Origin of the sequence: Micromonospora fulviviridis (assembly GCF_014648395.1) — a bacterium.
In the GTDB taxonomy this organism is placed as follows: domain Bacteria; phylum Actinomycetota; class Actinomycetes; order Mycobacteriales; family Micromonosporaceae; genus Micromonospora; species Micromonospora fulviviridis.
The window spans coordinates 340,206-396,744 of the sequence record NZ_BMRA01000002.1; the positions used below are offsets into that span (position 1 = coordinate 340,206).

At 74.0% G+C, this 56,539-nt stretch carries 54 protein-coding genes and 3 pseudogenes (2 of these 57 only partly in view); 15 read left to right on the top strand and 42 right to left on the bottom strand.

The window, feature by feature from the left end; genetic code table 11:
• On the top strand, positions 1-20 hold the final stretch of the coding sequence (locus IEY96_RS06520; RefSeq protein ID WP_189193885.1) for a DNA-processing protein DprA. Its footprint begins 1,219 nt before the window's first position; the window shows 20 of its 1,239 coding nt (coding positions 1,220-1,239); its start codon lies off the left edge, out of view; the stop codon is at positions 18-20.
• 74 nt (positions 21-94) lie between these two features.
• Here the strand turns inward: IEY96_RS06520 and IEY96_RS06525 are convergent, their stop codons facing one another.
• The gene (locus tag IEY96_RS06525) at positions 95-436 is read right to left on the bottom strand and encodes a hypothetical protein (RefSeq protein ID WP_189193886.1); all 342 of its coding nucleotides are present in this window, start codon (positions 434-436) and stop codon (positions 95-97) included.
• Between the two features lie 702 nt (positions 437-1,138).
• On the opposite strand from IEY96_RS06525, the pseudogene IEY96_RS33320 reads away from it, so the two are divergent.
• The 3 genes and pseudogenes from IEY96_RS33320 to IEY96_RS06535 all read left to right on the top strand — a co-directional run.
• Positions 1,139-1,555, top strand: a pseudogene (locus IEY96_RS33320) (site-specific integrase); the annotation flags it as partial.
• Between the two features lie 246 nt (positions 1,556-1,801).
• Positions 1,802-2,302: pseudogene (locus IEY96_RS33325) on the top strand (tyrosine-type recombinase/integrase); the annotation flags it as partial.
• Positions 2,303-2,355: 53 nt separating this feature from the next.
• Positions 2,356-3,537 carry an aminotransferase class V-fold PLP-dependent enzyme gene (locus IEY96_RS06535; RefSeq protein ID WP_189193888.1) on the top strand — a complete coding sequence of 394 codons (1,182 nt, stop codon included), beginning with the start codon at positions 2,356-2,358 and terminating at the stop codon, positions 3,535-3,537.
• On the opposite strand, the gene IEY96_RS06540 is transcribed toward IEY96_RS06535, so the two are convergent.
• Positions 3,471-4,154 carry a murein hydrolase activator EnvC family protein gene (locus IEY96_RS06540; protein WP_373293526.1) on the bottom strand — a complete coding sequence of 228 codons (684 nt, stop codon included), beginning with the start codon at positions 4,152-4,154 and terminating at the stop codon, positions 3,471-3,473. The two genes, IEY96_RS06535 and IEY96_RS06540, sit on opposite strands and share 67 nt — an antisense overlap.
• Before the next feature lie 273 nt (positions 4,155-4,427).
• Here IEY96_RS06540 and IEY96_RS06545 point away from each other — a divergent pair, with 273 nt between their 5' ends.
• Positions 4,428-5,078 carry a class I SAM-dependent methyltransferase gene (locus IEY96_RS06545; protein WP_189193889.1) on the top strand — a complete coding sequence of 217 codons (651 nt, stop codon included), beginning with the start codon at positions 4,428-4,430 and terminating at the stop codon, positions 5,076-5,078.
• Positions 5,079-5,098: 20 nt separating this feature from the next.
• Positions 5,099-6,205: a sulfite oxidase gene (locus IEY96_RS06550; protein ID WP_189193890.1), complete on the top strand. Its 1,107-nt coding sequence runs from the start codon at positions 5,099-5,101 to the stop codon at positions 6,203-6,205.
• 40 nt (positions 6,206-6,245) lie between these two features.
• Here the strand turns inward: IEY96_RS06550 and IEY96_RS06555 are convergent, their stop codons facing one another.
• From IEY96_RS06555 to proS, 12 genes and pseudogenes are all read right to left on the bottom strand, one after another.
• Entirely contained in the window at positions 6,246-6,569 is a 324-nt protein-coding gene (locus tag IEY96_RS06555; protein WP_007075222.1) for a DUF2469 domain-containing protein, read from the bottom strand.
• Positions 6,566-7,426, bottom strand: a complete 861-nt coding sequence (locus IEY96_RS06560; protein WP_189193891.1) for a ribonuclease HII — start codon at positions 7,424-7,426, stop codon at positions 6,566-6,568. Before IEY96_RS06560 ends, IEY96_RS06555 begins: the two co-directional genes overlap by 4 nt.
• The gene (locus IEY96_RS06565; RefSeq protein ID WP_189193892.1) at positions 7,420-7,887 is read right to left on the bottom strand and encodes an NUDIX hydrolase; all 468 of its coding nucleotides are present in this window, start codon (positions 7,885-7,887) and stop codon (positions 7,420-7,422) included. The genes IEY96_RS06560 and IEY96_RS06565 overlap by 7 nt, the downstream gene beginning before the upstream one ends.
• 47 nt (positions 7,888-7,934) lie before the next feature.
• The gene (lepB, locus tag IEY96_RS06570; protein ID WP_189193893.1) at positions 7,935-8,567 is read right to left on the bottom strand and encodes a signal peptidase I; all 633 of its coding nucleotides are present in this window, start codon (positions 8,565-8,567) and stop codon (positions 7,935-7,937) included.
• 9 nt (positions 8,568-8,576) lie between these two features.
• A pseudogene (lepB, locus tag IEY96_RS06575) lies at positions 8,577-9,445 on the bottom strand (signal peptidase I).
• 169 nt (positions 9,446-9,614) lie between these two features.
• The gene (gene rplS, locus IEY96_RS06580) at positions 9,615-9,974 is read right to left on the bottom strand and encodes a 50S ribosomal protein L19 (RefSeq protein ID WP_189193895.1); all 360 of its coding nucleotides are present in this window, start codon (positions 9,972-9,974) and stop codon (positions 9,615-9,617) included.
• 143 nt (positions 9,975-10,117) lie between these two features.
• Positions 10,118-10,906, bottom strand: a complete 789-nt coding sequence (gene trmD, locus IEY96_RS06585; RefSeq protein ID WP_189193896.1) for a tRNA (guanosine(37)-N1)-methyltransferase TrmD — start codon at positions 10,904-10,906, stop codon at positions 10,118-10,120.
• A 16-nt stretch (positions 10,907-10,922) separates the two neighbouring features.
• Entirely contained in the window at positions 10,923-11,567 is a 645-nt protein-coding gene (rimM, locus tag IEY96_RS06590; RefSeq protein WP_189193897.1) for a ribosome maturation factor RimM, read from the bottom strand.
• The gene (locus tag IEY96_RS06595; RefSeq protein ID WP_187399607.1) at positions 11,567-11,827 is read right to left on the bottom strand and encodes an RNA-binding protein; all 261 of its coding nucleotides are present in this window, start codon (positions 11,825-11,827) and stop codon (positions 11,567-11,569) included. The genes rimM and IEY96_RS06595 overlap by 1 nt, the downstream gene beginning before the upstream one ends.
• The gene (gene rpsP, locus IEY96_RS06600) at positions 11,802-12,260 is read right to left on the bottom strand and encodes a 30S ribosomal protein S16 (RefSeq protein WP_189193898.1); all 459 of its coding nucleotides are present in this window, start codon (positions 12,258-12,260) and stop codon (positions 11,802-11,804) included. The genes IEY96_RS06595 and rpsP overlap by 26 nt, the downstream gene beginning before the upstream one ends.
• A gap of 243 nt (positions 12,261-12,503) precedes the next feature.
• Complete coding sequence (locus IEY96_RS06605; protein WP_189193899.1) at positions 12,504-13,124, bottom strand: ribonuclease FAU-1 family protein; 621 nt, start codon at positions 13,122-13,124, stop codon at positions 12,504-12,506.
• A 49-nt stretch (positions 13,125-13,173) separates the two neighbouring features.
• Complete coding sequence (gene proS / locus IEY96_RS06610; protein ID WP_189193900.1) at positions 13,174-14,580, bottom strand: proline--tRNA ligase; 1,407 nt, start codon at positions 14,578-14,580, stop codon at positions 13,174-13,176.
• Positions 14,581-14,762: 182 nt separating this feature from the next.
• Here proS and IEY96_RS06615 point away from each other — a divergent pair, with 182 nt between their 5' ends.
• Positions 14,763-15,335, top strand: a complete 573-nt coding sequence (locus IEY96_RS06615; RefSeq protein ID WP_229791461.1) for a TetR/AcrR family transcriptional regulator — start codon at positions 14,763-14,765, stop codon at positions 15,333-15,335.
• 90 nt (positions 15,336-15,425) lie between these two features.
• On the opposite strand, the gene IEY96_RS06620 is transcribed toward IEY96_RS06615, so the two are convergent.
• From IEY96_RS06620 to ftsY, 11 genes are all read right to left on the bottom strand, one after another.
• The gene (locus tag IEY96_RS06620) at positions 15,426-16,505 is read right to left on the bottom strand and encodes an amidohydrolase family protein (RefSeq protein ID WP_189193902.1); all 1,080 of its coding nucleotides are present in this window, start codon (positions 16,503-16,505) and stop codon (positions 15,426-15,428) included.
• Between the two features lie 102 nt (positions 16,506-16,607).
• Positions 16,608-18,161, bottom strand: coding sequence for a signal recognition particle protein (gene ffh, locus IEY96_RS06625; protein WP_189193903.1), 1,554 nt, complete (start codon positions 18,159-18,161; stop codon positions 16,608-16,610).
• A 149-nt stretch (positions 18,162-18,310) separates the two neighbouring features.
• Positions 18,311-18,967: a response regulator transcription factor gene (locus IEY96_RS06630; protein ID WP_189193904.1), complete on the bottom strand. Its 657-nt coding sequence runs from the start codon at positions 18,965-18,967 to the stop codon at positions 18,311-18,313.
• On the bottom strand, positions 18,964-20,091 hold the full coding sequence (locus IEY96_RS06635) for a sensor histidine kinase (protein WP_189193905.1): 1,128 nt from the start codon (positions 20,089-20,091) through the stop codon (positions 18,964-18,966). Before IEY96_RS06635 ends, IEY96_RS06630 begins: the two co-directional genes overlap by 4 nt.
• A 19-nt stretch (positions 20,092-20,110) precedes the next feature.
• Positions 20,111-20,932 (bottom strand): ABC transporter permease, encoded by an 822-nt coding sequence (locus IEY96_RS06640; protein ID WP_189193906.1) that lies wholly within the window; start codon positions 20,930-20,932, stop codon positions 20,111-20,113.
• Positions 20,922-21,824, bottom strand: coding sequence for an ABC transporter ATP-binding protein (locus tag IEY96_RS06645; RefSeq protein ID WP_189193907.1), 903 nt, complete (start codon positions 21,822-21,824; stop codon positions 20,922-20,924). Before IEY96_RS06645 ends, IEY96_RS06640 begins: the two co-directional genes overlap by 11 nt.
• Positions 21,825-21,900: 76 nt before the next feature.
• Positions 21,901-24,213 (bottom strand): [protein-PII] uridylyltransferase, encoded by a 2,313-nt coding sequence (locus tag IEY96_RS06650; RefSeq protein ID WP_189193908.1) that lies wholly within the window; start codon positions 24,211-24,213, stop codon positions 21,901-21,903.
• Between the two features lie 17 nt (positions 24,214-24,230).
• Entirely contained in the window at positions 24,231-24,569 is a 339-nt protein-coding gene (locus tag IEY96_RS06655) for a P-II family nitrogen regulator (RefSeq protein WP_013284578.1), read from the bottom strand.
• A 25-nt stretch (positions 24,570-24,594) separates the two neighbouring features.
• Positions 24,595-26,007, bottom strand: coding sequence for an ammonium transporter (locus IEY96_RS06660; RefSeq protein WP_189193909.1), 1,413 nt, complete (start codon positions 26,005-26,007; stop codon positions 24,595-24,597).
• Positions 26,008-26,235: 228 nt separating this feature from the next.
• On the bottom strand, positions 26,236-27,135 hold the full coding sequence (locus tag IEY96_RS06665; RefSeq protein WP_189193910.1) for a phosphotransferase: 900 nt from the start codon (positions 27,133-27,135) through the stop codon (positions 26,236-26,238).
• Positions 27,110-28,303 carry a signal recognition particle-docking protein FtsY gene (ftsY, locus tag IEY96_RS06670; RefSeq protein ID WP_189193911.1) on the bottom strand — a complete coding sequence of 398 codons (1,194 nt, stop codon included), beginning with the start codon at positions 28,301-28,303 and terminating at the stop codon, positions 27,110-27,112. The genes IEY96_RS06665 and ftsY overlap by 26 nt, the downstream gene beginning before the upstream one ends.
• A gap of 146 nt (positions 28,304-28,449) precedes the next feature.
• Between ftsY and IEY96_RS06675 the strand changes: the two genes are divergently transcribed.
• The 5 genes from IEY96_RS06675 (at position 28,450) to IEY96_RS06695 (ending at position 33,400) form a co-directional block, all read left to right on the top strand.
• The gene (locus IEY96_RS06675) at positions 28,450-30,162 is read left to right on the top strand and encodes an alkaline phosphatase D family protein (RefSeq protein WP_189193912.1); all 1,713 of its coding nucleotides are present in this window, start codon (positions 28,450-28,452) and stop codon (positions 30,160-30,162) included.
• Between the two features lie 13 nt (positions 30,163-30,175).
• Positions 30,176-30,601, top strand: a complete 426-nt coding sequence (locus tag IEY96_RS06680) for a MarR family winged helix-turn-helix transcriptional regulator (protein ID WP_091312461.1) — start codon at positions 30,176-30,178, stop codon at positions 30,599-30,601.
• Between the two features lie 113 nt (positions 30,602-30,714).
• Complete coding sequence (locus IEY96_RS06685) at positions 30,715-32,334, top strand: MDR family MFS transporter (protein WP_189193913.1); 1,620 nt, start codon at positions 30,715-30,717, stop codon at positions 32,332-32,334.
• A 4-nt stretch (positions 32,335-32,338) separates the two neighbouring features.
• Positions 32,339-32,827, top strand: a complete 489-nt coding sequence (locus IEY96_RS06690; protein ID WP_189193914.1) for a universal stress protein — start codon at positions 32,339-32,341, stop codon at positions 32,825-32,827.
• Positions 32,828-32,869: 42 nt separating this feature from the next.
• Positions 32,870-33,400 (top strand): DinB family protein, encoded by a 531-nt coding sequence (locus tag IEY96_RS06695; protein WP_189193915.1) that lies wholly within the window; start codon positions 32,870-32,872, stop codon positions 33,398-33,400.
• 70 nt (positions 33,401-33,470) lie between these two features.
• On the opposite strand, the gene IEY96_RS06700 is transcribed toward IEY96_RS06695, so the two are convergent.
• From IEY96_RS06700 to IEY96_RS06710, 3 genes are all read right to left on the bottom strand, one after another.
• On the bottom strand, positions 33,471-34,091 hold the full coding sequence (locus IEY96_RS06700) for an HAD-IA family hydrolase (RefSeq protein ID WP_189193916.1): 621 nt from the start codon (positions 34,089-34,091) through the stop codon (positions 33,471-33,473).
• A complete protein-coding gene (gene smc, locus IEY96_RS06705; RefSeq protein ID WP_189193917.1) occupies positions 34,088-37,687 on the bottom strand; it encodes a chromosome segregation protein SMC in 3,600 nt (1,199 codons plus the stop codon). The genes IEY96_RS06700 and smc overlap by 4 nt, the downstream gene beginning before the upstream one ends.
• Before the next feature lie 303 nt (positions 37,688-37,990).
• Positions 37,991-38,185, bottom strand: a complete 195-nt coding sequence (locus IEY96_RS06710; RefSeq protein ID WP_007456482.1) for a hypothetical protein — start codon at positions 38,183-38,185, stop codon at positions 37,991-37,993.
• A gap of 373 nt (positions 38,186-38,558) precedes the next feature.
• Here IEY96_RS06710 and IEY96_RS06715 point away from each other — a divergent pair, with 373 nt between their 5' ends.
• Positions 38,559-39,917: a CAP domain-containing protein gene (locus IEY96_RS06715; RefSeq protein WP_189193918.1), complete on the top strand. Its 1,359-nt coding sequence runs from the start codon at positions 38,559-38,561 to the stop codon at positions 39,915-39,917.
• Positions 39,918-40,068: 151 nt separating this feature from the next.
• Entirely contained in the window at positions 40,069-40,935 is an 867-nt protein-coding gene (locus IEY96_RS06720; protein WP_189193919.1) for an endo alpha-1,4 polygalactosaminidase, read from the top strand.
• 17 nt (positions 40,936-40,952) lie between these two features.
• Here IEY96_RS06720 and IEY96_RS06725 read toward each other — a convergent pair whose 3' ends face one another.
• From IEY96_RS06725 to rsmD, 11 genes are all read right to left on the bottom strand, one after another.
• On the bottom strand, positions 40,953-41,495 hold the full coding sequence (locus IEY96_RS06725) for a GNAT family N-acetyltransferase (protein ID WP_189193920.1): 543 nt from the start codon (positions 41,493-41,495) through the stop codon (positions 40,953-40,955).
• A 146-nt stretch (positions 41,496-41,641) separates the two neighbouring features.
• On the bottom strand, positions 41,642-43,147 hold the full coding sequence (locus IEY96_RS06730) for an MFS transporter (protein ID WP_189193921.1): 1,506 nt from the start codon (positions 43,145-43,147) through the stop codon (positions 41,642-41,644).
• Positions 43,148-43,319: 172 nt separating this feature from the next.
• On the bottom strand, positions 43,320-45,539 hold the full coding sequence (locus tag IEY96_RS06735) for an MMPL family transporter (protein ID WP_189193922.1): 2,220 nt from the start codon (positions 45,537-45,539) through the stop codon (positions 43,320-43,322).
• Between the two features lie 236 nt (positions 45,540-45,775).
• On the bottom strand, positions 45,776-46,633 hold the full coding sequence (gene mutM, locus IEY96_RS06740) for a bifunctional DNA-formamidopyrimidine glycosylase/DNA-(apurinic or apyrimidinic site) lyase (protein ID WP_189193923.1): 858 nt from the start codon (positions 46,631-46,633) through the stop codon (positions 45,776-45,778).
• On the bottom strand, positions 46,626-47,414 hold the full coding sequence (gene rnc, locus IEY96_RS06745; RefSeq protein ID WP_189193924.1) for a ribonuclease III: 789 nt from the start codon (positions 47,412-47,414) through the stop codon (positions 46,626-46,628). Before rnc ends, mutM begins: the two co-directional genes overlap by 8 nt.
• Positions 47,411-48,370 carry a phosphate acyltransferase PlsX gene (locus tag IEY96_RS06750; protein WP_229791462.1) on the bottom strand — a complete coding sequence of 320 codons (960 nt, stop codon included), beginning with the start codon at positions 48,368-48,370 and terminating at the stop codon, positions 47,411-47,413. The genes rnc and IEY96_RS06750 overlap by 4 nt, the downstream gene beginning before the upstream one ends.
• 129 nt (positions 48,371-48,499) lie before the next feature.
• A complete protein-coding gene (gene rpmF / locus IEY96_RS06755) occupies positions 48,500-48,673 on the bottom strand; it encodes a 50S ribosomal protein L32 (RefSeq protein WP_091312500.1) in 174 nt (57 codons plus the stop codon).
• Positions 48,674-48,678: 5 nt separating this feature from the next.
• Positions 48,679-49,242 carry a YceD family protein gene (locus IEY96_RS06760; RefSeq protein ID WP_189193926.1) on the bottom strand — a complete coding sequence of 188 codons (564 nt, stop codon included), beginning with the start codon at positions 49,240-49,242 and terminating at the stop codon, positions 48,679-48,681.
• Between the two features lie 127 nt (positions 49,243-49,369).
• The gene (locus IEY96_RS06765) at positions 49,370-49,867 is read right to left on the bottom strand and encodes an SPFH domain-containing protein (protein ID WP_091312510.1); all 498 of its coding nucleotides are present in this window, start codon (positions 49,865-49,867) and stop codon (positions 49,370-49,372) included.
• 220 nt (positions 49,868-50,087) lie between these two features.
• A complete protein-coding gene (gene coaD, locus IEY96_RS06770) occupies positions 50,088-50,564 on the bottom strand; it encodes a pantetheine-phosphate adenylyltransferase (protein WP_189193927.1) in 477 nt (158 codons plus the stop codon).
• Positions 50,561-51,124 (bottom strand): 16S rRNA (guanine(966)-N(2))-methyltransferase RsmD, encoded by a 564-nt coding sequence (rsmD, locus tag IEY96_RS06775; protein WP_189194261.1) that lies wholly within the window; start codon positions 51,122-51,124, stop codon positions 50,561-50,563. The genes coaD and rsmD overlap by 4 nt, the downstream gene beginning before the upstream one ends.
• A 297-nt stretch (positions 51,125-51,421) precedes the next feature.
• On the opposite strand from rsmD, the gene IEY96_RS06780 reads away from it, so the two are divergent.
• On the top strand, positions 51,422-52,930 hold the full coding sequence (locus tag IEY96_RS06780) for an LPXTG cell wall anchor domain-containing protein (protein WP_189193928.1): 1,509 nt from the start codon (positions 51,422-51,424) through the stop codon (positions 52,928-52,930).
• 51 nt (positions 52,931-52,981) lie between these two features.
• Here IEY96_RS06780 and IEY96_RS06785 read toward each other — a convergent pair whose 3' ends face one another.
• The 3 genes in view from IEY96_RS06785 to fakA are tightly spaced (at most 45 nt apart) and all read right to left on the bottom strand, a layout consistent with a single transcriptional unit that may run on beyond the window.
• Positions 52,982-53,905, bottom strand: a complete 924-nt coding sequence (locus IEY96_RS06785) for a serine hydrolase domain-containing protein (protein ID WP_189193929.1) — start codon at positions 53,903-53,905, stop codon at positions 52,982-52,984.
• 45 nt (positions 53,906-53,950) lie between these two features.
• On the bottom strand, positions 53,951-56,152 hold the full coding sequence (gene recG / locus IEY96_RS06790) for an ATP-dependent DNA helicase RecG (RefSeq protein ID WP_189193930.1): 2,202 nt from the start codon (positions 56,150-56,152) through the stop codon (positions 53,951-53,953).
• Positions 56,149-56,539, bottom strand: the end of a protein-coding gene (gene fakA, locus IEY96_RS06795) for a DAK2 domain-containing protein (RefSeq protein ID WP_189193931.1). Its footprint extends 1,232 nt past the window's final position; 391 of the gene's 1,623 nt are visible here — the last part of the coding sequence; the start codon falls outside the window, past its right edge; it ends in the stop codon at positions 56,149-56,151. The genes recG and fakA overlap by 4 nt, the downstream gene beginning before the upstream one ends.

Below are 56,539 nucleotides of genomic sequence, written 5' to 3' on the forward strand. Positions count from 1 at the left end.
CGGCGGCTCCGCCGAGCTGACCCGCCGGGCCCGGGCCAGTGCGCTCAGACGGCTCCGCCGAGGAGCTGACGTGGTGGGCCCGGGGCCGGTGCGCTCAGTCGCCCTCGAACCGGATCTCGGCGTCCCGGCTGTTCAGGCAACGCCGGGCGAGGAGGGCCAACCGGCGGACCTGGTCGACCTCCGCGGGCTCCCGTGCCACCTCGGCCAGGCAGGGCAGCTCGGCCAGCAGTTGCGGGACCGCCTGGGCGTCCACCACGAGCTCACCGAGCGGGTCGACCCGGTCCAGCAGCGGCGTACGACCTCCGCCCCGCACCCGCTTCAGCAGGTCCAGCAGGACGTCGTGCGGGTCCGCCACCACCTCGGTCGAGACGTACGACGGCCGGCGCCGGGCGGGCCCGGCCCGCACCTGCCGGTAGAGGACGGCATCCACCCCCACGCTCGGTACCTCCTCCCACCGGCGCCGCCACCCCGGGGACGCCCGTTCCGATCGGTCTCGCGAATCACCCTTCCGCGCCGCCACCACGCCCGGTACGCCCCAGCGCCCGGCCGCCCCGCCTTCTGCGGGGTGTCGGCACCTGCCGGCAACGCCGACGGGTCGCCCTGCGGGGACCCGGGACGTTGCCACCGTCCTCTTCGTAGCAACAGTTTCCCCTGTCCAGGGCCGCGTCAGCCACCCCGAACGGCGTGCCGCGCCGACCGACCGTCAGTTCCGGTGGCGTCGCGGCCATCCGAATAGCCTGCCGCGCCGACCGTCGATCCGGTGGCATCGCGGCCACCCGAACGGGCTGCCGCGCCGACCGTCCGGGCTGCCGCGCCGACCGTCGGTCCGGTGGCATCACGGCCACCGCGAACGGCCTGCCGCGCCGACCGTCGATCGGGTGGCGTCGCGCTTGGCCGTCTGGCCGACGCCGGAAGCGCCACCCGGTCGGCCATCGGCACGAGCGGTGGCGTGGCGAGCGCTCGATCAGCCCCCATCAGGGACGACGCCCGCCCCCACGGCGACGGCGGGCGCCGGCCCGGAGCGGCGGCCGACCGCCACCTGCCCAGGCCCTTAGGCTGGACCGGTGTCTCCCGCCCGCCCCCACCCCGGAGCGCGCCCCAAGCACCGTCGGCACCGACGCGGCAGCCGGAGCTCCCGATGACTGACCAGCGGCGCGGCACGCGCACGGCCCACGAGGCGCTGCCGGCGCCGATGCGGGAGGCCGTGGACGACTTCGCCGACCACCTGGCCCGGGTGCGCAACCGGTCGGCGCACACCGTGCGGGCGTACGTGACGGACCTCGTCTCGCTGCTCGACCACGCGGTGCGGATGGGCTGCGCCGACCTGTCGGAGCTGGACCTGTCCGTGCTGCGGAGTTGGCTGGCGAAGCAGCGGACCATGGGGGCGGCCCGAACGTCCCTCGCCCGGCGGGCGGCCGCCGCCCGCACGTTCAGCGCCTGGGCACACCGGGCCGGCCTGCTCGCCGGCGACGTGGCGGCTCCGCTGGCCAGTCCCAAGGCGCACCGGGAGCTGCCCACCGTCCTGCGCGCCGACCAGGCCGCCGCGTTGATGGACGCCCCGGACCGGAGCCGAACCCGGACGACGACGCACGCCCACGACACCGCACCGGCCGGGGGCGGGGACGCCGGCCCCACCAGGGGCAGGCCTGCGCCCACCCGCGGGGCGCACGCCGCGCCGGCTCGGGACGGGCGCGACACCGAGAGCCGGGGTGACGACGCCGCATCGGCCGACGGGAGGAACGCCGACACAGCGGGCCGCGGAGACGCACCGGCCGGGGGTGGGAACGACGAGCCCGAGGCCGTGCTGCTGCGGGACCGGCTGCTGCTCGAACTGCTCTACGCCACCGGCGTGCGGATCAGCGAGGCCTGCGGCCTGGACGTCACCGACGTCGACCAGGCCCGCCGGGTGGTACGCGTGCTCGGCAAGGGCGGGCGGGAGCGGGCCGTGCCCTACGGGGTGCCCGCGCAGCGCGCGCTGGACGCGTGGCTCGCCCACGGGCGGCCGGCGCTGGCGGCGCCCCGATCGGGTGGCGCGCTGCTGCTCGGGGCCCGGGGCGGCCGGCTCAACCCCACCACCGCCCGCCGGGTCGTGGCCGGCTACGCCGAGGCCGCGGGCCTGCCCCGGGTGACCCCGCACGGGCTGCGACACTCGGCGGCCACCCATCTGCTGGAGGGCGGCGCCGACCTGCGCGCCGTACAGGAACTGCTCGGGCACTCGTCGCTGGCCAGCACCCAGATCTACACCCACGTGTCGGTCGAGCGGCTGCGGGCGGCGTACCGGCAGGCGCACCCCCGAGCCTGACGGGACGGCCCAACAGCCGGGGTTGATGATCCACCGCGGGCTAGGATCAGCCGATGACGGTCCCGCAGCCGCCCGAGCCGATCCCCGGGGCTCGGCTGCTCTTCTCCCTCGACCCGTCGGTCAGCCACCTCAACCACGGATCGTTCGGCGCGGTCCCGATCGGCGTGCAGCGCGCCCAGCAGCGCCTGCGTGACGAGATGGAGGCCAACCCGCTCCGCTTCTTCACCCAGGGTCTGGTCGACCGGATCGCCCACACCCGGCGGCACCTGGCCACCTTCCTCGGCGCGGATCCGGACGGCACGGCCCTGGTGGGCAACGCCACGACCGGCGCCGCCATCGTGCTCCAGTCGCTGGCGCTGGGTCCCGGCGACGAGGTGGTGACCACCGACCACGGGTACGGGGCGGTCGGCCTCTCGGTGGACCGGGAGTGCGCCCGGACCGGTGCGGTCTCCCGGATGCTGCCGGTGCCGCTGACCGCCACCGACGAGGAGGTGGTGGAGATCGTCCGGGCCGGGCTGCGTCCCGGGCGGACCAGGCTGCTGATCGTCGACCAGATCACCTCGCCGACGGCCCGGCTCTTCCCGACGTCGGCGATCGTCGGGGTGGCCCGGGAGCACGGGATCCCCGTGCTGGTCGACGCCGCGCACGCCCCGGGCATGCTGCCGACCACCGTGGCCTCGGTCGGCGCCGACTTCTGGGTCGGCAACCTGCACAAGTGGGCGTACGCGCCGCGCGGCACCGCCGCGCTGGTGGTGGCCGAGCAGTGGCGGGAGCGGATCCAGCCGCTGGTCGTCTCCTGGGAGCAGGGCAGCGGCTATCCCACCCGGGTGGAGTGGCAGGCCACCCTCGACTACACCGGCTGGCTGGCCGCCCCGGTGGGCCTGTTCACCCTGCGCAGCCTCGGTGTGGACCGGGTGCGGGCGCACAACGCGGCGCTGGCCGCGTACGGGCAACGGGTGGTCGGGGACGGGCTCGGGGTGGCGCCGGCCGACCTGCCGCAGCCCGGCGGGCCGACGGTCGCCATGCGGCTGATCCCGCTGCCGCCCGGCGTCGCCACCACGATGGACGCGGCCCGGGAGCTGCGGGCCCGGATCGCCGACCGGCTCTCGGTCGAGGTGTCGACCGCCGCCTGGAACGGTCGCGGCTACCTGCGCCTGTGCGGCCAGGTCTACAACACCCCGGACGAGTACGACCGGCTGGCCGTCCGGCTGCCCACGCTGCTCGCCCAGGGCTGAGCGGCGGATCCGGCGGGCGGCGGATCGAGCGGGAGCAGCCGGACCGGGCCGAGCCCGAGCAGGGCGAGCGGGTCCAGGTACTCCTCGCCCCGGCGCAGCCCCCAGTGCAGGCACGCCGCCGCCACGCAGCCGGGGTGCCCGACGATCAGCAGGCCGATCGGTGTGCCGGCGGCGACCCGGGCACCGGCCGCCGGCCCGGGACGCACCGGCTCGTAGGTGGTGCGCAGCCCGTCGGCGTGCCCGACGGTGACCACGGGCCGCCCGGCCACCGTGCCGGCGAAGAGGACCACCCCGGCTCCCGCCGACCGGACCTCGACGCCCGGGGTGGCGGCCAGGTCCACGCCCCGGTGCCCGGGCAGCCAGGGCTGCGGCGGCGGGTCGAACCGGCGCACGACGCGGGGCGTGCCGGCCAGCGGCCAGCGGAATCCCGCCGCCGACGCCCCGGGTCGCCCCGGCGAGGGCACCACCCCGACCGGGCCCGTGGACGACGGCATCCCGGCGCGCGTCGGAACGGACGCGACCGCAGCCGGCCCGGGCAGCGCCGCAGCCGGTCCGGGCAGCGCCGGAGCCGCGGACGGCGACCCGCTCGACCGCCGGCGGACGAGCACCCCGGGCACGGCGGTGTCGGTCGCCGACACCGCAGGCAGCCGACCGACGGACAACCCGGCGGCCGTCGCCGGGCGGGCGACCGGCGGTGCCGGGGCGACCAGCAGCACCACCACGAGGGCCGCGCCGGCCCGGCTCCACGGGATCCACACGCCAGGCACTCTGCCGTCCCGCGCCACCTCGCGCGGCTACGGGAACGTCGCCACTGTGGACAGCCGTCGGCCTGTGGACGCACCCCAAGCGCGGGACGGATCTGCTACCGGCGCCGCGCCTATGCTGGCCGCGTGACGAAGGACTGGTACGCCTGGCACACCGACTACGACCAGCCGGACTCCGCCCTGTCCCGGCGGCTCGCCGAGGTGCGGGACCGCATCGCGGAGGCGCTGGACAGCGCCCCGCCCGGGCCGCTGCGGGCGATCAGCCTCTGCGCCGGCCAGGGGCGGGACCTGATCCCCGTGCTCGCGACCCATCCGCGCGGCCGCGACGTGACGGCCCGCCTGGTGGAGCTGGACCCGCGCAACGCCGAGGTGGCCCGGCGCGCCACCGCCGAGGCGGGGCTGACCGACGTGCAGGTGGTGGTGGGGGACGCGGCGCTGACCGACCGGTACGCCGATCTCGTGCCGGCGGACCTCGTCCTGGCCTGCGGCATCTTCGGCAACATCACCGACGCCGACATCCGGGCGACCGTGCGGCACTGCGCCTCGCTCTGCGCCACCGGCGGCACGGTCTTCTGGACCCGGCACCGGGGCGAGCCGGACCTGGTGCCCGCGATCTGCGACTGGTTCGCCGAGGAGGGCTTCGCGCCGGTCGCGGTGAGCAGGCCGGCCGACAGAGTGGGCGTCGGCGTGCACCGCTTCACCGGCTCGCCCCGCCCGCTGGAGCCGGGCGCCGCGATGTTCGAGTTCATCGGCTACGACCGCCTGACCCACCCCTGAGCCGACCGAGGAGCAGCGACATGACCACTGTGGACGACGTCAGCGGGCCCTCCCGGGTCGCGGAGCCGGACGAGGCGATCAGCGCCGAGGAACTCCAGCTGGCCGCGCGCAACCACGGCATCCCGCTGGAGGCGCTGCGGTACGACGTGACCCCGGCGGGGCTGCACTACCTGCTCATCCACTACGACATCCCGGACGTCGACCCGGCGACCCACGCGCTGACCGTGGGCGGCGCGGTCGACCGTCCGCTCCGCCTCGACCTGGCGGCACTGCGGGAGCGGCCCCGGGTCACCCACCGGGTCACCCTGGAGTGCGCGGGGAACGGCCGGGCGCTGCTGCACCCCCGCCCGGTCAGCCAGCCGTGGCTGGTGGAGGCGGTGGGCAACGCCGAGTGGACCGGCACCCCGCTGGCACCGCTGCTGCGCGAGGCCGGGCTGGCCGCCGACGCGGTGGACGTGGTCTTCACCGGCGCCGACCACGGGGTCGAGCGCGGCGTCGAGCAGGACTACCAGCGGGCGCTACCGGTGGCGGACGCGCTGCGCGAGGAGGTGCTGCTGGCGTACGAGATGAACGGCGCTCCCCTGCTGCCGCAGCACGGCGCGCCGCTGCGGTTGATCGTGCCCGGCTGGTACGGCATGGCGCACGTCAAGTGGCTGCGCGACATCCGGGTGCTGACCGAGCCGTTCGACGGCTACCAGAACGCGGTGGCCTACCGACTTCGGCAGGACGCCGACGACCCGGGCGTGCCGGTGACCCGGATCGAGCCCCGCGCCCTGGTCCGCCCGCCGGGCTTCCCGGACTTCATGTCGCGGACCCGGGTGCTGCGGCCGGGGCCGTGCACCGTGGACGGTCGGGCCTGGTCGGGGCACGCGCCGGTGACGGCCGTCGAGGTGACCTTCGACGGCGGTACGACGTGGGTGCCGGCGACCCTGGACGAGCCCACCGGGGGCGCGTGGGCGTGGCGGCGGTGGCAGGTGTCGTGGCGGGCCACCCCGGGGCGGCACGTGCTGGGCGCCCGGGCGGTCGACGCCTCCGGGCGGACCCAGCCGGTCGAGCAGCCGTGGAACCGGGGCGGGTTCGCGAACAACCTGGTGCAGCGGGTCGAGGTGGTCGTGCTGGCGGAGTGATTCGCCTCGGGCGGCGGGCCGGTCGGCCCGCCGGCCCGGATCAGCCGCCGAATCCGGAGTCTGCGGGAAGCGAGATGTCGGGCTTTTCGAGCTCTTCCACATTGACGTCCTTGAACGTCATTACCCGGACATTCTTGACGAACCGGGCGGGGCGGTACATGTCCCACACCCAGGCGTCGTGCATCTCGACCTCGAAGTAGACCTCGCCGTCCGAGTTACGCACGTGCAGGTCGACCTGGTTCGCCAGGTAGAAGCGGCGCTCGGTCTCCACCACGTAGGAGAACTGGCGGACAATGTCGCGGTACTCCCGGTAGAGCTGCAGCTCCATCTCGGTCTCGTACTTCTCGAGATCTTCCGCGCTCATCGCACTCCGCCTTCCATGACCACATCTTCCCCCACCGGCGCCGGAGGTCGCGGCTGCTCGCCCAACGCCACGCCGACGGTACCCCCTGGCGCGCCGGAGCGCTCCATCGGCTCGTCCGGGCCCTCGGCGAACGCCTCCTCCGGGGCGCCGAAGAGCGCCTCGTCGGGGCTGCCGGCGGCCGGCCGGCGGGAGCGGGGCGGCCGCCCGTCCCGTCCGGAGACGGTGGCCACGTTCACGTACGAGAAGCGGTGCTCCCGGCAGGGCCCCAGCTCGCGCAGCGCGGCGCTGTGCTCCGGGGTGATGTAACCCTTGTGCTCGGCGAAGCCGTAGCCCGGGTACCGCTCGTCCAACTCCACCATGATCCGGTCCCGGGTGACCTTGGCCAGCACGCTGGCCGCCGCCACACAGGCGGCCACCCGGTCACCCTTCCAGACCGCCAGCCCGGGCACATCCAGCCCGTCAACGCCGAAGCCGTCGGTCAGCACGTATTCCGGGCGGGTGCTCAACGAGGCGAGCGCCCGACGCATGGCCGCCAGGTTGCACACGTGCAGCCCCCGCGCGTCGACCTCGTCGGCGGGGATGACCACCACGGCGTACGCCAGGGCCCGCGCCACCACCTCGTCGTAGACCCGCTCCCGGGCCGCCGGGGTGAGCAGCTTGGAGTCGGCCAGCTCGTCGATCTCGCCGCGCCGCCCCTCGGGCAGCACCGCGGCGGCGGCCACCAGCGGCCCCGCGCAGGCGCCCCGGCCGGCCTCGTCGGCGCCGGCCACGTGCCGGAAGCCGCGCCGTTGCAGGGCCCGCTCCAGCGCGTAGAGGCCACCGTCGCGGCGCACCACGGTGCGCGGCGGGGTCAGCACGGGCCACCTCCGGCGAGCGCCCGGGCGAGGCGGTCCGCCAGGTCCGGCGGGTAGTAGCGCTCGGCCGTCCCGGCCAGCTCGTCGACCGACCACCAGCGGTGGCCGTGCACGCTGGCCTGCTCGATCGCGTCGAAGCCCGCCGTGTCGACCTCCCACCTCGGCACCCGCACCAGGAAGAACTCCTGCTCCTGCCGGTACCAGACGCCGTCGAACGGGAACTCGACCGTCTCGGCCCAGACCGGCGGGCCCAGCTCGGCCGGGGCGAGCCGCAGCCCGGTCTCCTCGGCCAGCTCGCGGGCCGCGCCCGCGGCCGGGGTCTCCCCCGGGTCGAGGCCGCCGCCGGGCGTGAACCAGTAGCGGTGGCCCGGCCGGGCCGGATCACTGCCCTCGAACAGCAGCACCCGGTCGGACGCGTCGACGAGCAGCACCCGGGCCGCGCGACGAGGGGTGTAGACGGTCACCGCCCAAGCCTGCCAGACGCCACCGACGAACGCCCACGCCCTCCGGGTCAGGGATTGGGGATGCCGTCGAACTGCTCCGGCACGCTGAGCCAGGCCGCCCGGCCGACCGGCCAGAAGATCGTGAAGGCACGCCCGACCACCTGGTCCTCGGGGATGGTGGCCTCGGTGATGTCCTCGCCGGACTGCTGCCAGTGCTCCAGCGAGTCGCCGGAGGCCTCCCGGTGGTCGCCCATCACCCAGAGCCGGCCCTTCGGCACCGTGATGTCGAAGTCCTGGTCGGCGGGCTTGTTGCCGGGGAAGATGAACGGTTCGTCGATCGCCTTGCCGTTGATGATCAGCCGTTCCTGCGGGCCGGTGCGGTCGCAGCAGACCACATGGTCGCCGCCGACCCCGATCACCCGCTTGATGAAGTCCTCGCCCTCCGGGTTGCCGCTCCACTCGGTGGGCGCCTTGAAGACGATCACCTCGCCGCGGTGCGGCGAGCGGAAGTCGTACACCAGCTTGTTGACCAGCACCCGATCGTCGATCTTGAGGGTGTTCTCCATGGACGGGGAGGGGATGAAGAAGGTCTGCAGCACGAAGGCACGAACCAGCACTGCGACCAGGATCGCCACGCCCAGGAGGATGGGCAGCTCTTTCCAGAAGGAGCTGCGCGGCTTCTCGGTCTGCTCGTCAATCACGGGTGGAGCCTACGTTGCCGGCCGTGGCGCAGTCGCCCCGAACGCGCGAGAACGGAGAGCGCGGCCGTGACCGGGAGGATGAGGACGACGCCGCCCACCGGGTCGGGATCCACCGGGGCGGGCCGGGCCGGCGCGGCGTTGGGTTGTGGCAGGTCGGCGAAGGTCTCCGGGACCGGCAGGGTGGTCCACCGCTGGGACGGCCAGACGATCATGAAGGCCCGGCCGACGACGTTGTCGATCGGCACCGGACCCTGGCACCGGGCGTCCTGCGAGACCAGCCGGTGGTCGCCCATCACGAAGATCTGCCCCGGCGGCACGACGATCTCGGTGAACTGCCGGGAGCGGCACTCCTTCGGGTTCGGCGGCAGCTCGACCGGCGAGTCCTCGGAGACGTATCCCCGCTCGTCCAGCGGCACGCCGTTGACCACGACGCGGCCCTTGTCGCAGCACCAGACCCGGTCGCCGGGCACACCGATGACCCGCTTGATGAAGTCCTTCTCGCCGGGGCGGCTGATGCCGACCAGGTCGCCGAGGGTGCGGCCGACCTTGCCGGCGAAGTTGGTCGGCGGCGCCGGGGCCTCCTGGGCGACCCACCGGTCCGTGCCCCGGAAGACCACCACCTCGCCGCGGACCGGGTCGCGGACGTCGTAGACGACCTTGTTGACCAGCACCCGGTCACCGATGAGCAGGGTGTTCTCCATCGACCCGGACGGGATGAAGAACGCCTGGAGCAGGAAGGTGCGGATCAGCACCGCGAGGCAGAAGGCCACGACGAGGAGCAGGGGCAGTTCCTGCCAGAGCGGCATCTGCCGGCGGGTGCGCCGGGCTCGCCGGCGCCACGGGTCGACGGTGCCGTCCTCGTCAAGCATCTGCACCATGCCACTCTCCGGTCCGCGGAAACGACACTACCGCCCGGGAGTCCCCTCGGAGACCCCACGGGCGGCAGTGGACCGCTTCGCGCCGTCCGGCTGCGCCCGTACCGACCAGGGTAATGGGATCCTGTCGATACGACATCCGCGCAGCTCGGGCGGCGTGGCGAACGGAAATTCAGCTCGTCGGCTGCTTCTCGCGCAGCTCCTTGATCTTGGCCTTCTTGCCCCGCAGCTCGCGCAGGTAGTAGAGCTTGGCGCGCCGCACGTCACCGCGGGTCACGACCTCGATCCGGTCGAGCGCCGGGCTGTTCAGCGGGTAGGTCCGCTCCACGCCCACACCGAAGCTGACCTTGCGGACCGAGAAGGTCTCGCGCAGACCGTCACCCTGGCGGCGGATGACGACGCCCTGGAAGATCTGGACCCGGGACCGGTTGCCCTCGACAACCCGCGCGTGCACCTTGACGGTGTCACCGGCGCGGAAGTCGGGCAGGTCAACGCGCTTCGACTGGGCGTCAAGGGCGTCCAGGATGTTCATCGCTGCGTCCTCGTGAGGCTCACGGCGCACCGTCAGTCGATGCGCGGATGGGTGATTCTGACCCCCGGGTGGTGGCCGGCGACGCCGACCCCGGTCGAGGGTCCTCGCATCCGCCCACGGCGTGGACGGAAGCGGCAACCCCTCTACTTTGCCACATCCCCCGGCCGCGGCTGAAATCCACCCCGGTCCAGCGCCGCCCGGTCCCGCTTGTCCAGGCTCTCCGGGGGCAGCGCGGCGATCATGTCGGGGCGCCGGGCCGCCGTCCGCAGCAGCGCCTCGTCGCGCCGCCAGCGGGCGATCCGCCCGTGGTCGCCGGAGCGGAGCACCTCGGGCACCTCGTGCCCGCGCCAGTTCGCCGGCTTCGTGTACATCGGGGCTTCCAGCAGCCCGTGGGCGTGCGACTCCTCGTCCAGCGAACCGGCGTTGCCGAGCACCCCGGGCAGCAGCCGGGTGACCGCCTCCAGGATGACCAGCACGGCCACCTCGCCACCGAAGAGCACGTAGTCGCCGAGGGAGACCTCGGTCACCCGCATCCGGCCCGCCGCGTGGTCGAGCACCCGCTGGTCGATGCCCTCGTAGCGGCCGCAGGCGAAGAGCAGGTGCGACTCGGCGGCCAACTCGTGCGCCATGGCCTGGGTGAACGGGACGCCGGCCGGCGAGGGGACGAGCAGCCGGGGCAGGGTGTGCCCGTCCGGGCTCAGCTCGTGGGGGGCCAGGGCGTCGAGCGCCTCGCCCCACGGCTCCGGCCGCATCACCATGCCGGGACCGCCGCCGTAGGGGGTGTCGTCGACCGTGCGGTGCACGTCGTGGGTCCAGGTCCGCAGATCGTGTACGGCCAGCCGCAGCGTGCCGCTCGCCCGGGCCTTGCCGATCAGCGACAGGTCCAGCGGGGCGAAGTACTCGGGGAAGATCGACACGATGTCGACGCGCATCAGGGGGTGGCTCCAGTCAGAGGTCGAGCAGCCCGGCGGGCAGCTCCACCACCACGCGGCCGCCCGGCAGGTCGACCTCGGGCACGATCGCCTTGACGAACGGGATGAGCGCGCTCCGCCCGTCGGGGCGGCGCAGCACCAGCAGGTCGGAGGCGGGGGCGTGGTCGATCCGGGCCACCTCGCCCAGCCGCTCGCCGGCCGGGGTCACCACGGCCAGGCCGACCAGCTGGTGGTCGAGGAACTCCTCCGGGTCCTCGGGCGCGGCGACGTCGGCGCTGTCCACGCCGAGCAGGGTGCCGCGCAGCGCCTCGGCGACGTCGCGGTCCAGCACGCCCTCGAAGGCGACCAGCAGCCGCCCCTGGTGCCAGCGGGCGGACTCGATGGTCAGCTTGTCCGGCACCCGGTAGGCGCCGGGCTCCGGGGGCGCGACCGCCCCCGGCTCGGTGCGCAGCACACCCTTGATGCGCTCAGCCCGGGGCATCGCCCCCGGCTCGGTGCGCAGCACACCCTTGATGCGCTCAGCCCGGGGCATCGCCCCCGGCTCGGTGCGCAGCACCGTGCCGGGGGCGAATCGTGCTTCGGGCTCATCGGTCCGCACCTCCACGGTGACCTCACCGCGGATGCCGTGCGGCTTGCCGATCCGGCCGACGATGAGAAGCATCAGTACGAGTCGACGATGTCGACGCGCACCCCGCGCCCACCGATGGAGCCGATCACCTGGCGCAGTGCCTTGGCGGTCCGGCCGGACCGCCCGATCACCGTGCCGAGGTCCTCCGGGTGCACGCGGACCTCGAGCCGCTTGCCCCGACGGGAGTCGACCATGCGCACCCGGACGTCGTCCGGGTGGTCGACGATCCCCTTGACCAGGTGCTCCAGGGCGGGACGCAGCGCCATGTCAGGCCTGCTCGCCGGACTCGACACCGGTCTGCTCCTCGGCCTTCGGCGCCTCGGCCTCGGCGGCCGGAGCCGCAGCCTTGGCGGCCTTCTTGGCCGGCGCCGGGGTCTCGGCAACGCCGGCGGCGGCCTTCGCCTCGGCCTCGTACGCCGCCTTGCGGTCGGCCCGCTCCGGGGCGACCTTCAGCGGCGGCGGGGCCGGCAGGCCCTTGAACTTCTGCCAGTCACCGGTCAGCTCCAGCAGGCGCTGCACGGCCTCGCTCGGCTGCGCGCCGACCGACAGCCAGTACTGGACCCGCTCCGACTTGACCTCGATCACCGAAGGGTCCTCCTTCGGCTGGTACACACCGACGAACTCGATCGCGCGACCGTCACGCTTGGTGCGCGAGTCGGCGACGACGATGCGGTACTGCGGGTTGCGGATCTTGCCCATCCGCAGGAGCCGGATCTTTACGGCCACAGTTGTTTCGCTCCTGTTGCGATCTCACCGGCCCGGTACGGGCGGTGTGGCGGGTGAGCGCCGACCGGCACAGTGGGGTTTGGGCCGGAGACTGCTCGGTGAACTGGCGACGCGCCCGGGTTAGAGGGCGCCGGACGCGCGCCGGATACCAGCGACCCATTCTGCCATGTCCGGCCCCGATCTCTCACACCGGACCCGGACAGCTCACCCGGGTCGCCCGTGACGGTGACGAACGACACGCGCTCAGCGCACCGGCGGGCGGTCCCAGCCGGGCGGCAGTTCGTCCGGTACGTCCCAGTCGGCGGGCGGGGTGAAGTCGCACCAGGTGCCGTCGAAGGGGAACTCGCCGGCCTCGGCGATCCGGATCACCCGCTCGCCCTCGGCCCGGACCGCCTTCTCGTCGGTGACCCAGTAGTGCCCGGGGAAGGCGAGGCGCTCGACGAACTCGTCCTCGTCCTTCCACTCCCAGCTCAGGTCGGGGTGGACCACCACGTCGAGGTCCTGGTCGACCATGTCGACCCCGGCCACCGTGCCGTCGTCCCAGCGGACGCCGGGCTCCTCCAGGTTGACGTACCAGTTCTGGAAGCGACCCTGCGCGTCCCGGAACCACCAGACCGAGTGGGCGGCGCCGGCGGGCAGGAACTTCAGCACCGGCGGGCCGCTCCAGCGCCCCCGGGCCAGGCGGTAGGTGGAGGTGATCCACTCGGCGAAGGGCACCGCCCGCATGCCCAGCCCCGCCTCGGTCACCTCGTGCGCCACCGGCGTGTTCCGGGCCACCCAGAGCAGCAGGCCCCGGTCGTCGTCGTGCACCACGCGGGCCGCCCGGACCCAGCCGATCCGGCCGTGCCGCACGTTCCGGTGCATGATCAGCCGACCCGGCACGAACCGGTCGACCGGGCCGCCCGGCCGCACCTCAGTAGGCGCGGGCGAGGACGGCGACCAGGTCGGGCTCGTCCTCGGAGTCCGGCACCGAGCCGTCGGCCCGCAGCAGGCACCGGACGGTGACGCCCTGGCCGTTCGCCTCGGCCTCGCCCTGGACGCCGACCGCCGACCACGGCACCTTGGCCCAGCCGGTGGCGGCCGCCTCGATCGCCTCGGCCAGCGTGCCGACCTCGACGGTGCGGGACTGCCGGAACGCCAGCGCCTGGTCGTGCAGCGCCTGCTGGTCCGCCTCCAGCGCGGCGAGCACGGCGCCCACCACGTCGGCGACCGCGACCGGCGCCTTCGAGCCGTCCGTACGCCGGACCACGACCGCGTTGCCGGCGGCCAGGTCGCGGGGGCCGACCTCGACGCGCACCGGGTAGCCGCGTAGCTCGGCATCGACGGCGCGGCGGCCGAACGCGGTGTCGGTCCGGTCGTCCAGCGCGACCCGGATCCCGGCGTCGCGCAGCGCGTCGCGCAGCTTGGCCGCCGCCTCGCCCACGCCCTCGCCGTCCTTGACGATCATCACGTACGCCTGGATCGGCGCCAGCTTCGGCGGCACCCGCAGCCCGTTGTCGTCGCCGTGGCACATGATCAGGCCACCGAGCATCCGGGTCGAGGTGCCCCAGGAGGTGGTCCACGCGTGCTCCCGGCCGCCCTCGGCCGAGGAGTAGCTGATGTCGAAGGCCTTGGCGAAGTTCTGGCCCAGCTCGTGGCTGGTGCCCAGCTGGAGCGCCTTGCCGTCGCCCATCATGCCTTCGCAGGTGTAGGTGGCGGTCGCTCCGGCGAACCGCTCGCGGGCCGTCTTCAGGCCGACCACCACCGGGATGCCCAGCACGTTGACCATGAGGTCCTCGTACGCCTCGTGCAGGATCCGGCGGGCGTAGGCGCGGGCGTCCTCGCGGGTCGCGTGCGCGGTGTGCCCCTCCTGCCAGAGGAACTCGCTGGTGCGCAGGAAGATCCGGGGGCGCAGCTCCCAGCGGACCACGTTCGCCCACTGGTTGAGCAGCAGCGGCAGGTCCCGGTAGGAGTCGATCCACTTGGCCATGAACTCGCCGATCACCGTCTCGCTGGTGGGGCGGACCACCACCGGCTCGGCGAGCTGCTTGCCACCACCGTGGGTGACCACGGCCAGTTCCGGCGAGAAGCCCTCGACGTGCTCGGCCTCGCGCTTGAGGTAGCTCTCCGGGATGAAGAGCGGGAAGTACGCGTTCTCGGCACCGGCCGCCTTGATCCGGGCGTCCATCTCGGCCTGCATCCGCTCCCAGATGGCGTAGCCCGCCGGTCGGATGACCATGGTGCCCCGCACCGGGCCGTTGTCGGCCAGCTTCGCCTTGGCGATCAGGTCCTGGTACCAGCGGGGAAAGTCCTCCGCACGGGGAGTGAGCACGCGTGCCATGACCGCACATCCTATGCGCCGGGCGGGCCGCCGCTGCGCCCGGGAGTCGGCACGCGCCGTGTCGCGCCGCCCGACCGTAGACTTCGACGGCGATGGGTGAGCTTCCGAACGACAGCGCCGGGCCGCCGCGCGGAGCCCGAGGCAGCGTCAGACGCGCCGAGCCGGAGTCGTCCAAACAACGGCTGCGGGACGCGATCGTGGACGCCGCCCGCGCGCAGGCCGTCGCCGCCGGCTGGGACGGCGTGCGGATGGGCGGGGTGGCGGAGGCCGCAGGGGTGAGCCGGCAGACCGTCTACAACGAGTTCGGCAGCAAGGCCGGCCTGGCCGAGGCGCTCGCCCGGCGCGAGGTGGACCGGTTCGTCGGCGAGGTCCGGGCGGCCCTGGCGGCGCACGGCCCCGACGTGCGGGCGGCGGCGTACGCGGCCATCCGGCACACCCTCGCCGCGGCCGCGGACAACCCGCTGGTCAAGGCGATCCTGACCAGCGCCCGGGGTGGCTCCGACGAGCTGCTGCCCTACCTCACCACCCGGTCCGAGCTGGTGCTCGCCGAGTCGTCCGCGGCCCTGCTGGAGTGGGCCGGCCGATACCTGCCGGACGGCGACCACGCGGCCCTGGCGTTCGCCGCCGACACCATCGTCCGCCTGGTGGTGAGCCACATCGTGCTCCCAAAGTCCCCCGTCGACGAAACAGCAGACCACCTGGCCGACCTGGCCCTGCACCTCTTCCACTCCGCCGCCACCCACCCAGCGGGTTGATCAAGGAGTTTGCGCCAGGAAAGACCCGTCCGCTGACGCAAACTTCTTGATCAACGAGGAGAGCGGGGAGAGCGGGGAGATCACAGGCGGTCAGCGCAGGACGTGGCCGCGCAGGATGGTGCGGGAGGGGGTGCGGACCACGCGCAGGTCGCGGCGGGGGTCCTCGGGGTAGACGGTCAGGTCGGCGAGGCCGCCCTCGACCAGGCCGGGGAAGCCGAGCCACTCCCGGGCCCGCCAGGAGGCGGCGGCGAGCACGTCCTCGGCGGACATTCCGGCCTGCTCGTGCAGGAGCAGCATCTCCTCGGCGGCCAGCCCGTGGTCGATGCCGCCGCCCGCGTCCGTGCCCACGTAGATCGGCACCCCCGCCTCGTGCGCGGCACGGACCACCCCGGGGAAGCGGTCGCGCAGGGCGAGCATGTGGTCGGCGTACCCGGGGAACTTCGCGCGGGCCTGGTCGGCGATGTGGCCGAAGGTACGGATGTTGATCATCGTGGGCACCAGCGCGGTGCCCTGCCGGGCCATCAGGTCGATCAGGTCGAGGCTCAGCCCGGTGCCGTGCTCCACCGAGTCCACCCCGGCCCGCACCATGATCTCCACGGCCGACTCGGAGAAGGTGTGCACGGCCGCGCGTGCCCCGGCGGCGTGCGCGGCGGCGACCGCCGCGGTCAGGGTGTCGGCGTCCCAGGCCGGCGCGAGGTCGCCCACCCCGCGGTCGATCCAGTCGCCCACCAGCTTGACCCAGCCGTTGCCGGCCGCGGCCTGCGCGGCGACCGTCGCGGCCACCTCGGCCGCGCCGACCTCCACCCCGATGTCGCGCAGGTAGCGCTTCGGCGGCGCGACGTGCCGGCCGGCGCGGGCCAGTCGCGGCAGGTCCGGCTCGTCGTCGAGTTCGGGGTACGGGTACGGCGAGCCGGCGTCGCGGATGGCCAGCACCCCGGCGTCCCGGTCGGTGCGGGCCAACTCGCGGGCCTGGTCGAGGGAGGTGATCGGGGCGCCACCGCGGGCGATGCCGATGTGGCAGTGGGCGTCGGTGAGGCCGGGCAGCACGAAGCCACCGTCGACGACCGTCTCGGCGCCGGGCACCGGTTCGAAGGTGACCCGGTCGCCGACCAGCCAGATGTCCCGGACCTCGTCGTCCGGCAGGAGCACACCGCGCACATGCAGAGCCATGTGCACAGTCCTACCCGATCACTCCCCCGTGCGTGTTACGGGCCCGCCACGGTACGCCGACGGCCCCGCCCCACGGGTGGGGACGGGGCCGTCGGCACGCGGTCAGCGGGGACCCTTGTCACCGCCCTTGCCGAGCTTGTTGAAGTCGATCTTCGGCAGCTTGAAGCCCGGCGGCAGGCCCTGGCCGCCGGCCAGGTCGCCCGGGTCGAGCCCCGGCGGGAGCTGCGGCATGCCGCCCGGGAAACCGCCCGGCACCCCGGCGCCGGTGCGCGGCCGACCGCCCCCCTTGGTGCCCTTGCGCTTGTTCTTCGGCGACTTGGTCGCCTTGCGCCGGCCGCCACCGGGGAGGCCCATCATGCCGCCCATCTGCTTCATCATCTTCTGCGCGTCGGCGAAGCGGTTGAGCAGCTGGTTGACGTCCATGACGGTGACCCCGGAGCCGCTCGCGATGCGGGCCCGGCGGGAGCCGTTGATGATCTTCGGGGTGGTGCGCTCGGCCGGGGTCATCGAGCGGATGATCGCGGTGACCCGGTCGAAGTGCTTGTCGTCCAGCTCGGCGAGCTGGTCCTTCATCTGCCCCATGCCTGGCATCATGGCCAGCACGTTGGCGATGGGGCCCATCCGCCGGACCGCGATGAGCTGATCGAGGAAGTCCTCCAGGGTGAACTGCTCGCCGCCCATCAGCTTGGCGGTCATCTTCTCCTTCTGATCGGCGTCGAAGGCCGCCTCGGCCTGCTCGATCAGAGTGAGGACGTCGCCCATGCCGAGGATCCGGCTGGCCATCCGGTCGGGGTGGAAGACGTCGAAGTCCTCCAGCTTCTCGCCGGTGGAGGCGAACAGGATCGGCTGCCCGGTGACCTCCCGGACCGACAGCGCGGCGCCACCGCGGGCGTCGCCGTCGAGCTTGGACAGGACCACACCGGTGATGCCGACGCCGTCGCGGAACGCCTCGGCGGTGCGGACCGCGTCCTGACCGACCATCGCGTCGACGACGAAGATGACCTCGTCGGGCTGGACCGCGTCGCGGATGTCCGCGGCCTGCTGCATCATCTCGGCGTCGATGCCGAGCCGGCCGGCGGTGTCGACGATGACGATGTCCCGGGCGGCCCGCTTGGCGTGCTCGATCGAGTCGCGCGCGACCTGCACCGGGTTGCCGACGCCGTTGCCGGGCTCCGGGGCGTACACCTCGACGCCGGCGCGGCCGCCGAGCACCTGGAGCTGCCCGACGGCGTTGGGGCGCTGGAGGTCGGCGGCGACCAGCAGCGGCTGGTGGCCCTGGGCCTTGAGCCAGCGGGCCAGCTTGCCGGCGAGGGTGGTCTTACCGGAACCCTGGAGGCCGGCCAGCATGATCACGGTCGGCGGGTGCTTGGCGAACTGGAGCCGCCGCCCCTCGCCGCCGAGGACGTTGATCAGCTCCTCGTTGACGATCTTGACGATCTGCTGGGCCGGGTTGAGCGCCTGGGAGACCTCGGCGCTGCGCGCCCGCTCCTTGACGTTCGCGATGAAGCCCTTGACCACCGGCAGGGCGACGTCGGCCTCCAGCAGCGCCATGCGGATCTCGCGCGCGGTGGCGTCGATGTCGGCGTCGGTGAGCCGACCCTTGCCGCGGAGCTTGGTGAAGATCCCGGACAGGCGGTCACTCAAGGTGTCAAACACGCGAACATCCCGTTTGTCGGTTTGGCGAACACAGTCGGCCGGCACGCACACGTCCGGCTACCCGCAAGGGTAACGGTCCCGCCTCCGCACTGCTTCCCGCCGGCCCGACCCCCGGCCAGGAGATCACGGCCGCCCGCGCCGCCGGTCGATCAGGACGCGACCAGCCCCGACTGGTACGCGAAGACCACGAGCTGGGCCCGGTCCCGGGCGCCCAGCTTGACCATGGCCCGGCTCACGTGGGTCCGCGCGGTCGCCGGGCTGACCACCAGCCGCTCGGCGATCTCGACGTTGCTCAGCCCCTCGCCGACCAGCCCCACCACCTCGCGTTCCCGGTCGGTGAGGGAACCGAGCCGGGGGTGCGGGCGGGGCACCCGGGCCGGCCGGGTGGCGAACTCCCGCACCACCCGCCGGGTCACCGACGGGGAGAGCAGCGCCTCGCCCTCGGCGACCAGCCGGATGGCCCGCAGCAGCTCGGCCGGGCGGGTGTCCTTGGTGAGGAAGCCGCTGGCACCGTGCCGGAGCGCGTCGAAGACGTACTCGTCCAGCTCGAAGGTGGTGAGCACGACCACCCGGGTGCCGGCCAGCGCGGGGTCGGCGACGATCCGGCGGGTCGCCTCGATGCCGTCGACGCCGGGCATCCGCACGTCCATGAGCACCACGTCGGGGCGTTCCCGGCGGGCCGCCTCGACGGCGGCGAGCCCGTCGGCCGCCTCGCCGACCACGGTGAGGTCGTCCTCGCTCTCCACGAGGGCACGCAGCCCGATCCGGACCAGGTCCTGGTCGTCGGCGAGCAGCACCCGGATCATGTGACCTCCTCCACGGGCAGTGTGGCCGACACGCGGAAGCCGCCCGCGGAGGCGGGGCCGGCGGTGAACGAACCGCCCAGCGCGGTGACCCGCTCCCGCATGCCGGCCAGCCCGTACCCGCCGGCCCGGCCCGCCGGTGCGGCCGCGCCCCGGCCGGTGTCGGTGACCTCCACGGCGACCTCGCTGGGCGCGTACCGCAGCCGCACGGTGGCGGTGGCCGGGCCGGCGTGCCGCAGCACGTTGGTCAGCGCCTCCTGCACCACCCGGTAGGCCGCCAGGTCCACGGCAACCGGGAGCGGGCGCGGCGGCCCGTCCACCTCGACGCTGACCGGGAGCCCGGCGCCGGCCAGCCGCTCGCGCAACTGCGGGACCTGGGCCAGCCCCGGCGCGGGGGCACGCTCGTCGGGGGCCTCGTCGCGGCGGACGACGGTGAGCGTCACCCGCAACTCGTCGAGCGCCTCCTTGCTGGTCCGGCTGATCGCGGTGAGCGCCGCCTCGGCCTGCTCGGGCTTGCGGGCCAGCAGGTGCAGGGCGATCTCGGCCTGGAGGTGGATGGCGGCGAGCCCGTGCCCGACCACGTCGTGCACCTCCCGCGCCACCCGCAGCCGCTCGGCGTCGGCCAGCCGGCGCGCCTCGTCGGCGCGGCCGCGTGCCGCGTTCTCGCGGCCCAGCCGCACGGTGACCCCCACGGCGAACGGCACCACCACCCAGGCGGCGGCCGGCATGAGCCCGACCAGCCCGGGCGGGCGCACGCCGACGAAGACGTGCGTGAGCAGCACGAGCAGGGCCACCCCGTTGGCCACCGCCGCGACCCGCGCCGGCCGGTACGCGGCCGTGGTGTAGACGGCGACGAAGAACGACAGCAGGATCGGGCCGTACGGGTAGCCGAGCACCAGGTACGCGGTGCTCGCCGCGGTGACCACGGCCAGGGTGGCCAGCGGCCAGCGCCGGCGGACGGCCACCGCGAGGGCGGCCACCACGACCAGCGGGTATGCGCCTGGGCCGGTGTCCACGCCCTGGTTGAGGCCGGCCGGCGCGGTGCCGGCCAGCCCGATCACCAGCAGGGCCAGCGCGATGAGGCCGTCCAGGAGCCAGCGGCCCCGGTCGCCACGCTCGCGGTCCACGTCCCCTCCCCGCCCCGCCTCAGCCGATGTCCCGCCGGCGCAGCAGCACCGCGCCGACCACCGCGAACCCGACCAGGTACGCGGCCACCACCACGGCCGCCTGCCCGCCGCCGACGGTGGCCGCCACCCCCGGCGTGTCCCCGGGGGCGCCGAGCGCGGCGGCCAGCGACCCGGCGTTCGGCCCGGGCAGCCCCTCCTGCGCCTTCGCCACCCAGTCGACCAGCGGCGCGGCGATCGCGGCGAGCAGGTTCTGCACCGCGAGCATCCACACCAGGCCCAGCCCGACCGGCAGCGCCACGGCACGCAGCGCGACGGCGAGCACGGCACCGAGCATGGCCCACATCGTCGCGATGAGCCACCCCGCCCCGATCCCGGTGAGCAGGTCGCCGGCCGTCGGCCAGGTCACCGGCTGCGCCTCGGCGGACGCGATGAGCACGCTGGCCACCGCGCCGACCGCGAACACGGCGAGCACCACGGCCAGCGCGGCGGCGGCCAGGGCGAGCAGCTTGCCGGCGTACACCTCCAGCCGGGTCGGGCCCTGGGTGAGCACGGTCTTCCAGGTGCCCCAGCCGTACTCGCCGCCGACGGTGAGCACGCCGAGGATCAGCAGGATCGAGCCGAGGAAGACCGGCAGGCCGCCGAGGGAGTTCCCGACCAGCTGGTCCGGGAGCAGCGCGGGCAGCGCCCGGTCGGTGTTCGGCCCGTCGGCGGCGCCGGCGAGACCGGCGTACGGGAAGACGTAGGTGAAGATCAGCGAGAGCACCAGCGTGATGGCCAGCAGCAGCCAGCTGGCCGGTCGCCGGACCAGCTTGACCGTCTCGGCGCGGAAGCTACGCGACATCGGCCGTTCCCTTCTCCACGAGGTCGAAGAAGACCTGCTCCAGGTCCCGTTCCCGGGGGCGCAGCTCGCGCACGGCGAGCCCGGCCCCGACCAGCTCGGTGTTGAGCCAGGCGGCGCGGTCCGGGTCGACGGCCAGCTCCAGCCCGCCGTCGACCACCCGCACCCGCTCGGCGCCGACCAGTTCCCGCGCCCGTTCGGCCGCGGCGTCCAGCGGGTCGGCGAGCAGCCGCAGCCCGGCGGCTCCGCGCAGCTCGGCGACGCTGCCCTCGGCGACCAGCCGGCCCCGGGCGATCACCCCGACCCGGTCGCAGATCTGCTCGACCTCGCCGAGCAGGTGGCTGGAGACCAGCACCGTGCAGCCGGCCGCGCCGAGCCGGCGGATGAGCGTGCGCATGTCCGCCATGCCGGCCGGGTCGAGGCCGTTGGTCGGCTCGTCCAGGATCAGCAGGCGGGGATCCTTCAGCAGTGCGGCGGCCACCCCGAGCCGCTGCTTCATGCCCAACGAGTAGCCGGCGTAGCGGTCGCCGGCCCGGTCGGTGAGGTCGACCAGGTCGAGCACGAGCGCGACCCGGTCGGCGCCGACCCCGGCGTAGCGGGCCAGCACCCGCAGGTTGTCCCGTCCGGAGAGGTACGGGTAGAAGGCCGGGCCCTCGATCAGCGCGCCGACCCCGGTGAGCCGGCCGGCGGCGGGCGGCCGGCCGAGCAGCCGGACCGTGCCGGCGGTGGGCCGGACCAGCCCGAGCAGCATGCGCAGGGTGGTCGTCTTGCCGGCGCCGTTGGGGCCGAGGAAGCCGTACACCTCGCCGGCCCGGACGGTGAGCTGGAGGTCCTGCACGGCGGTCAGGCCGCCGTACCGTTTGGTGAGCCCTTCGGTCTGCACTGGCAGGTTCATGCCACCGAGCGTCCCGCCGGGCGGCCCCCGGCACGTCACCCCGGCGGCGGCTTCCCGACTACGTCCCGGGACGTAGTCAGACGGCGGCGAGTACGGCGGCCTCGATGCGGTCGCGGTCGGCGTCGGGCGGCCAGCCGCCGACGAGGTAGAACGCGTCCACCACGTCGCCGCCGAGGGTGGAGATCCGGGCGGCCCGCACCTGGGCGCCGGCCTCGTCGAGGGCGCAGGCGACCCGGTAGAGCAGCCCGGCCGCGTCGGCGGCGCGCAGCTCCAGCAGCACCGCGTCGGTGGCCGCCTCGCGGTGCCAGACCACCCGGGGCGCGGCGCCCTGGCCCCGCGCGGCCAGGGCCCGACCGCGCAGCCGCTGGGTGACGGAGACGTCGCCGCTGACCGCGCGGCGCAGGTCGGCGCTGAGCGCGATGGGGTCGGGGGCCAGCCCGTAGCGCGGCTGCACCCGGCACTGCACCAGGGCCCGGCCGTCGACCGTGGCGGCGTCCGCGGAGATCACCTCCAGCCGGTGCAGGGCCAGGCAGCCGGCCACCGTGGCGAGCAGTCCCCGCCGGTCGGCCGCGGCCACCGACACCCGGTCCTCCCCGAGGTGTACGACGGGCAGCGGCCCGGCGACCAGCGCCGGGTCGGGGGCCGGCGGGGCGGGCACCACGCCGGTGTCCAGGGCGGTACGCACCCGGGCGACGAGTTCGGCGACGAGCCGCCCCTTCCAGTCCGACCAGGCGGCCGGCCCGGTGGCCGCGGCGTCGGCCCGTACCAGGCCGTGCAGCAGGTCCAGGGTGGTGGTGTCGCCGACCCGCTCGGCGACCCCGGCGACGGTCTTCGGGTCGGAGAGGTCCCGCCGGGTGGCCACGTCGGGCAGCAGCAGGTGCAGCCGGACCAGCTTGGCGATCAGCGCCGCCTCGTCCTCGGGCAGCCCGATCCGGGCGGCCACCGCCTCCGCCAGGGGCGCGCCCACGGTGCTGTGGTCGCCCGGCAGTCCCTTGCCGATGTCGTGCAGGAACGCGCCGAGCAGCAGCAGGTCGGGTCGGTCCACGTCGCGGGTGTGCCGGCTCGCCTCGTACGCGGCCTGCACGAGGTGCCGGTCGAGGGTGAACCGGTGCACCGGGTTGTGCTGGGGCAGGCTGCGCAGCCGGGTCCACTCGGGCAGCCAGCCGTCGATGAGGCCGTACCGGTCGCAGGTCTCCCAGGCGGGCACCAGGCCGGGACCGGCGCCGAGCAGGGTGATCAGCGCGGCCCGGGCGGCCGGCGGCCAGGGCGCGGGCAGCGGCGGGCAGTACGCGGCCAGCCACTCGCAGGTGGCCCGGGCGATCGGCAGCCGGGTGGTGGCCGCGGCGGCGGCGACCCGCAGCGACAGGCTCGGGTCGGGGCGGGCGCCGATGGCGGCGCGGGCGAGCACCAGCTCGCCGTCCTGCTCGACCACGTCCCGGGCCACCGGGCGGCGCAGCGGCCGGCCGGCGGCGGTCCGGTGCCGGCCGGCGCGGAGCCGGTCGGCGGCACGCCAGGCGTCGTCGAGGGCGTGGCTGACGGTCCGGGCGTCCCCGGCCACCCGGCGCAGCAGCGCGTCGCCGTCGACGGCTTCAGGTCGCTGCGCGGCGTCAGACGCGCCGAGCTGAAGTTGTCGCAGGCCGAGCAAGGCAGCGACGCCGTCGCGTTCCTGGGCGACGAGCCGGTCGACCCGGCGGCCGACCTGCTGGTGCAGCGCGTCACGGGTGTCCAGCAGCCGCCGGTGCGCGGCGTGCACGGCGGGGCGGAGGGCGTCGGTGACGCCGGCCGTGGCGATGGCGCGCAGGAGGCCGACGTCGCGCAGCCCGCCGGCCGCCTCCTTGAGGTCACCCTCGAGCAGGAAGGCCAGTTCGCCGTGGGTGGCCCAGCGGGCGTCGGTGATCTCCCGCAGCTTCGGCAGCTGCCGGACGGCGGTGCGCCGCCAGTGGTCGGTGGCGGTGTGGACGAGCTGGTCGGCGAGCGCCCGGTCGCCCGCCAGGAACCGGGCGTCGAGCAGGCCGAGGGCGACCTTGACGTCGTCCTGGGCCACGGAGAGCGCCTCGGCGACGGTCCGCACCGAGTGGTCCAGCCGCAGCCCGGCGTCCCAGATCGGATACCAGAGCGAGGCGGCCAGCTCGTCGGTGCCGGGCACCCCGGCGTGCAGCAGCACCAGGTCGAGGTCGCCGTAGGGGGCGCACTGGCGGCGACCCAGCCCGCCGACCGCGATCAGCGCGATCCCGTCCCGTGCCGGGAAGAGGCCGCGCAGCCAGGCGTCCAGGGCGTCGGCCCGGGCCGCCCGCGCCTCGGCCCCGATCCCCCCGGGTACGCCGGCGACCTCGTTGACCACGAGCGGGCCGTCCCCGATGGGGTCGGTCGTCGTGGTCAACGAGGTCACGTCGGTCGGCTCCGGCGTCAGAGGGCGTCGAGCCCGCGCTCGCCGGTACGGACCCGGACGACCTCCTCGACGCCGGTCACCCAGACCTTGCCGTCGCCGATCTTGCCGGTCCGGGCGGCGCCCACGATGGCGTCGACGATCTTGTCCACGTCCATCTCGTCGGTGAGCACCTCGACCCGGATCTTGGGCAGGAACTCGACCGTGTACTCGGCACCCCGGTAGACCTCGGTGTGCCCCTTCTGCCGGCCGTAGCCCTGGACCTCGCTGACGGTCAGGCCGGCCACGCCGAGGGCGTGCAGGGCCTCCTTCACCGCGTCCAGCTGGTACGGCTTGATGACCGCGGTCACCAGCTTCATGTCCAACCCCTCCATCCCAGGAACGTTAACCGGCGACCTTCTCGCTGACCGGCTCGGCGGGCTCCTCCGCCGCGTCGGTGGGTTCCGGGGCCGGCTTGGTGGCGCCGATCCCGGCCATCGCGAACGCGCCCCCGCCGCTGCCGCCCGTGCTGGGCGACAGGTCGTACGCGCTCTCCGCGTGCTCGGCGACGTCGATGCCGTCGACCTCGGCCTCGGCCGCCACCCGGAAGCCGATCGTCTTCTCGATGGCGAAGGCGAGCAGCCAGGCGATGCCGGCCGACCACACGGTGACGATCAGGCCGGCCAAGGCCTGCCGGCCGAGCTGGGTCAGGCCGCCGCCGTAGAGGAGGCCGTCGGAGGCGCCCACCACGTCGCTGATCGCGCCGTTGACCGAGTTGGTGGCGAAGAGGCCGAGCCACAGCGACCCGATCCAGCCGCCGACGAAGTGCACGCCCACCACGTCGAGGGAGTCGTCGTAGCCGAACCTGTACTTCAGGCTGATGGCGAGCGCGCAGACCGCACCGGCGACGATGCCGAGCAGGACCGCCGCCCACGGGGCGATGAAACCGCAGGCCGGGGTGATGGCGACCAGACCGGCCACGGCGCCCGAGGACGCGCCGACCATGGTCGGCTTCCCGTCCTTGATCCACTCGATGGCCAGCCAGCCGAGCACCGCGGCGGCGGTGGCGAGCTGGGTGTTGAGGAAGGCCAGCCCGGCCACCGAGTCGACGGTCAGCTCCGAGCCGGCGTTGAAACCGAACCAGCCGAACCAGAGCAGGCCGGCGCCGAGCGCGACCAGCGGGATGTTGTGCGGCTTCATGCCCTCGCGCGGCCAGCCGACCCGCTTGCCGAGCACCAGGGCCACGCCGAGCGCCGCCGCACCGGCGTTGATGTGCACCGCCGTACCGCCGGCGAAGTCGAGCGCGTGCAGCTTGGCGCCGATGATGCCGCCGCCCCACACCCAGTGGGCGACCGGGAAGTAGACCAGGGTGGCCCAGCCGAAGGCGAAGAGCAGCCAGCCGGCGAACTTGGCCCGGTCGGAGATGGCGCCGCTGATCAGCGCGACGGTGATCACCGCGAAGACCATCTGGAACGCCATGAACACGTACAGCGGGACCCCGATGCCGCTGGGGTTCTCCGCCGTGGCGCCCCAGAGGTCGGTCTCGGCGAGGAAGGTCTTGGTGCCGAGGTACGCGGCGGGGTCGCCCCAGAAACCGTTGACGTCGGCCCCGAAGGCGACGCTGAATCCGTAGAACCACCACAGCACGGAGATGAGCCCGATGGCGGAGAAGCTCATCATCATCATGTTGAGCACGCCCTTGGCCCGGTTCAGGCCGCCGTAGAACAGCGCCAGGCCGGGGGTCATGAGCAGCACGAGAGCGGTCGAAACCAGCAGCCAAACGGTGTTGCCGCCGTCGATCGTCGGTGCTTCAGGCACGCTGGCCTCCTAAAGGTGAAGTCTCCTCCTTCGCGGCTTCCGGGGCAGCGTCGCCCGTACGCCGGTTGCGCGGAAGCTTGCTCGGCGGCTGTTTCCTTCACCGACACCGCTCGATTTCCGACGCGTGACGGGTTGTTTCCGGCGTGTGAAGAACGACGATCATGAGGGGAGAGAACGGAAGGAGTGGCCGGTCCGACGCGGAACCAGCCACTCCTCCTCGACACGCGGTCAGCGCAGGGCGTACTCCAGGGCGTGCCGCTCGTAGTCGAGCAGCCGCAGGTCGCGCATGGGCCGGCGCAGGTGACCCTTGTGCACGATCCGGACGAACGCCGGCTCCCCGGCGGCGGCCATCCGCCGGATGCCCTCCACGTGGTCGACGATCCGCTTGCGGATGGTCCGGATCAGCCGGTGCCGGTCCCGGGGGATCAGCCCGTACGCGTCGGCGAAGAGGCGCAGCCGGCGCGGCCGGTCCGGGTGCTTCCAGCCGAGGGTGATCGAGTCCCGGTCGGAGAAGATCGGCACCCAGGTCCAGGCCGCGTACGCCACGTCGTAGATCCGGGCGCCCGGGGAGGCCAGGTCGAAGTCGATCAGCCCGAGGGTGCCGTCGGGCCGCCAGATCACGTTGTGCGGGGCGGCGTCGTGGTGGCAGATCACCTCGGTGTCCGGCGGGGGCGGGCCGAACGAGCGCCAGACCGCCCCGTGCGGCGGGGTGAAGCCGTACTGGGCGTCGTGGAACATCCGCAGCATGGTCGCCACGGTGACCAGGGCCTCGTCGGTGACCCAGTGCGGGGCCAGCGGGTACTCCCCGCACTCCCCCTCCAGGTACGACAGGACCTCGCGGTTGCGCTCGTCCATGCCCAGGGCGCGGGGGGCGCCGGTGAAGCCGACGTACTCGAGGTGGCGCAGCAGGGCGTGCACCGAGGGGGTCCAGGGGCCGGCGTTGCGCCGGACCGTGTCCCCGACCCGGACCACGGTGCTCACGTTCCCGCCGTGCAGCGGGATCTCCTGTGAAGTCACGTACGGTCTCCCGAGGCGCGGCGCCAGGTGGTCGCTGGGGTCGCGCCACCCCGCGTAGGCGCGATCGTCAGTCGTCACGTCGAGGCTACGCGTCCCGGGCGAGCGGCTCATTGCCGAGCAGCGCGTCGACGAACTGCGCCGGGTCGAACGGGGCCAGGTCGTCGGGGCCCTCGCCGAGGCCGACCAGCTTCACCGGGATGCCCAGCTTGCGCTGCACGGCGATCACGATGCCGCCCTTGGCGGTCCCGTCGAGCTTGGTCAGCACCACGCCGGTCACGTTGACCACCTCGGTGAAGACCCGGGCCTGCTCCAGGCCGTTCTGCCCGGTGGTGGCGTCGAGCACCAGCAGGGTCTCGTCGATCGGGCCGTGCTTCTCCACGACCCGCTTGACCTTGCCCAGCTCGTCCATGAGGCCGACCTTGTTCTGCAGCCGGCCGGCGGTGTCCACCAGCACGGTGTCGACCGCCGTGTCGATGCCCCGCTTGACCGCGTCGAAGGCGACGCTGGCCGGGTCGGCGGCCTCGGGGCCGCGGACGGTCTCCGCACCCACCCGGCCGCCCCAGGTCTCCAGCTGGTCGGCGGCGGCGGCCCGGAAGGTGTCGGCCGCGCCGAGCAGCACCGTCCGGCCGTCCGCGATGAGCACCCGGGCGATCTTGCCGCAGGTGGTGGTCTTGCCTGCCCCGTTGACCCCGACCACCAGCAGCACCGCCGGGACGCCCTCCTTGGGGGCGGTCTTCAGCGACCGGTCCAGGGTCGGGTCGAGCGCGTTGACCAGTTCGGCGGCGAGCAGCGTGCGCAGCTCGTCGACCGACCGGGTGCCGAGCACCCGGGTCTGCTCGCGCAGCCGGTCGACGATCTCGCGGGTGGAGTCGATGCCGACGTCGGCGGTGATCAGGCTGTCCTCGATCTCCTCCCAGGTGTCCTCGTCGAGGCGGTCCCGGCTGAGCAGGCCGAGCAGGCCCTTGCCGAAGACGTTCTGCGAGCGGGACAGCCGGGAGCGCAGCCGGACCAGCCGGCCGGCGGTGGGCTCGGGGACCTCGATGGTGGGCAGCGGCGGCGCCTCGACCACGGGCGGCGGCTCGACCAGCACGCCGGTGCGCAGGTCCGACTCCGCCGCTTCGACCGGCGGCCCGGCCAGGTCCTCCTCGGCCCTGGTGTCGACCTCCGTCTCCGGCAGCGGCGGCTCGGGGCGCCGGCGCAGCCGGGGCACCACGAGGCTGAGGCCGCCGAGGATCAGCGCCACGAGCAGGGCGAGTGCGACGAGGAGGTATTCCGTCATGCCCGAAATCCTGTCAGATGCCGGCGACGGCGTCCCACTCACCGCCTCGGCACGTGAACAAGCTGCGGGTACGCTCGCGGCTGGAAGGCGTGCCGCAACCGCCGGCCGGGTAGGAAAGGGTTAATGATCTTCGTCGGAGGTGCGCCGTGACCGGTTCCCGTCTGCTCATCGGCCCCCTGCTGCGCCGGGTCGTGGGCACGCGCGCCACCGTCTGGGTGGAGACCAGCGCCCCCGCGGTGGTCACCGTCCGCACGGCCGGCGGGGCCACCGGCAGCGCGCCCACCTTCTCGGCGTACGACCACCACTACGCGATCGTGGTGGTGTCGGGGCTGGCCCCGGACAGCAGCACCACCTACGAGGTGCTGATCGACGACGAGGTGGCCTGGCCGGTGCCGGAGAGCGGCTTCCCGGCCAGCGTGATCCGGACCCGCGCGGCGGACGACCGGGACCAGCCGGTGCGCCTGATCTTCGGCTCCTGCCGGGAGACCACCCAGCACGCCACAGCCCGCAAGCTGCCCCCGGACGCGCTGGACGCGTACGCCCGGCGGCTGATCGATGCCCCGGACCCGGACTCGCTGCCCGACCTGCTGGTGCTCCTCGGCGACCAGGTCTACGCGGACGAGACCTCGCCGACCGTGCGCCGGCTGCTCAAGCGGCGGCGGCGCCGCCCGAAGGGCGCCCCGGCCACCCAGGTGGTCAGCTTCGACGAGTACACGAAGCTCTACCTGGAGTCCTGGCGCGACCCGGAGATCCGCTGGCTGCTCTCCACCGTGCCGAGCGTGATGATCTTCGACGACCACGAGATCATCGACGACTGGAACACCTCGGCGTCCTGGCGGGCGGACATGCGCGCGCAGCCCTGGTGGGCGGAGCGGATCCGCAGCGGCCTGGCCTCCTACTGGGTCTACCAGCACCTGGGCAACCTGGACCCGGACGAGATCGCCGCCGACCCGGTGTACGCCAAGGTGATGGCCGCCGAGGACGCCACCGGCGTGCTGCACGAGTTCGGCGAGCGGGTCGACCAGGAGGCCGACGTCGCGCACGACACCGAGCGCTGGCGGGCCGTGCAGTACCAGTGGAGCTACGCGCTGGACCTGGGACGGACCCGCCTGGTCATGCTGGACAACCGCTCCAGCCGGGTCCTCGACTCCGGCAACCGGGCGATGCTGCCGCCGGGCGAGTGGTCCTGGTTCCTGGACCGGGCGCACGGCGTCTACGACCACCTGGTGGTCGGGGCCTCCCTGCCCTGGCTGCTGCCGCCCGGCATCCACCACGTGGAGTCCTGGAACGAGAAGCTCGCCGACTCCCCCCGGCCCGCGGTCGCCAAGCTCGCCGAGCGGATGCGGCGGGCGCTGGACCTGGAGCACTGGGCCTCGTTCCGGCGCTCCTTCGAGGCGCTCGGCGAGCTGTTCGCCCGGCTGGGCAGCGGCACCGCGCCGCGCGAGGGGGCGCGCGTCGGCGCCGGCCCGGCGTACCCCCGGCCGGCCTCGATCAGCGTGCTCTCCGGGGACGTGCACCACTCGTACGTGGCCCGGGCCCGGTTCGCCGACCGGAGCGTACGCACCCCGGTGCACCAGCTCACCTGCTCCCCGATCCACAACCAGGTGCCGGCGGGAATGCGCCCGCTGATGCGGCTCGGCTGGAACCCGGGGCCGGCCGGGGCGACCCGGGCGCTGGCCCGCTCGGCGGGGGTGCGCCGCCCGCTGGTGCGGTGGAAGAAGCTGGCCGGACCCTACTTCGGCAACGCCGTCGCCACGCTGACCCACCAGGGCCGGGCGGCCGACGTGGTGATCGAGGGCACCACCAGCGACGGGCACCTGCGCACGGTGGCGCGACAGCGGCTCAGCGACGAGGTGTGAGTACCCTCTCAGCGTGGACGAGAGCCTGCGCGCCGTGGAGCACGAACTGACCGCGCTGCTGCGGCGGGGGCGCGCGCTCTCCTGGGAGATCGCCCGTGAGGTCCATCCCAACCTGGAGCCCAACGCCTACGGGCTGCTGCTCTGGCTGCGCCGGTCCGGCTCGACCCGGCTCACCGACCTGGCCGGCAAGCTGGGCATCGGCAAGGGCACGCTGAGCCGGCAGATCGGCGGCCTGGAGGCGCTGGGGCTGGTCCGCCGCGACCCGGACCCGACCGACCGGCGGGCCGCCCAGCTCAGCCTCACCGAGGAGGGCACCCGGCGGTTCGACGCGGCGCGGGCGGCCCGACTCGGACAGATCCGGCGGTCGCTCGAATCCTGGCCGAAACAGGACGTCGAGGACTTCGCCCGGCTCATGCACCGGTTCAACGAGACCTTCTGACCGGATCCATCCGGAATAAGAGCTGCGCCACGTGCGGTTGTTGCTTGAGGCAACCAAGCCATACGGTTGCCTGAGGCAACTCTTTCCCCCGTCTTTTCCGGAGGCATTCCACGATGACGCAGGCGACAGCGCCCACCCGGGCGACCGCCGTCGACATGTCCCACCGGCAGATCCTGGAGGCACTCTCCGGCCTGCTGCTGGGCATGTTCGTCGCGATCCTCTCCTCCACGGTCGTCTCGAACGCGCTGCCGCGGATCATCACCGAGCTGCACGGCGGCCAGTCCGCGTACACCTGGGTGGTCACCTCGACGCTGCTGGCGACCACCGCGACCACCCCGATCTGGGGCAAGCTGGCCGACCTGACCAGCAAGAAGATCCTGGTCCAGCTCGCCCTCACGATCTTCGTGCTGGGCTCGGTGCTGGCCGGGCTCTCCCAGTCCACCGGCCAGCTCATCGCCTGCCGGGTGCTCCAGGGCGTCGGCGCGGGCGGCCTCACCGCCCTGGCTCAGGTGATCATGGCGACGATGATCGCCCCGCGCGAGCGCGGCCGGTACAGCGGCTACCTCGGCGCGGTGATGGCCGTGGGCACCATCGGCGGCCCGCTGATCGGCGGCGTCATCGTCGACACCGACTGGCTCGGCTGGCGCTGGTGCTTCTACGTGGGCGTGCCGTTCGCCGTCCTCGCCCTGGTCGTGCTCCAGAAGACCCTGCACCTGCCGGTGGTCAAGCGCGAGGCGAAGATCGACTGGTGGGGTGCCACCCTGATCACGGCGGCCGTCTCGCTGCTGCTCATCTGGGTCACCCTGGCCGGCGACAAGTACGCCTGGCTGTCCTGGCAGAGCGCCGTCATGGTGGCCGGCGCCGTGCTGCTCGGCGCGCTCGCCCTCCGGGTGGAGAACCGGGCCGCCGAGCCGATGATCCCGCCGCGCCTGTTCCGCAACCGCACCATCACCCTCGCCGTGATCGCCAGCATCGCGGTCGGCGTGGGCATGTTCGGCGCCTCGGTCTTCCTGGGCCAGTACTTCCAGATCAGCCGCGGCGAGAGCCCGACCATGTCCGGCCTCATGACGCTGCCGATGATCCTCGGCCTGCTGGTCGCCTCCACCGTGGTCGGCCGGATCATCACCAACACCGGCCGCTGGAAGCGTTACCTGGTGGCCGGCTCGGCGCTGCTCACCGCCGGCTTCGCGCTGATGGGCACCATGCGGGCGGACACCCCGTACTGGCGGCTCGCCGTGTTCATGGCGCTGATCGGCCTCGGCCTGGGCATGACCATGCAGAACCTGGTCCTGGCCGTGCAGAACACCGTCGGCCCGCACGAGCTCGGCGCGGCCAGCTCGGTGGTGGCCTTCTTCCGCAGCCTCGGCGGCGCCATCGGGGTGAGCGCGCTCGGCGCGATCCTCGGCCACAAGGTCAAGGACTACCTCGCCGAGGGGCTGGCCGGGCTCGGCATTCCGGCGTCCAGCTCCGGCAGCGGCGGTACTCTGCCGAACGTGCACACCCTGCCCGCCCCGATCCGCGCGGTCGTCGAGGCCGCGTACGGGCACGGCGCCGGGGACATCTTCCTGGCCGCCGCCCCGTTCGGGCTGATCGCGCTGCTCGCGGTGGTCTTCATCAAGGAGGTGCCGCTGCGCCGGAACAACGGCGACGCGATCTCCGCCGAGGTCGAGCGGGAGTCGACCGTCGCGATCGGCGGCGGCGGCCCGGTGGTACGCACGGGCGGGCGAGACTGACCCGATGAACGCATCCGAGCGTGAGGAGTATGGCCCGGACGCCCGCCCGATGCCGTTCGAGCGCGGCACGGACGGGCCCCGGGTGGTGCTGGTCGGCGTCGACGGCAGCCGCACCTCGCTGCGCGCCGCCGCGTACGCCGCCGGGCTGGCCCGCCGGCAGGGGTCCGGGCTGGTGGTGGTCTTCGTCAGCTCGCCGGCCCCGTACGCGGGAATCATGTCCGGTGTGGTGGCCGGGGCCGTCCAGCAGACCCACGACGAGCTGGCCGCCGAGCTGCGCGAGCAGTTCCGGCGCGGCGCGGAGGAGCTGGGCCTGCCGGTGACCTTCCTGTGCCGGCGCGGTGACGCGTACGCCGAGCTGCGCAAGGCGGCCGACGAGCATCGCGCCGACCTGGTGGTGGTCGGGTCGTCCGAGCAGGCCGGCCACAAGCTGGTCGGCTCGGTCGCCACCCGACTCGTCCGCACCGGACGCTGGCCGGTCGTGGTGGTGCCCTGAAATCGGGTCGCGGCCGTCGTACCCGGGCCGGAGGATGGCCGGATGACCTGGAGAGCACCTGAGATCGACCGCAGCCACGAGCCCTACGTCGGTGACGAGCGCACCATGCTGGAGGGCTGGCTCGACTACCACCGCGACACCCTGCTGTACAAGTGCGCCGGCCTGACCGCCGAGCAGCTCCGGACGGCGAGCGTCGAGCCGTCCACCCTGACCCTGCTCGGGCTGGTCCGCCACATGGCCGACGTGGAGCGCTGGTGGTTCCGGATCCGCGCCGCCGGGGAGGACATCCCCGGCCTCTACGACGGCGACGAGGACCCGGACGCGGATTTGAACGCCGTCGCCGACGCCGACCCGGCGGAGACCTTCGCCACCTTCCGCGCCGAGGTCGAGGCGGCCCGGAAGGCCGCCGCCGGCCTGTCGCTGGACCACACCTTCCGGCGCCTGCGCCGCGACGGCCGCGGCGACGAGATGAACGTCCGCTGGGTCTACGTGCACATGATCGAGGAGTACGCCCGGCACAACGGCCACGCCGACCTGATCCGCGAGCGCATCGACGGCGTCACCGGCGACTGACTCTCGGTGGCACGGCGAGGTGGCGGCGTACCGGTCGACCGGGCCCCGCCACCCCGGCGGGCCGGACGGCTCAGTAGGCCAGCGCGGCGCGCAGGTAGCGCAGGTCGGCCGAGCCGCTCCAGCGGTGCGCGGAGAGCCCGGCCACCCGGGCGCCGGCCACCGCCCGGTCCTCGTCGTCGACGAACAGCACCCGGGCCGGCGGGGTCCCGAGCGCCTCGCAGGCCGCCTGGAAGTACTCCTTCGCCGGCTTGTGCACCCCGATCACCGAGGAGTTGACCACCACGTCCAGCTCGTCGGTGAGGTCGAGCGCGGCCAGGTCGGCGTCGAGCACGTCGGTGGCGTTGGTGCCCAGCCCCACCCGGACACCGGCCGCCCGGACCTCCCGGATGAAGGCGAGCACGTCGGGGTCGACCTCGCCCCGGTAGCGCTGCCACGCGTCCACCGCGGCCCGGGCCCGGCCGGGATCGCCGACCGAGGGGGTCAGTGCCTCGGCCACGCTGGTCATCCACTCGGCGTGGCTGACCTTGCCGGTGAGCACCGGCTGGAGCAGTCCCCAGGACATGGCGATCTCACCGAGGACCCCCTCGGTCAGCCCGTACTCCCGCTCGACCCGGGCGGCCACCGCCGGGTCCCAGCGGCGCAGCACGCCGTCGAAGTCCACCAGGAGCGCCGTGGCGCGTTCCCGAGTCACTCGCTGTTCCCCTGCCCCTCGTCGTCGGCCCGGTTGAGCCGCTGGCTGATCACCTGGGTGACGCCGCTGCGCATGGTCACGCCGTAGAGCGCGTCGGCGATCTCCATGGTCCGCTTCTGGTGCGTGATCACGATGAGCTGGCTCTTCTCCCGGAGCTGGGCCAGCAGCGTGATCAGGCGGCCCAGGTTGACGTCGTCGAGGGCCGCCTCCACCTCGTCCATGATGTAGAACGGGCTGGGCCGCGCGCGGAAGATCGCCACAAGCATGGCCACCGCGGTGAGCGACCGCTCGCCGCCGGAGAGCAGCGACAGCCGCTTGATCTTCTTGCCGGGCGGCCGGGCCTCGACCTCGACGCCGGTGGTGAGCAGATCCTCCGGGTCGGTGAGCACAAGCCGCCCCTCACCGCCGGGGAAGAGCACGGTGAACACCTGCTCGAACTCCCGCGCGGTGTCCTCGAACGCGCTGGCGAAGACCTCCAGGATCCGGTCGTCGACGTCCTTGACCACGGTGAGCAGGTCCCGGCGGGTGGCCTTGAGGTCCTCCAGCTGCTCGGAGAGGAACTTGAAGCGCTCCTCCAGCGCGGCGAACTCCTCCAGGGCCAGCGGGTTGACCTTGCCGAGCAGGGCCAGCTCCCGCTCCGCCTTGGCGGCCCGCTTCTCCTGCACCGGCCGCTCGTAGCGGACCGGCTCGGGCACCGGCGTGCCCTCCTTCTCCGCCGCGGCGACGTCGGCGTCGGTGGGCGGGACGAGCTGGTCGGGGCCGTACTCGGCGACGAGGGTGGCCACGTCGAGGCCGAAGTCCTCGGCCGCCTTCGCCTCCAACTGCTCGATGCGCAGCCGCTGCTCGGCGCGGGCCACCTCGTCCCGGTGCACCTGGCTGGTCAGCCGCTCCAGCTCGGCGCCGAGACGCTTGGCCGCGCCGCGTACCTCGGAAAGCTCGGCCTCGCGGGCGGCGCGCTCGCGGGCCACCTCGTCGCGGTGCTCCTCGGCCCGGGCCAGGGAGACGGTGAGCCGGGTGAGCGCCTCGCGGGCGCCGCCGACCACGGCCCGGGCGATCTCCGCGCCGCGGGTGCGGGCCGCGCGCCGGGCGGCCGCGCGCTCCCGCGCGGCCCGCTCGGCGGTCGCCTGCCGGGCGAGGGAGTCGGCCCGGCCGGCGATCGAGGCGACCCGCTCCTCGGCGGTACGCACGGCGAGCCGGACCTCCATCTCGTTCTGCCGGGCCTGCGGCACCATGGCGGCGAGCTGGTCGCGTTCCTCGGTGGACGGTTCGGCGTCGAGCGGGGTGGCCTCGGCCAGCCGGAGCCGCTCCTCCAGCTCGGCGAGGGCCTGGAGGTCGCGTTCCCGGGCCGCCTCGGCGCGGGCCCGGGACTCGCCGAGCCGGTCGGTCTCCGCCTTGGCCGACCGGGCGGCCGCGCCCAGCTCGGCGAGGCGGCGGGCGGCGGCGTTGCGGTGGCTCTCCGCCTCCCGCTTGGCGGCGGCGGCGTGCTGCACGGCCTCCTTGGCGGCGGCCACCTCGGCGCGCGCCTCGACCAGCTGCTCGCGCAGCTCGGCGCTGGTCCGCTCGGCGGTGGCGCGGTTGGCCCGCGCCTCCTCGACGGCCGCCTGCACCTCGATGTAGCTGGGCGCCTTGGCCGACCCGCCGGCCGCCGCGTACGCCCCCACCACGTCGCCGTCGGGGGTGACCGCGCGCAGCTCCGGGTTGCCGGCGACCAGCTCGGCCGCGGCGGCGAGGTCGTCGACCAGCGCCACGTCGCGCAGCGCCCGGTGCACCGCCGGGCGCAGCTCGGCGGAGCACTCCACCAGGTCGGGGGCCCAGCGGGCGCCCTCGGGCAGCTTCGGGCGCAGCGCGTCGGCGGAGCCGGCCATGCCGGGGCCGGCGGGGCTGCCGACCAGCAGGCCGGCCCGGCCGGCGTCGGAGATCTTGAGCAGCCGCATGGCCTCGACGGCCTCGTCCACCCCGCTGACCGCGACCGCGTCGGCGAGCCCGCCGAGCGCGGCGGCGAGCGCCGCCTCGTTGCCGGGGGCGACGGTGAGCAGGCCGGCGAGGCTGCCGAGCAGGCCGGGCACCTGGTCGGCGCGGGCCAGCAGGGCGCCCGCGCCGTCCTTGCGGCGCAGGCCGAGGGCGAGCGCCTCCTCGCGGGCCTTCCAGGTCGCGGCGTCCTTCTCGGCGGCCCGCTCGGCGTCGGCGAGGCTGCGCACGGCGGCCTGGGCCTGCTCGTGCACGGCGACCGCCTCGGCGTGCCGGGCGTCCAGGTCGGCGTTGTCCCGGTCGGCCTCGGTGGACTGCTCGGCGACCGCGTCGAGTTCGGCCTGGGCCTTCTCGGCACGGGTCAGGGCGTCGGTGTGCGCGGCGGCGAGGCGTTCGATCTCCTCGCCGGCGCTGGTGGTCCTCGCCCGGGCGGAGTTGACCTGGCCGGTCAGCCGGGCCAGCCCCTCCCGCCGGTCGGCGATGGCCTTGGCCGCGGCGACCAGTTCCCGCTCCGCGGCGGCGAGCTGCCGCTCCAGCTCCTGCCGGTGCTCGACCGCCTCGGCGAGCCGGACCTGATCCTCGGTGAGCGCCGCGCGCAGCTCCTCCTCCTGCTCGCGGACCCGCCGGGACTCGGCCTCCAGCTGGTCCGGGTCGCGGCCGGGGCGCTCGTCGTCGCTGGTGGCGCTGAGGTGGCGCAGCCGTTCCCGGGCGAGCTGCTCGATGGAGCGGAACCGCTCCTGGAGCGCGGAGAGCTTGTACCAGGTGTCCTGGGCCGCGGCGAGCAGCGGGGCGTCCTCGGCCAGCGCCGCCTCCAGCTCACCGAGGCGGGCCTGCACCTCGCCGTGCTCGCCCTCGATCTGCTCGCGCCGCTCGCGCAGCGCGGTCTCGTCGGCGATCTCCCGGTCCAGTGTGGTGCGCAGGGTGTGCAGGTCGTCGGCGAGCAGCCGCAGCCGGGCATCGCGCAGGTTGGCCTGGATGGCGGCGGCCCGGCGGGCCACCTCGGCCTGCCGGCCCAGCGGCTTGAGCTGGCGGCGCAGCTCGGCGGTGAGGTCGGTGAGCCGGTTGAGGTTGGTCTGCATCGCGTCGAGCTTCCGCAGCGCCTTCTCCTTGCGCTTGCGGTGCTTGAGGACGCCGGCCGCCTCCTCGATGAACGCCCGCCGGTCCTCCGGCTTGGCGTGCAGCATGCCGTCGAGCCGGCCCTGCCCGACGATGATGTGCATCTCCCGGCCGATGCCGGAGTCCGAGAGCAGCTCCTGGATGTCCAGCAGCCGGCAGGAGTCGCCGTTGATCTCGTACTCGCTCTCGCCGGAGCGGAACATCCGGCGGGTGATGGAGACCTCGGTGTACTCGATCGGCAGCGCGCCGTCGGTGTTGTCGATGGTGAGGGTGACCTCGGCCCGGCCGAGCGGCGCGCGCCCGGCGGTGCCGGCGAAGATGACGTCCTCCATCTTGCCGCCGCGCAGCGCCTTGGCGCCCTGCTCGCCGAGCACCCAGGCGATGGCGTCGACGACGTTGGACTTGCCGGAGCCGTTCGGGCCGACCACGCAGGTGATCCCGGGCTCCAGCTTCAGCGTCGTCGCGGAGGCGAAGGACTTGAATCCCTTCACCGTCAGGCTCTTGAGATGCACCTTCTCGATCCTCGTCCGGTGGCCGCCGTACCGTCGCCGGCTGCGCGGACCTGGTGAACCCGCAGACTAACCCGCGGGCGGGGAGAGCCTGGTACGCGACCCACCCCCGTGCCGGAGCTGTCCGGTTTCCGGCGATGTGGCGTGCGCCACGAAAAGTGCAAGATCAGAATTGCGGGGCGCAATTCCGGGACGGCCCGTCAAGATCGCGGAATACGGCCCCGAAAACAAAAAGCTGCGCGCCGGCACTGGGGTGTCGGCGCGCGTTTTCTGTGTGGTGCGATTCAGTTTTCCGACAACCGGAGATCAGGTCAGCGCGGGTTCGGCCAGTCGGAGGAGGTCGTCAGCCTCCGCCGCAGCCGCCGCAAGCCGATCGTTGTCGGCGCGCAGACGCGTGATCTCGAACTCCAGTGCCTGAACCCTGGCACGCAGTCGGGTGACCTCGTCGAGCAGACGCCGGTCGGGCGCTGCACCTACGTGGCCGTAGAGGGCCTTCGCCATGCTGACTCCTTGATATGCGCTGCCGGAAAGGCCGGCCAACGCGCGCCCATGATGTTCGCGGCTGCCATCCCCGCGAAATCCGGGCATGGCTGGGCGCGACTGGCGACACCTATATATTGAGCCGAACCCCCCTCCTTCGTCAAGTTCCCGCAGGCCGTAGATCATCTCCACGTCGCCCGGTCCACTTGTCGGGGGGTTGCCACAAGGCGCGGACACGCTCTGTCCGGACGCCTTTACTGTACGCCCGGGAATGTGTGAACGCCTCACCCTTGCTGTCTGGTTCCCCTTAACTCTTTCTTAGCCACGTTGCCGCAGCTCGCGGCGCGCCCGTAGCGTCACTGCGGCCCGCAACCGACCCGTGGAGGGGACAGGCGTGTACCGCTGGACCGACCCGATCGAACCGGATGGCGTTCCCCGACGCCCCGAGCCGCCGACCGACGAGGGACCGGCCTGGCTCACCGACCGGCCCGAGCCGCGGTCGTCGTACCTCTTCGGGGACGAGCCGGAGCAGCCCGGCCCGGCCCGTACCGAGGCGCCCACCGAGGTCTGGCGGGCCGACGCGCAGGCCACTCCATGGCGGGACGACCACACCGCAGAGCGCACCGGCAACCTCCCCGCCGCCGGTGCCGCGCACGGGTGGGCCGACGCCGGGCGGTACGCCGACGCCGACCGGACCGGGTACTCCCCGGCCGTCGAGCCGCCGGCGTACGGCCCGGCGGCCCACCCGGGCGCCCCGACGTCCCCGTACGAGCGGGCCGCCGGCTGGCACTCGGAGGAGCAGCCCGCCGACGCGTGGCGCCGCGAGGAGCAACCCGCCGCCTGGCGCCCCGAGGAGCAGCCGGTCGACGCGTGGCGCCGCGAGGAGCAGCCCGCCGCCTGGCGCCCCGAGGAGCAGCCGACCGCCGCCTGGCAGCCGGTAGCCGACGGGCGGCCCACGGCCGGCTGGCAGCCGGTCGCCGACGATTCGGCGGAGGACGCCGGCCGGCACCGGCAGCGGCGCCGCCTGCCGCGTCCCCTCCTGATCGGTGGGGCCGCCGCCGCGGCGACGCTCGTGGTGAGCCTCGGCGTGGGCGCCGTGCTGCTGCCCGGTGGTGACCAGTCGACCGAGCGGACCTCCGCCGACGCCCCGGTGGCCGCCGCCCCGCTCGCGTCCGACGGCGCCGAGGCGGACCCGGGCGACGCGCTCGCGCCGGAGTCGACCAGCCCGAGCGCCGCGCCGACCAGCGCCGCGCCGACCCCGACGAAGAAGCCCACCCCGAAGCCGAGCCGCACCACCGCGCCGTCCCGGCAACTGCCGCGGAGCACCGCGCCCAGCAGCACGGGCGCCACGACCGCCTCGGCCAAGGGGCTCAGCGCCGAGCTGCGGGAGGTCGTCAACCTGGTCAACCAGGAGCGGGCCAAGGCCGGCTGCAAGGCGCTGACCGTCGACGACAAGCTGGTGCTCGCCGCGCAGCGGCACAGCCAGGACCAGGCCGACCACAAGACCATGTCGCACGACGGCAGCGACGGCAGCGACGTGGGCGACCGGCTCGACCGGGTCGGCTACGCCTGGCGGTCGTACGGCGAGAACGTGGCCTGGAACCAGCAGAGCCCGGCCGCGGTGATGGACGCCTGGATGAACTCCCCGGGGCACCGGGCGAACATCCTGAACTGCTCGTTCACCGAGATCGGCGTGGGCGTGGCGCGGAGCAACGGGCCGTACTGGACGCAGGACTTCGGCACGCCGCGCTGAGCGGCGCGTCGTGACCGGGTCCGCGCTCGTTGACCGGGTGAGGTACGCCGGGGACGCCTGAGCGGTGCCGGCCCGTCGCCGGTGCGCGCAGGCGGCCACCGGAGACGTACCGGCAGGGGGCGGGGTGCCGCCCGCGACCCGGGAGCTGTCCATGCGGATCCGGCCGGCGTGGGCCGTGCCGCCCCGGCCGGTCCACGTCCGCCGACGTGGACCGCGCCGGGGCGTTGCGGTGGTGCTGACGGCGCTGCTGCTCGCCCCGGCGCCGGCCTGCCGGGAGCCGCTCGTCCCGCCCGGGGCGCCCACCCCGTGGCCCGTCGCGCAGGCCCGGCACTGGCAGTGGCAGTGGCAGCTCACCGGCCCGGTGGACGTCACCGTCGACGCCGACGTCTTCCTGCTCGACGCGGCGCAGACCACCTCCCGCGAGACCGGCGCGCTGCGCGCCCGCCACCGCCGCCTGGTCTGCCAGGTGCGGGTCGGCACGTACGCCGCCGCCGACCCGGACGCGAGCCGCTTCCCGGCGGCGGTACGCGGGACGGCGGTGCCCGGCCGGCCGGGCAGCCGGTGGCTGGACGTGCGCCGGTGGGACTCGCTGGAGCCGGTGCTGGCCGACCGGTTCCGGCTCTGCCGGGGCAAGGGCTTCGGCGCGGTGGCGCTCGACGACGCCGACGGCTACCTGCACCGCTCCGGCTTCCCGCTCACCTTCGACGACCAGTTGCTGTTCAACCGGCGGCTGGCCACGCTGGCCCGGCGGCTGGAGCTCTCCCCCGGGCTGGTCGACGACCTGCCGCAGGTGGCGGCGCTCGCCCCCGACTTCGACTTCGCGGTCAACCAGGAGTGCGTCCGCCGGGGCGGGTGCGACAAGCTGCTCCCCTTCGCCGACGCGCACAAGCCGGTGTTCCACGTGGAGTACACCGGCGACCCGGCCGAGTTCTGCGTCACCACGGTCGGCTACGGCTTCGCCTCGATCCTCAAGGACCGCAAGCTCGACGCCTGGCGCGAGCCCTGCCCGCTGTCCTGAGCGCCCCGGGGCGGCGGCTATGCCGTCGAGTCCGGCTTCCAGTCCTGAGCGAGGAGCCCGAGCACCACCTCGTCGAGGAACTCGCCCAGCACCCAGGCCGAGGAGCGCAGCACACCCTCGCGGACGAAGCCGTTGCGCTCGGCGGAGCGCAGCATCGCGGCGTTGTCCGCCAGCGTCTCGATCTGCAGCCGTTGCAGGCCACGCACGACGAATCCGTAGTGGCACAGCACCGCCACCACGTCGGTGCCGTAGCCCTTCCCGCGGGCGGACGGCAGCAGTCCGAGGCCGATGTGCGCGGACCGGTTGTGGTTGTCGATGCCCCACAGCGTCGCGGTGCCGACCAGCGTGCCGCCGTCCAGCTCCACCACCGAGAACGGGACGCTTCCCTGCTCCTGGTCGTCCACCACGAGCCGCGGGTCCTTCGAGCCGGGCGTGATCGGCCGCCACGGCCCGCCCTCGGCCCGGGAGGAGTTGACGACGTCGTCGTAGAGCTCGGCTCGCAGGGTCGGGATGTCGTCCTCGTGCCGGGCCCTGAGCCCGACCGTGTTGCCCCTCAGCATGCGAGCTTCCTACCGGACCGGACCGGTCATAGACAAACCGATAAGCACGTCAACCGGGATCGTGCTCGTGCTCCGCGTACCCCTGAAGAAGCGACACCGCCCCCGGCCCGGACGGGCGGGGGGGCGGTGTCGAGGGACGGCGGCGGTCAGCCGGGGGCGCCACCGGTGACCGGGGCCGGGGTGCCGGCGCCGCGCTGGGCCGGGATGCCGGCGTGCTCGGCGCTGAGCGGGGTGGCCAGCTCCTCCAGGGACTTGCCCTCGGCCTTGACGCCGAGGGTCAGCTCCACCAGGCCACCGATGATCATCACGGCGGCGCCGATGACGAAGGCGACCACGGTGTCACCGACCTTGCCGGTGCCGACCAGCTTGGCGAAGAGCAGCGGGCCGGTGATGCCGCCGGCGGCGGTGCCGATCGCGTAGAAGAACGCGATGGCCATGGCCCGGGTCTCCATGGGGAAGATCTCGCTGACCGTCAGGTACGCCGCGCTGGCGCCGGCCGAGGCGAAGAAGAGCACCGCGCACCAGCAGGCGGTCATGGTCACCGCGTCGAGCACGCCGGAGTGGAACAGCCAGGCGGTGCCGAGCAGCAGCACGCCCGAGCCGATGTACGAGCCGGCGATCATCGGAACCCGGCCGACGGTGTCGAAGAGCCGGCCCAGCAGCAGCGGGCCGAGCAGGTTGCCGACCGCGATCACCGCGAAGTAGTAGCCGCTGTTGCCCGGCGGGACGTCGAAGAAGGTCTGGAGGATCTGGGCGAAGCCGAAGGTGATCGCGTTGTAGAGGAACGCCTGCCCGATGAAGAGCGAGAAGCCCAGCGTGGCGCGCTTCGGGTAGCGGGCGAAAAGGGTCTTCGCGATCTCCAGGAAGTTGGTGCTCTTCCGCTGCTTGATCTCGATCCAGTTGTCGGCCTCGGTGAGGTCCTTGCCCGTCTCCCGCTTCACCTCGGCCTCGACCGAGTCGACGAGATGGTTCGCCTCGTCGGCCCGGCCGTGGATGAACAACCACCGTGGGCTCTCCGGGACGTGCCGGCGGACCAGCAGGATCACCACGCCGAGCACCGCGCCGAGGCCGAACGCCACCCGCCAGCCGAGGTTGGTCGGCAGGCCGTTGAGCAGCGGCACGGTCAGCAGCGCGCCGAGCGCCGCGCCGAGCCAGAAGGTGCCGTTGATGATGATGTCGATCCGGCCGCGGTGCCGCGCCGGGATCAGCTCGTCGATGGCCGAGTTGATGGCCGCGTACTCGCCGCCGATGCCCATGCCGGTGAGGAACCGGAACAGGAAGAACCACCAGGTGTCGAAGGAGAGCGCGGTCAGCGCGGTCGCCACCAGGTAGAGCCCGAGGGTCAGCAGGAACAGCTTCTTGCGCCCGAACCGGTCGGTGAGCCAGCCGAAGAAGAGCGCGCCGGTGCAGGCGCCCGCCACGTAGAGCGCTGCGGCCAGGCCGGTGACCTGGCTCTGGGTGATGCTCAGGCCGCTGCCCGGCTCGGCCAGCTTGCCGGAGAGGTTGCCGACGATGGTCACCTCGAGGCCGTCGAGGATCCACACCGTGCCGAGGCCGATCACGATCATCCAGTGCCAGCGGGACCACGGCAGCCGGTCCAGGCGGGCCGGGACGTTGGTCCGTACGGTGCCGGTCCGCACGTCGGTGCTCATGACGCGCTCCGGAGGGCTGCGGTGGCCGGGGCGCGACGACGGGCCGCCGGCGTGAGCTGTTCGTCCATGGCGGCCCAGATGCCCCGCCGCCGCGGCCGTTAATCCTGCGGTGACACCTCCGTCACAGGACGAAGGGCGGACCGGACCGGCCCGCCCTCCCCCGTCCCGTGAGTCAGCGCGCGCCGACCAGCTCCGGGGCCGGCGCGGGCGGCTCGGCCGGCGGGGTCGCCGCCCGGCCGCGCAGGAACCGCGGCGCCCACCAGTTCGCGTCGCCCAGCAGCGTCATCAGCGACGGCAGCACCACCGCCCGGATGATCGTGGCGTCCAGCAGGATGGCCGCGGCCAGCCCGATGCCGAGCTGCTTGAAGTCGATGGTGCTGAGCGTCGCGAAGATCGAGAACACCCCGACCATGACGATCGCCGCGCTGGTCACCACGCCCGCCGAGGAGGTGATCCCGTACGCCACCGCGTCCTTGTTCGACATCCCCTGGCGGATGCCCTCGCGGATCCGGCTGACCACGAAGACGTGGTAGTCCATGGAGAGCCCGAACAGCACCACGAAGAGGAACATCGGCAGCCAGGTGACGATCGCGTCCATCGAGGTGAAGCCGAGCAGCCCTTCCGCCCAGGTGCCCTGGAAGACCAGCACCAGCAGGCCGTACGCGGCCCCGGCGGAGAGCAGGTTCAGCAGGATCGAGGTGAGCGCCACCACGACCGACCGGAACGTCCAGGCCATCACGAGGAAGGTCAGCGCCAGCACGAAGGCCGCCACCAGGGGCAGCTTCGCCCAGATGTGGTCCGCGTAGTCCTCGCTGGCCGCCACGCCGCCGCCGACCGCGTACTCGACGCCGGGGATGCCGCCCAGCGCGGCCGGGACCAGGTCCTGGCGCAGCTCGTGCAGCGACCGGGACGCCTCGTCGGTGCGGCTGGCGTACGGCGTGGCCACCTCGAGCACCGACACCCGCCGGTCCTCCGACACCTTGATCTTCGGGCCGTCCCCCTCGGCCGGCGCGAAGAGCGGGTCGGCGGCGGCCCGGTCGGCCAGCCCGGTCAGGGCCGCCTTCACCCGGTCGGCCTGGTCGGCCGGCGCCCGCACGGCGACCGTGTGGCTGGTGCCGTTGCTCGGGAAGGCCGCGGTGAGCCGGTCGTACGCCTGCATGGCCGCCGTGGTGCGCGGCACGTCCTCCATGCCCGGGAACTTCAGCTTCATGCCCAGCGCCGGGGCGGCCAGGGCGAGCAGCAGCCCGACCGAGACCACCAGGGTGGCCAGCGGGGCGCGCAGCGCGGGCTTCAGCACGGCCGGCCAGAACCGGGGCCGGGCCGGCCCGCCGTGCCGCCCGACGCGCGGGGCGGTGAGGCGCCACAGCAGCGGCACCCGGGGCCGGTCGACCCAGCGGCCCAGCTTGGCCAGGAGCGCCGGCAGCACGGTCAGCGAGCCGATCACGGCGACCGCGACCACCAGGATCGAGCCGACGGCGAGCGACGAGAAGATGGCGTCCTGGGCGAGCAGCAGCCCCGCCATCGAGATGATCACGGCGGTGCCGGAGACCACCACGGCGTGCCCGGAGGTCTCCGCCGCGATCTCCACCGCGTCGAGCCCGGAGCGGCCCTTGGCCCGCTCCTCGCGTTCCCGCCGGACGTAGAAGAGCGAGTAGTCCACGCCGACCGCCATGCCGATCAGCAGGATGACGCTGGCCGTGGTGTCGGTGGCCGGCACCAGGTGCGAGGCGAGGGTGGAGAGCCCCATGGCCGCGGCCACCGAGGAGAGCGCGAGCAGCACCGGCACGCCGGCCGCGATCAGCGCGCCGAACGCGATGATCAGGATGGCCAGGGTGACCGGCAGGCTGAGCAGTTCGGCCCGCTTGAAGTCCTTGCCCAGGGTGTCGTCGAGCGCCTTGCCGATCGACGGGCCGCCGACCTGCTCGACCCGCAGCGCCGGGTGCGCCTCCTGGACCTTCGCGGTGGTGTCGCGCAGCGGCTGCACCCGGTCCGAGGCGGTCTCCGGGTCACCCGACATGGTGATCGGCACCAGCATGGCGTTGCCGTCCCGGGACGGCATCGGCGCGCCCACCGAGGTCACCCCGTCGACCTGCCGCAGCCGGGCCGTCGCGTCCTCGGCGGCGGCCTTCGCCGCGGCCGGGTCGAGCGTGCCCGAGCGGGGAGTGATGAGCACGTTCTCGGTGGCCGGCTCGTGGAAGCCGCCACTGTCGACGATCAGCTGGGCCCGCCCGAACTCACCGATCGCCTGGTCGTCGTCGGTCGCCTCGTTCAGCCCGGCGGCGTTGCCACCGACGAAGCACACCGCCACGAACACCACCCAGAGCGCGATGGCCCGCCACGGGTGCTCCGCACTCCACCGTGCCAGCCGCACGGTCACCGGTCGCCTGCCCATACCTGGGAACCCCCTCCAGACGTCGGCCCCGTGCCGACGTCTGCTGACGCTAGGGAGCGGAACGGGCCCGGACATCGGGGAACGGCCCCGGCTCGTCCCCCATCCGGCCGGCTCCGGCCGGGCGGCCCGAACCGGGTCGGCCAACCGGACAGAACGGGATTTTCAGGGTACGACCGGGGGACCCGCCGGGCCGCGGCCGGTGAGGCACACCGGCGCAACCCCGAGTCGGCTCGGGGTCATCCCCGGAGGGTGCCCCGGGGGCGGGGCTGGCAGCGCGGGCAACTGTAGGACGACCGGTTCATGAACGCCTCGCGCCGGATCGGCGTCCCGCACCGCGGGCAGGGCTCCCCCTCCCGGCCGTACGCGTTCAGCGACCGGTCGAAGTAGCCGCTCTCGCCGTTGACATTCACGTACAGCTCGTCGAAGCTCGTGCCGCCCTGCTTGATCGCCTCGCCGAGCACGTCCCGGACGTGGCCGAGCAGCCGGCCGGCGGCCGGGCCGGTCAGCGCGTCGGTCGGCCGGGCGCCGTGCAGCCGGGCCCGCCAGAGGGCCTCGTCGGCGTAGATGTTGCCGACGCCCGAGATCAGCGTCTGGTCGAGCAGCGCCCGCTTCACCTCGGTCCGCCGCTTGCGCAGCGCGGCCACGAAGCCGGCGTCGGAGAACTCCGGGTCCATCGGGTCCCGGGCGATGTGCGCGATCTCGGCCGGCAGCTCGGCCCCGCCCTCGGAGACCGACAGCCCGCCGAACGTGCGCTGGTCGACGAAGCGCAGCTCCGGACCGTCGTCGGCGAACCGGAACCGGACCCGCAGGTGCAGCTCGTCGGCCGCGCCGACCGGCTGGAGCAGGAGCTGGCCGGACATGCCGAGGTGGCCGATGAGGGCGTCCCCGCTGTCCAGCGGGAGCCACAGGTACTTGCCCCGGCGCCGGACGTCGGTGACGGTCCGGCCGGTCAGCACGTCGGCGAAGTGCTCGCCGCCCGGCTCGTGCCGGCGGACCGCCCGGGGGTGGCGCACCTCGACGGCACTGATCCGCCGGCCGATGACCCACTGGGCCAGCCCCTGCCGGACGGTCTCGACCTCGGGCAGCTCAGGCACGGCCGGCGCCCGTCTCGGCCGGGTCGCCCGCCGCCTCCTCGACGGCGGCCTTCGCGGCGGCCTCCGCCTCGGCCTGCTCGGTCAGCATCCGCCAGGCCGACTCGGCGGCCCGCTGCTCGGCCTCCTTCTTGCTGCGCCCCTCCGCGCCGCCGTACCGGTTGCCGGCCACCACCACCCAGGCCGTGAAGGTCTTGAGATGGTCCGGGCCGGTGCCCTCGATCCGGTACTCGGGGACCCCGAGCCCCAGCGCGGCGGTCAGCTCCTGGAGGCTGGTCTTCCAGTCGAGCGCCGCGCCCCGGCCGGCCGACTCGGCCATCAGCGGGTCGAACAGCCGGTGGATCACGATGGCCGCGGTGTCCAGGCCGTACTGGAGGTAGATCGCGCCGAGCAGCGCCTCCAGGGTGTCGGCCAGGATGCTGGCCTTGTCCCGGCCGCCGGTGGCCTCCTCGCCCTTGCCGAGCAGCAGGTACGCGCCCAGCCCGTCCGGGCCGAGGCCACGCGCCACGTCCGCGAGGGCACGCATGTTGACCACGCTGGCCCGCAGCTTGGCGAGCTGCCCCTCGGGCAGGTCCGGGTGGTTGTGGAAGAGCGCCGTGGTGATCACCACGCCGAGGACCGAGTCGCCGAGGAACTCCAGTCGCTCGTTGGTGGGCAGCCCACCGTTCTCGTACGCGTAGGAGCGATGGGTCAGTGCGCGCTCCAGCAGTTCCGGGTCGAGCGACACCCCGAAGGCCGCCTCCAGGTGGCCGACGGGAGCACGCCGCCGCTTGTCGTTGGTCATGGCGCAACCTCGGTGTCGTTGTGGTCGGGTGCGGGATCGTGCGGAACGTCGTCGAGCAGGGTCGAGACGGTGTCGGTGGCGCCCCGGCGCCACAGGTGGGCGGCGAGGGCGATGCCGGAGGCGACGTCGTCGGGCCCGGCTGCGCCGTGGCAGACCACCACGGTGCCGGCCACCCCGAGCAGGGCCGCCGCACGGGGCGCGCCGCCGCTCGCCGGGGGCCCGCCGGCCATCGCGTACGCGCCCTCGATGGCCTTGAGCAGCACGTTGCCGGTGAAGCCGTCGGTCACCACCACGTCGGCGCGGGCGCCGAGGGAGACGTCGTACCCCTCGACGAGGCCGATGTAGCGGGCGCCGCAGGGCAGCGACACGGCGGCGAGGGCGGGGTCGGCGGAGCGGCGGAGCCGGTCGCCCTTGCCCGCCTCGATGCCGACGGAGAGCAGCCCGACCCGGGGCGCCACGATGGCGTGCGCCACGGCCGCGTAGGCGGCGCCGAGCACGGCGTGCCGGGCCAGGGTGGCGGGTCCGGGTTCGAGCGTGCCGCCGACGTCCAGCAGCACCACCGGCCCTTCGACGGCGGGCAGGGTGGCGACCAGGGCGGGCCGGCGTACGCCGGTCCAGCGGCCGAGACCGAGCGCGGCGGCGGTGACGGTGGCACCGGTCGAACCGGCGGAGACGAGCGCGTCGGCGATCCCGTCGCGGACGGCGTGCACGGCCGCGCGGACAGTGCTCTCCCCGCGCGCGGCGGTGGGATGGTCGGCCATGCCGACGACGGTCCGCACCGGGCGGACGGTGACCCGGGTGCGCTGCTCCGGGTCGAGCGCACCGATCAGCCCGTCGGCGACCTCGGTCGGTCCGACGAGCAGCAGGTGCAGGTCAGGGTCGGTACGCACGGCCCGCAGAGCGCCGTCAACCACGACGGCGGGAGCATCGTCCCCGCCGAGGAGGTCGACGGCGATCCGCGCGGTGCCCGGCTCCGTCGGCGCGCCGGCCGGGGAACGGCCGGCGGCGGAGGGAGCCGGGGCACCGGGCGAGAGCCTTGGTGCGTGCGCCACCCGACCGGTGGTCGGGGACGTCACTCGGCGCCGTCAGACCTCGAGGACCTGACGGCCGTTGTAGGTGCCGCAGACGGAGCAGGCGGCGTGCGGCAGCTTGGCCGACTTGCACTGCGGGCAAGGCACGGTCGCGACCGCCGTGGCCTTCCAGTTCGCCCGGCGGGCGCGGGTGTTGCTGCGCGACATCTTGCGCTTGGGGACGGCCACGGTTCTTACTCCTCTGTACGGGTCAGTTGCGACAGGCCCGCCCAACGCGGGTCGATCTGCTGGTGACTGTGGTCGGCCGGCAGATCGTCCCAGTGCACCCCGCATTCGGGGCACAACCCTGGGCAGTCCTCCCGGCAGAGCGGGTTGGTCGGCAGTGCGAGCACCACCGCGTCCCGCAGCGCCGGCTCCAGGTCGATCAGATCGCCCTGCATCCGGCCCACCTCGTCCTCGTCGGTCGTGTCGTCCGTGGTGCTGTTCTCGTACGCGTACAGCTCCTGGATCGTCACGGCCACCGAGTCGTCGATCTCGCGCAGGCAACGGCCGCACTCGCCCTTGACGGGACCGGTGACGGTCCCGGAGACGAGCACGCCCTCGGACACCGACTCCAACCTCAGGTCGAGGTCGAGGTCCGCGCCCTCCGGCACACTGATCAACTCCACGCCGAGGTCCGCCGGTGCCGGCACGGTCCGCCGATGCGTACGCAACGCGCCAGGCCGACGCGGCAGGTCCCTCGTGTCGAGGACCAGCGGCGACCTGGGGTCGAGTTGGCTTGGCGAGTGTTTGGGCATAGTCAGACTCCGGCCGGTGAGAGGCCGACAAAAAAGGTTACCTGGGCGACCGCCGGACCGTCGAACCGGGGGCGTCGCCGCCCCGGCCCGGCGGCTGCCGGCTGTCGGCCGCCGGCCCGCGTGCCGCTCAGAAGGGTAGCGGGCGATCCGCCTCGTCCCCAGCGAAGGTGCCGATCTCCCGCAGCGCGTGCATCTTGTCCCGGCCGCGCTCTATCGAGGCGAGCGCCCGGGTCAGGAACTGCTCGAAGTTGGCCAGGGCGGTGTCGACGTAGTCGTCGACCTCCTCGCGCAGGCGCTGCGCCTCGGCCCGGGCCTCGGCGATGATCCGGGCGCCCTCGTGCTCGGCGGACACGGTGATCTCGTTCACCGAGACGAGGCGGGCGTGTTCCGCCTCACCCTCGCTGATGATCCGGTCGGCCTCGCGCTTGCCGGCCTCCATGATCTTGTCCCGCTCCTCCAGCAGCGCGGCGGCCCGGCGCAGGTCGGCGGGAAGCTCCACGCGCAGCTCGTCCAGGGCGGCGATCATCTCGCCCCGGTCGACCATGCAGTTGTTGCGCGACATCGGAACGGAGCGGGCCTGCTCCACCATGGCGATCAGTTCGTCGATGCGATCGAGCGGGTCCACCGGTACCTCACTCCTGTCGTTCGTCGGCCGACCTTCATGATGCGGCCTGCGCCCGGGTTCGGCGCTGCACACATCATGTAACGCGCCCTCTACCCGCGCCGCTGCACCCCTACCCGGCGCGTCGCCCGCCCCCCGACTCGCCGATCTTGCACTTTCCGCCCGGGCATTCCGCCCATCCCGGACGGATACGGGGGCTCCAACTGCAAGATCGCGCAGAGGGTCAGGGGCGGAGGCGGGCCACCAGTTCCTCGCGGACCACGTCCGGGACGTGGGCGGAGATGTCGCCGCCCCACTTGGCCACGTCCTTGACCAGGCTGGAGGAGAGGAAGGAGTAGAGCGGGTTCGTCGGCATGAAGAGCGTCTCCACGCCGGCCAGGCCGATGTTCATCTGGGCCATCTGGAGCTCGTAGTCGAAGTCGCTGACCGCCCGCAGGCCCTTGATCAGCACGCTCGCCTGCTGGGCGCGGCAGAAGTCGACCAGCAGGCCGCGGAACGACTCGACCCGCACGTTGTCGTACGAGGAGGTCACCTCGCGGAGCATGTCGATCCGCTCCTCGACCGTGAACAGCCCCTGCTTCGACTGGTTGACCAGCACGCCGACGATCACCTCGTCGAAGAGCCGGCTGGCCCGGCCGATGATGTCGAGGTGTCCGTTGGTGACCGGATCGAACGAGCCGGGACAGACAGCACGTCTCATGATCGGCGACCGTACCAAAGGGTGGTCTCGCCGTAGCGGCGGCTGCGCCCGGCAGTGATGCCCTCCACCCACTCGACCTCGCCGGTGCGGCTGGAGCGCTCGACGACCACGAGGGCGCCCGGGGCCAGCCAGCCGCCGCCGACCAGCGCGGCCAGCATCGCGGTGATCTCCTCGCCGGGTACGGCGTAGGGCGGGTCGGCGAAGACCACGTCGTACGCCCCGCCGTCCGGGCCGGCCGCGAGCACGGTGGCCACCTTGCCGGTGACCAGGCGGGCGGCCGGGGCGGCCCGGAGCGCGGCGATGTTCTCCCGGATCACCCGGGCGGCCCGGGGGTCGGACTCGACGAGCAGCACGTGCGCGGCGCCCCGGGACAGCGCCTCCAGCCCGACCGCGCCGGAGCCGGCGTAGAGGTCGGCGACGCGGGCCCCGTCGAGATCCACCTCGGCCTGCACCGCACTGAACAGCGCCTCCCGGACCCGGTCCGAGGTCGGCCGGGTGCCGGCGCCGGGCGGCGCGGCGATCCGCCGGCCGCCGAGCGCCCCGGCCACGATCCGGGTCACCGCCTGCTCCCGCACATGCCCCAGACGCTACGCGACGGCGGGGCCGGGCCGGGGAGACCACCCGGCGCGACGGCCGATCACCTGCCGTACATCAATGATCTCAAATTCATAACAGACCCTTTACGAGCCGTCGATAGCGGTAACGCCCGCGGTGTCGATTTCGCTAGGGTCTGCCCGGTTGTCGGCTCGCCTCGCCGGCACCGGCGTCGGGACGGCCGCCACGCGGATCCGCAAACCTCTCCGCGCGCGCCCCGGTCCCACGCCACCACCCCGAAACCCCTCAATCCGGGAGTACCCGTGATCCGTACCAGGCTGTCGCCGCGGCGACCGCTCGCCGTGCTGGGCGCCGCCCTGCTCGGCCTTGCCGGGGCCGTGGCGGTCTCCACCCCCGCCAGCGCCCACCACACCACCATCACCGCCACCTCCGCCTGCGACCAGCTCACCGGCGAGCGGGTCCTCACCTGGACGGTGGAGAACAGCGAGCAGGACAAGGCCGCCACGCTCCAGCAGGTCACCCCGAACCCGAAGACCGACGTGACCGTCGCCGTCGAGGGCGCGCCCGCCATCCCGCTGGAGGGCACGGTCGTCCCCGACGGCGACTCCGTCCAGGCGGTCCAGCGAGTGCCCGGCGACACCCGGTCGGCCTCGCTGACCATCTACGCGCTGTGGAAGAAGAACGGCAAGGACCACACCGACACCGGCACCGTCGACCTGGCCCGGGACGCGCCCTGCGCCCCGGCGCCGAAGTGCGTGGACCTCGACAAGGCCACCTACAGCCACACCTTCGACGGGCCGAAGGGCACGGCCACCGTCAAGCTCGACGGTGACCTGCCGCTCTGCGGCGACGGCAGGCAGTGGTTCACTCTCGTCTCCTACTTCGCCCCGCGCCCGCGCTTCGCCACCCCGCAGTACGTGCACGGCACCCCGGCCAGCGACTGGATCGGCGGCACGAAGACCGCCATCGACCTGAAGGTCGACCTGCCCGACTGCAACACCCAGGTGGACCTCATCTGGGGCGACGCCAGCCAGGTCATCGACCCGCTGACCGAGGACGGCAAGCGGTACGGCAACCTCAAGCTGGGCTCCCCGGGCGCGCCCGGCAGCCGGTCGCACGGTCCGCAGGGCTGGTACAACGGCGGCAGCCGCAGCTGCACCAACCCCGCCTCGCTGTTCACCGCCAACTGCGACGGCACGGTCACCGTGGCGCTCAGCAACGACGGCAGCCTGAGCCGCTACCCCGTCGAGTTCGAGGTGCGCGGCGCGAACGGCTGGTCGAAGAAGGTGACCGTCGAGCCGGGCAAGGCGAACACCGACACCGTCGTCCCGGCCGCGAACGCCGGCACCGTCGAGGTGCTGGTCGACGGCAAGGTGCTCGACAAGGGCAGCTACTCCTGGCAGCGGCCGGAGGACTGCGCGCTGCCGACGGTGGCCGCCAAGGCGACCTGCGACACCTTCACCCTCACGGTGGCCAACCCGAAGGGCGGCCTGCCGGTCAAGGCCGAGCTGACCTACGGCGGGCGCACCGAGACCCGCACCGTCGCGCCGGGCGGTACCGAGAAGGTGACCTTCAAGGCCGGCAAGGACGAGCAGGCGACCGTCGCCCTGCCCGACCTCGACCTGGAGATGGAGGCCGTCTACGCCCCCGAGCAGAACTGCGGTGGCGGCGGTGGCGGCGGCGCCGAGCCGGGCCTGCCGGTGACCGGTGCGGCGGCCGGCGTCATGGCGGCCGTGGCCGGTGCCCTGGTGGCGGCCGGCGCGGTGCTCTTCGTGGTGACCCGGCGGCGGCGGATCCGCTTCACCGCCTGACGTGAGCCCGACCCGAGGGCGCGCCGACCACCCGGCCGGCGCGCCCTCGGCTCATTCCAGGAGCGCCGCCGACACCAGCGCGGGATCGACCTCGGCCTGGTTGGTCAGCAGCACCACGCGGCGGTCCGAGTCGGGGAACCAGCCGGCGAACGCCTTGTAGCCGCCGTTGTCGCCGGAGTGGTGGACCGCCCGCTCCCCGGCCAGCGGGCCGATGAAGCAGCCGTAGCCGTACGCCTCGCCGGGGCGGCCGGTGGGCGCGTGCGGGGTGGTCATGGCGGCCACCCCGGCGGGCCCGAGCAGCCGGCCCCGGCGGGGCACGTCCAGCCAGGTGAGCAGGTCCGCCCCGGTGCACCACACGTCCCCGGCGCCCATGCTCACCGTGTCCAGGTCCCAGGACGGGACCGGCCGGCCACCCTCGTGCCCCGTCGCCACGTCGTCCCGCCCGGCGGCGTCGCCCGCGAAGCTGCCCATCATGCCGAGCGGCGCGAAGACCTCCTCGGCGAGGAACTCGGCGTACGGCCGGCCGGTCACGCGCTCGACGGCCCGGGCCAGCAGCACCCAGCCGGGGCTGCTGTAGTGCCAGCCGGCTCCCGGGGCGAACAGCGGCGGCTGGCCGGCGAAGACGGCCAGCAGCTCGTCGGGCTCGGCCGGCCCGGCCAGGTCGATCATCGGGTAGTCCTCCCAGTGACCCAGCCCGGAGGTGTGGGTCAGCAGGTGGTGCAGGGTGATCCCGGACCAGGCCGGTGGCGGGTCCGGGAGCCAGCGGTTGATCGGATCGTCCAGGTGCAGCGCGCCCCGCTCGGCGAGGAGCAGCACCGCGACGGCGGCCATCTGCTTGCTGATCGAGGCGATCTGGAACCGGGTCGCGGCGGTGCAGGGCGACCCGGCGTCGGCCGCACCGGTGACCCGCTCCACCTGGAGGTCGTCACCCCGGGCCAGCAGGAGCACGCCGCGGTCGAGGGATGGAGTGGACATCGCCCGAGCCTAGGCCCGGCCGGCCGGCCGGTGGGGGCGGCCGGGTCAGCCCTTTTCCAGGTATTCGGCGCGCTCCTCGTCGACCAGGGCGGCGACCGAGGCGGCCAGCGCCGGGTGCCGGGCCAGCTCCGGGTCGTCCTCGACCAGGGTGATCGCCTCGGCCCGGGCGTCCCGGATGAGGTCGGTGTCGCGCAGCAGCGACAGCAGCCGCAGGTGCGACCGGCGGCCGGACTGGGTGGCCCCCAGCACGTCGCCTTCCCGGCGCTGCTCCAGGTCCAGCTCGGCGAGCTTGAACCCGTCGGTCGTGGAGGCGACCGCGTCCAGCCGTTCCCGGGCGGGGGAACCCTCCATCGCCTCGGTGACCAGCAGGCAGAGGCCGGCGGCCGACCCCCGACCCACCCGGCCGCGGAGCTGGTGCAGCTGGGAGACCCCGAACCGGTCGGCGTCCAGCACGATCATCACGGTGGCGTTCGGCACGTTGACGCCCACCTCGACCACCGTGGTGGCCACCAGCACGTCCAGGTCACCGGCTGCGAAGGAGCGCATCACGGCGTCCTTCTCGTCGGCCGGCAGCCGCCCGTGCAGCACCCCGATCCGCAACCCGTGCAGCGGCCCGTCGGCGAGCAGCGGGGCCACCTCGGTGACGGCGACCGGCGGCCGGCGGCCGTTGTCGTCCTCGCGAGGGGCCTCCTCGTCCGAGGCCGGCCCCTCGCCGATCCGCGGACACACCACGTACGCCTGGTGTCCCTTGGCGACCTCCTCGCGCAGCCGGCGCCAGGCCCGGTCGAGGAAGGCCGGCTTCTCGGCGGCCGGCACCACGTGCGAGGCGATCGGCGAGCGGCCCTGCGGCAGCTGCGACAGGGTGGAGATCTCCAGGTCGCCGTAGACGGTCATGGCGACCGTGCGCGGGATCGGGGTGGCGGTCATCACGAGGACGTGCGGCGGCTGGTCGGCCTTGGCCCGCAGCGCGTCCCGCTGCTCCACGCCGAACCGATGCTGCTCGTCGACCACGACGAGCCCCAGGTCGGCGAAGTCGACCCCCTCGTAGAGCAGGGCGTGGGTGCCGAGCACGATGCCGGCGCGCCCCTCGGCCACCTCGGCGAGCGCCCGCCGGCGGGCGGCCGCGCCCAGCGAGCCGGTGACCAGCTCCACCCGGGTGGCGTCGTCGGCGGCGCCCAGCTCGCCCGCCTGCGCGAGCGGGCCGAGCAGGTCGAGCATGCCCCGGTGGTGCTGGGCGGCGAGCACCTCGGTCGGGGCGAGCAGCGCGGCCTGCCCGCCGGCGTCGACCACCTGGAGCATGGCCCGCAACGCCACCACGGTCTTGCCGCTGCCCACCTCGCCCTGGAGCAGCCGGTGCATCGGGTGCGCGGTCTCCAGGTCGGCGGCGATCTCCCGCCCGACGGCCTGCTGGCCGGAGGTCAGCTCGTAGGGCAGCCGGGCGTCGAACGCATCCAGCAGCCCGCCCGGCTTGGCGGGCCGGGCCTTCGCGGGCCAGGCCGCCGCCCGGTGCTTGCGCTGTACCAGGGTGAGCTGCACGGCGAACGCCTCGTCCCACTTGAGCCGGCGGCGCGCCTTGTACAGCTCCTCCTTGCTGGACGGGCGGTGGATCTCGCGCAGCGCGGCGCCGATGCCGACCAGGTTCCGGCTGGCCCGCACGGTGGCGGGCAGCGGGTCGTCCGGCGGGGTGAAGGTGTCCAGCACCACCCGCACGCAGCGGGCGATCACCCAGGTCGGCACGGCCGCCGCGGCCGGGTAGACCGGGATCAGCGCCCCGGCGAACTCCTCGACCTCCTCGTTGGCCGCCGCCTCGCCGTCGCCGCCCTCGCCGAGCAGCACGTACTCCGGGCCGTTGAGCTGCCGCTTGCCCCGGAACTCGGTGACCTTGCCAGCGAACAGCCCCCAGCGGCCGGGGCGCAGCTCCCGTTCCCGCCACGCCTGGTTGCCGAAGAAGGTGAGCGTGAGCAGCCCGCCGGAGCCGTCGCCGACGGTCACCTCCAGCAGGTTGCCCCGGCGCTGCCGCATCGGCCGGACCGCGGTGCGCTGCACCTGGGCCAGCACGGTGACCTGCTCCCCCACGTCCAGCGAGCGGATGTCGGTGTGCTCGCCGCGCTCGTCGTAGCGGCGGGGGAAGTGGTAGATCAGGTCGCCGGCGGTGTGCAGGTCGAGGTGGCTCGCCAGGGCCTTGGCGGTGCGCTCACCGACCAGCTTCTTCAGCGGCGTGTCCACGGTGGCCGGTTCGCTCGTCATTCGACCCCCACGAGGAGCGGATAGTGCGGTTGCCCGCCCTCGTACGCCTGCACCTCGACGAACGGCCAGGACCGCTCGACGTGCTCGCGTACGCGGTCGGCCAGCCCGGCCGGGGCGTCCGCCCCGCAGAGCAGGGTGACCAGCTCGCCGCCGCCGCCCAGCATCCGGTCGACCACGGCGGTGCAGGTGTCGAGGAGGTCGGCGCCGATGAGGTGCACCTCCCCCTCGACCAGCGCCAGCACGTCGCCCGGCCGGCACGGCCCGGCCACCGTGAGCGCCTCCCTGCTCGCGTGGCAGACCTCGGCGTAGCGGCAGGCGCCGGCGGCCTCGGCCATGGCGATGACGTCGTCCTCGAAGCGCCGCTTCGGGTCCCGCACGGCGAGGGCG

What these genes read in the sequence shown, in the direction of transcription:
- IEY96_RS06710 (WP_007456482.1), bottom strand. Translation starts at nt 38,185, where the DNA reads ATGGCGAAGGCCCTCTACGGCCACGTAGGTGCAGCGCCCGACCGGCGT.
- IEY96_RS06655 (WP_013284578.1), bottom strand. Translation starts at nt 24,569, where the DNA reads ATGAAGCTGGTGACCGCGGTCATCAAGCCGTACCAGCTGGACGCGGTG.
- coaD (WP_189193927.1), bottom strand. Translation starts at nt 50,564, where the DNA reads ATGAGACGTGCTGTCTGTCCCGGCTCGTTCGATCCGGTCACCAACGGA.
- rimM (WP_189193897.1), bottom strand. Translation starts at nt 11,567, where the DNA reads ATGCTTCTCATCGTCGGCCGGATCGGCAAGCCGCACGGCATCCGCGGT.
- IEY96_RS06645 (WP_189193907.1), bottom strand. Translation starts at nt 21,824, where the DNA reads ATGAACCTGCCAGTGCAGACCGAAGGGCTCACCAAACGGTACGGCGGC.
- IEY96_RS06760 (WP_189193926.1), bottom strand. Translation starts at nt 49,242, where the DNA reads ATGCCCAAACACTCGCCAAGCCAACTCGACCCCAGGTCGCCGCTGGTC.
- rnc (WP_189193924.1), bottom strand. Translation starts at nt 47,414, where the DNA reads ATGACCAACGACAAGCGGCGGCGTGCTCCCGTCGGCCACCTGGAGGCG.
- IEY96_RS06640 (WP_189193906.1), bottom strand. Translation starts at nt 20,932, where the DNA reads ATGTCGCGTAGCTTCCGCGCCGAGACGGTCAAGCTGGTCCGGCGACCG.
- IEY96_RS06785 (WP_189193929.1), bottom strand. Translation starts at nt 53,905, where the DNA reads ATGTCCACTCCATCCCTCGACCGCGGCGTGCTCCTGCTGGCCCGGGGT.
- proS (WP_189193900.1), bottom strand. Translation starts at nt 14,580, where the DNA reads ATGGCACGCGTGCTCACTCCCCGTGCGGAGGACTTTCCCCGCTGGTAC.
- IEY96_RS06730 (WP_189193921.1), bottom strand. Translation starts at nt 43,147, where the DNA reads ATGAGCACCGACGTGCGGACCGGCACCGTACGGACCAACGTCCCGGCC.
- IEY96_RS06685 (WP_189193913.1), top strand. Translation starts at nt 30,715, where the DNA reads ATGACGCAGGCGACAGCGCCCACCCGGGCGACCGCCGTCGACATGTCC.
- IEY96_RS06550 (WP_189193890.1), top strand. Translation starts at nt 5,099, where the DNA reads ATGACCACTGTGGACGACGTCAGCGGGCCCTCCCGGGTCGCGGAGCCG.
- IEY96_RS06735 (WP_189193922.1), bottom strand. Translation starts at nt 45,539, where the DNA reads ATGGGCAGGCGACCGGTGACCGTGCGGCTGGCACGGTGGAGTGCGGAG.
- recG (WP_189193930.1), bottom strand. Translation starts at nt 56,152, where the DNA reads ATGACGAGCGAACCGGCCACCGTGGACACGCCGCTGAAGAAGCTGGTC.
- IEY96_RS06605 (WP_189193899.1), bottom strand. Translation starts at nt 13,124, where the DNA reads ATGCACCGGAACGTGCGGCACGGCCGGATCGGCTGGGTCCGGGCGGCC.
- IEY96_RS06690 (WP_189193914.1), top strand. Translation starts at nt 32,339, where the DNA reads ATGAACGCATCCGAGCGTGAGGAGTATGGCCCGGACGCCCGCCCGATG.
- trmD (WP_189193896.1), bottom strand. Translation starts at nt 10,906, where the DNA reads ATGCGCGTCGACATCGTGTCGATCTTCCCCGAGTACTTCGCCCCGCTG.
- IEY96_RS06695 (WP_189193915.1), top strand. Translation starts at nt 32,870, where the DNA reads ATGACCTGGAGAGCACCTGAGATCGACCGCAGCCACGAGCCCTACGTC.
- IEY96_RS06620 (WP_189193902.1), bottom strand. Translation starts at nt 16,505, where the DNA reads ATGGCTCTGCATGTGCGCGGTGTGCTCCTGCCGGACGACGAGGTCCGG.
- IEY96_RS06630 (WP_189193904.1), bottom strand. Translation starts at nt 18,967, where the DNA reads ATGATCCGGGTGCTGCTCGCCGACGACCAGGACCTGGTCCGGATCGGG.
- IEY96_RS06535 (WP_189193888.1), top strand. Translation starts at nt 2,356, where the DNA reads ATGACGGTCCCGCAGCCGCCCGAGCCGATCCCCGGGGCTCGGCTGCTC.
- ftsY (WP_189193911.1), bottom strand. Translation starts at nt 28,303, where the DNA reads ATGACGGAATACCTCCTCGTCGCACTCGCCCTGCTCGTGGCGCTGATC.
- rplS (WP_189193895.1), bottom strand. Translation starts at nt 9,974, where the DNA reads ATGAACATCCTGGACGCCCTTGACGCCCAGTCGAAGCGCGTTGACCTG.
- IEY96_RS06665 (WP_189193910.1), bottom strand. Translation starts at nt 27,135, where the DNA reads ATGAGCCGCTCGCCCGGGACGCGTAGCCTCGACGTGACGACTGACGAT.
- IEY96_RS06555 (WP_007075222.1), bottom strand. Translation starts at nt 6,569, where the DNA reads ATGAGCGCGGAAGATCTCGAGAAGTACGAGACCGAGATGGAGCTGCAG.
- IEY96_RS06725 (WP_189193920.1), bottom strand. Translation starts at nt 41,495, where the DNA reads ATGCTGAGGGGCAACACGGTCGGGCTCAGGGCCCGGCACGAGGACGAC.
- IEY96_RS06720 (WP_189193919.1), top strand. Translation starts at nt 40,069, where the DNA reads ATGCGGATCCGGCCGGCGTGGGCCGTGCCGCCCCGGCCGGTCCACGTC.